We start from the raw sequence: 50,171 nt of genomic DNA, 5'->3' as shown, positions 1-50,171 counted from the left end.
GGAAGCCCAGCCTTCTCTGCGTAAACACGAAGCGTCACGGCAAGTTCGTGCAGGAACGTCTCTGCGTACCCTTCGCCGGCTCCCGGAAGAAAGCCCTTGCCAAAGTCTGCCAGCACCGTCTTCTTGTTCATGTCGATGGTGACTTTTACATCAACCGTGCGCAGTACATCCCTGCTCTGCAGGTAGTTCGAAACGCCCTTGGAGGCTTCCTTCTCCAGCAGGTGGATCAGCTCGGCATCGACGTACCACGTAGTCTGCGCAGCCTCATCTTTCGATTCGATTGGGTGGCCATTGCCGCCAGGCACGGGCGCAGCCTGTGAATCAATGACACCAGCAGCAAGCAGAATCCCGCAACCCACCGCGAACAACTGTAGGCCCTTACTTACCATTTCCGTTTCTCCTTGAAGATAGTTGACGCATCTCCGGATGCGCCAGCGAAATCTCCTCCCTTCAAGGCCGCACGAACGCGCGCCAACGCACGCTTCCCGGCGTTTACTGAACGACTTTCTTATCGGTTACCGCAAGCCGATCAACGCCACCTAAAACACCCCGTTTTCCATCGGCCTGCCCTATCCTTCAGCCATGCCCGATATACGCTTCCTTCATCGCCTCACCGACCTGCCCGCCGCCAACTGGGATGCACTGCACGACGGCCGCAACCCGTTCGTCAGCTACGCGTTCCTGCAGGGGCTGGAGGAACATGGCTGCCTGCGTGCGGAATGGGGCTGGCGGCCACGCCACTTCACCCTGTGGGAGAGCGGCCAGCTGATCGGGGCGGTACCGGGTTACCTGAAGGACAACTCGCATGGCGAGTTCGTGTTCGATCACGCCTGGGCCAACGCCTATGCCCGCCACGGGCTGGCGTATTTCCCGAAGTGGCTGGGCGCAGTTCCGTATTCGCCGGTGAGCGGGCCGCGTCTGCTGGCGAAGGATGCGGAGACCGCACGTACGCTGGTGGAGACCCTGCGCGCGGAAGTCGCCCGCATGGGCTGGTCGTCGGCGCACGTGAACTTCCACCTGGCTGAAGACGACGCCGCGTTCGGGCCGGACTGGCTGCTGCGCGAAGACATCCAGTTCCAGTGGCACAACCCGGGCAACTGGACCGACTTCAGCAGCTTCCTGGCGGCGATGGACCACAAGCACCGCAAGAACATCCGCCAGGAGCGCGCCAAGCTGGCCCGCACCGGAGTGAGCTACCGGATCGTGCACGGCGATGAAGCCACCGACGCCGACCTGCAGGCCATGCACGACTTCTACCTGCAGACCTTCAGTGAGTACGGCAATTCGCCAGCACTGACCCTGCCCTTCCTGCAGCACCTGGCCACGGCGATGCCGCGCCAGCTGGTGATCTTCCTGGCCATGCTGGAGGGCCAGCCGATCGCCGGCGCGCTGTGCCTGCGCGGTAGCGATACCCTGTACGGGCGCTACTGGGGCGGCGCCACCCTGCCCGGCCTGCACTTTGAAACCTGCTACTACCAGGGTATCGAGTACTGCCTGCGCGAAGGGCTCACCCGTTTCGAGCCCGGCGCGCAGGGTGAGCACAAGCTGGCGCGTGGCTTCCTGCCACACCCGGTACGCAGCCGGCACTGGCTGGCCGAGCCCGCGTTCGCCGCCGCCCTCGCAGGCTGGTGCGCGCAGGAGCGCGAGGAAGTGCAGCGCTATGCGCAGCTGCTGGCCGAGCACACCCCCTTCAAAGCCATCGAGTCCCCATGACCCGGCACCTGCCCTGGCGACTGGACGACCGGCCGGACGCCCCCTTCCCGCCGGCCGAAACCGCGCTGCGCGATCCCGATGGCCTGCTGGCACTCGGCGGCGACCTCTCGCCGGCGCGCCTGCTCAATGCCTACGCCGGCGGCATCTTTCCGTGGTTCTCGCAGGGCCAGCCGCTGCTGTGGTGGTCGCCGGACCCGCGCATGGTGTTCCGCACCGAGGGCGTCCACCTGTCCTCGCGCTTCCGCCGCAGCCTGCGCGCCAGCAGCTGGGTGCTGCGTGCCGATACACGCTTCCGCGAGGTGATCGAGGCCTGCGCGGCCAGCCCGCGCCCGGGGCAGGACGGGACCTGGATTACCCGGGACATGATCGAGGCCTATGTGGCGCTGCATGCCCTCGGCTTCGCCCACTCGATCGAGGTGCTGGACGGCGACCGGCTGGTGGGCGGGATCTACGGGGTGGCCATCGGCCGGATGTTCTTCGGCGAAAGCATGTTCAGCGCGGCCAGCGGCGGCTCCAAGGTGGCGCTGGCCGGGTTGGCCCACCGGCTGTCGTCGTGGGGGTGGCCACTGATCGATGCACAGGTGGAAAACGACCACCTGCTGCGGATGGGCGCCGAGCATTGGCCGCGGGAGCGGTTCCTGGGGGTGGTGCGGGAGCAGGTGCAGGCCGCAGCGCCGGCTGGCGGGTGGACGGAGCGGTTTGGCGACGTTTCCGCCGCATCATTGGCCTGAGGCGGACGGTTAACGCAATCTTTGCATCCCGGGGGAGATGCGCGTAAAATGCCCGCTCTTAAGGCCAGCTCGGCCGTTTATAGAACTGCACAGGACTACATGTCGAAAGACGACTCCATCGAGTTCGAAGGCACCGTCAGCGAGACGCTGCCGAACACCACTTTCCGCGTTCGACTGGAAAATGGGCATGAAATCATCGCCCACATCTCCGGCCGCATGCGCAAGAACTACATCCGCATCCTGACGGGCGACCGTGTCAAGGTTGAAATGACGCCCTACGACCTGACCAAGGGTCGCATTACCTACCGCATGAAGTAAGCGGCAGGGCGGCTTCTCCGGAAGACGCGATCAAAGGCCGGCCCTGCGCTGGCCTTTTTGCGTGGGCGCCATTCAGCTGCGCCCACCCTGCCGGCAGTCACCCTGCCCCACGGCACCCTGACATCAGTCAGCCTGCCTTGATGCAGATTCGCCACCGACCGAACGCAGGCACTGTGGTCTACGGTCCACTCCGGATCGTGACCCACTGGCCCCCGCCATGAAGACCCTGATCGCGCTTTGCCTGTTGGTTGTTTCCAGCGCAGCCGCTACGGCATCGGCGCAGACTGCGCCAGCTGCCGCCACCCCGGCGGCCTCCGATTGCATCACCCTGTCCAGCGACCAGCAGCTGGTCCGCAAGGGCGCCGATCGCAGCATCCTGCTGCGCAACGGCACCGATCACTACATCGTCCATTTCCAGAACAGCTGCAGCCAGGCCAGCTTCTCGCGAAAGCTGGAGTTTGCCACCCCCAGCAACGAGGGCCAGCTGTGCGGGGCACGCGCCAGCAAGCTGCGCACCGACACCGGCAGCTGCGATGTTGCCCGGCTTGAGCCGATCAGCGCAGAGGCGTTCGCATCCCGCGCCAAGCGCTGAGCGGGACCCAACAAAAACGCCCCATCCGGGGCGTTTTTGCGTTCAAGGAGCCACGGCCAACGGTCGTGGCCTACCGGTCATTCGACCGTTGCCGGCAGCAGCCGCTCCGGCTCGGCCTGCGCTTCGACGAACAGCTCGTCGTCGCGCACGTCGATGCTGACCCGGCCGCCATTGACCAGCTTGCCGAACAGCAGCTCGTCGGCCAGCGGCCGCTTGACCTTGTCCTGGATCACCCGCGCCATCGGCCGGGCACCCATCAGCGGGTCGAAGCCGTGGCGGGCCAGCCAGTCGCGCGCGGTCGGGGTGGCCGACAGGCTGACGTGCTTTTCCTGCAGCAGCATTTCCAGCTCGATCAGGAACTTGTCCACCACGCGCAGGATGTGCTCGAAGCCCAGCGGCTGGAACTGCACCACCGCATCGAGGCGGTTGCGGAATTCCGGCGTGAAGCTCTTGCGGATGATCTCCATCGCGTCGGTGGCGTGGTCCTGCCGGGTGAAGCCGATCGACCGCCGCGAGGCCTGCGCCGCGCCGGCGTTGGTGGTCATCACCAGCACCACGTTCTTGAAGTTGGCTTCGCGCCCGTTGGTGTCGGTGAGCACGCCACGGTCCATGACCTGCAGCAGGATGTTGAAGATGTCCGGGTGGGCCTTTTCCACCTCGTCCAGCAACAGCACGCAGTGCGGGGTCTTGACGATCTTTTCGGTGAGCAGGCCACCCTGGTCGAAGCCGACATAGCCCGGGGGCGCACCGATCAGGCGGCTGATCGAATGCGGCTCCATGTACTCGCTCATGTCAAAGCGCACCAGCTCGATGCCCAGCTGCAGGGCCAGCTGCTTGGTCACCTCGGTCTTGCCCACGCCGGTGGGGCCGGCGAACAGGAAGTTGCCGATCGGCTTTTCCGGATTGGCCAGGCCCGAACGGGCCAGCTTGATCGCCGAGGACAGGGTCTCGATGGCCGGGTCCTGGCCGAAGATCACCATCTTCAGGTTGCGCTCCAGGTGCTGCAGCACGTCCTTGTCGGTGGCGCTGACCTGCTTGGCCGGAATGCGCGCCATCTTGGCCACGATCGTTTCGATTTCCTCGATGTCGATCAGTTCCTTGCGCTCGCCCTCGGGCAGCAGGCGCTGGCGGGCACCGGCTTCATCGATCACGTCGATGGCCTTGTCCGGCAGCAGGCGGTCGCCGATGTGCTTCACCGACAGGTCCACCGCCGCCTGCAGCGCGTCATCGGCATAGGTCACGCCGTGGTGCGCCTCGTACTTGGGCTTGAGGCCCTGCAGGATCTCGTAGGTTTCGCCGACGGTCGGCTCGACGATGTCGATCTTCTGGAAGCGCCGGGCCAGCGCACGGTCCTTCTCGAAGATGCCGCGGTATTCCTGGAAGGTGGTGGAGCCGATGCAGCGCAGCTCACCGGAGGCCAGGGCCGGCTTGATCAGGTTGGAGGCGTCCATGGTGCCGCCCGACGCCGACCCGGCACCGATGATGGTGTGGATCTCGTCGATGAACAGCACCGCGTTGGGCATCTTCTTCAGCGCGGTCAGCACGCCCTTCAGGCGCTTCTCGAAATCGCCGCGGTACTTGGTGCCGGCCACCAGCGCGCCCAGGTCGAGCGAGTAGATGACCGCATCGGCCAGCACGTCGGGCACCGTACCTTCCACGATGCGCTTGGCCAGGCCTTCGGCAATGGCGGTCTTGCCCACGCCGGCCTCGCCCACGTAGAGCGGGTTGTTCTTGCGGCGGCGGCACAGCACCTGGATGGTGCGCTCGATTTCGTCGCGGCGGCCGACCAGCGGGTCGATCCGGCCGTTGCGCGCCGCTTCGTTGAGGTTGCTGGCGAACTCGGCCAGGGCATCGCCCTTGCCTTCGCCATCGCCACCCTCGGCGCGCCCTTCAGCGTCCGACGACGGCGGCACTTCGCCCTCCTCGCCCAGCTTGGCGATGCCATGGGAGAGGTAATTGACGATATCCAGCCGGGTCACGTCCTGCTGGTTGAGGTAATAGACCGCATGGGAGTCCTTTTCGCCGAAGATCGCCACCAGCACGTTGGCGCCGGTGACCTCCTTCTTGCCCGAGGACTGCACGTGGTACACGGCCCGCTGCAGCACGCGCTGGAAGCCCAGAGTGGGCTGGGTGTCGCGGCCGTCATCTTCGGCCAGGCGCGAGACGGAGGCCTCGATGGCCTGCTCCAGCTCCTGGCGCAGGCGGTCGGCGTCGGCCCCGCATGCCTTGAGCACGGCCTGGGCGGACGGGTTGTCGAGCAGTGCCAGCAGCAGGTGTTCCACCGTCATGAACTCATGGCGGGCCTCACGGGCGCGCTTGTAGCACTGACCGATGGTGTGTTCGAGGTCTTTACTGAACATGTTCTACTCCGGCGGCAGTTGAGAACAATATGCGGCCTACCTGCACAATTTCCATCACCCTACTGGATCGGTGCGTTCAGATGGCGTTATCACTTGCGCGATCATGCCCCAGACACCGCCAGCATTGGCTGCCGACCCGTGATGGCGACGTCATCGACCCATTGCAAGGCGCCCCCGACCCTTGGCGGCCCCCGGCGCTCTTTCCCTCATGGACGGGCATGGGGGCCGGGAACGGCCATGCGTGGGCCGGCCAACGGCCGGCGCTACGAATTGTCATGGGCCCATTGGGATCTGGATCAATCAACCAGGGCGCCGGGAGGGCCGTGTTATCCGGCTTTTTCCATCGTGCACAGCAGCGGATGCTGGTTCATGCGCGAGAACTCATTGACCTGGGCCACCTTCGATTCGGCGACCTCGCGGGTGAACACACCGCACACGCCACGGCCACGGGTGTGCACGTTGAGCATCACCTGGGTGGCTTTTTCCAGATCCATCGAGAAGAAGTGCTGCAGCACGGTCACCACGAAGTCCATCGGGGTGTAGTCGTCGTTCAGCAGCATCACCTGGTAGAACGGCGGCGGCGCGACCTCCGGGCGGGCTGGTTCCAGCGCTACGCCGTGGTCGTGATGGGGTTCTTGGGAGGGCTCGCGGGGCATCCGGACATTATAGACGCCGCACCGGCCGGATTGGACGTTGGCCCCCTGCCCCCGTCACAATCCACTCATGGATACATACTTTCACAGGGATTTCATGAAAAGGATCGCCACCGCGCTGCTGCTGACCGCCACCGTGTTCGGGGCCCAGGCCGCAACGCCCGACAAGGCCGTCGGCCGCGTGCTGGATACGCTGAAGTACCCCTACGAGGTCGACGAGGACGGCGACTACAAGCTGGTGTTCGACGTCGAAGGCGACCGCACCCAGCTGGTGTTCGTGCGCTCGGCCGTGGAAGAGTACGGCAAGCACCGCATCCGCGAGATCTGGTCGCCGGGCTACAACGCGCCGGGCAAGCAGTTCTCCGCCGCGGTGGCCAACCGCCTGCTGGAAGACTCCCAGGACGCCAAGCTGGGCGGCTGGGTGAAGCAGGAGCAGCTGGCCATGTTCGTGGTGAAGGTGGATGCCAACGCCAGCGCGGACGCCCTGAGCGAGGCCATCGAGGCGGCGATGAACACCGCCGATGCGATGGAACTTGAACTGACTGGAACGGACGAATACTGACGTGAACGAAGTGCAGGACCTGCGCTGGGCGCCGCACGTGACCGTGGCCACCGTGGTGGCGCGGGACGGGCGCCTGTTGCTGGTGGAAGAAGCCATCGACGGCCGTGCGGTGCTCAACCAGCCGGCCGGGCACCTGGAGCCGGGCGAAAGCCTGGCCGCCGCCGCCGTGCGCGAGACGCTGGAAGAATCGGGCTACACGGTGCGGCTGACCGCCTTCATCGGCACCTACCAGTGGACCGCGCCCGACGGCACGCCGTTCCTGCGCTTCGCCTACGCGGCCGAGCCGATCTCGCATGACCCGGCCCGACCGCTGGACACCGGCATCCTGCGCGCGCTGTGGCTGGACCCGGCCGAGCTGCTGGCCGAGCCCTCGCGGCTGCGCAGTCCGCTGGTCTGGGAGGTCGTTGCCGACTTCCTGGCCGGCCAGCGCCACCCGCTGTCGATCGTGAAGGAGGTTGCATGAGCACCCCGCGCATCATGGTCGGCGTTTCCGGCGGCGTGGATTCGTCCGTGGCCGCCTGGCGGCTGGTCCAGCAGGGCGAGCCGGTGGCCGGGCTGTTCATGCAGAACTGGGCCGACGACGGCAGCGGCGATTGCCGCGCCGAAGACGACCGCCGCGATGCGGTCGCCGTGTGCGGCCTGCTCGACATTCCGTTCCACTTCCGCGACTTCTCCAGCGAATACTGGCAGGGCGTGTTCGAACACTTCCTGGCCGAATACGCGGCCGGGCGCACCCCCAACCCGGACGTGCTGTGCAACCGCGAAGTGAAGTTCAAGCACTTCCTGGACGCGGCCCGCGAGCTGGGCGCCGAACGCATCGCCACCGGCCACTACGCCCGGGTGGCCCAGGTGGGCGGGCGCTGGGCACTGCTGCGCGGTGCCGACCGCAGCAAGGACCAGAGTTACTTCCTGCACCAGCTGGGCCAGGCCCAGCTGGCCGCCACCCTGTTCCCGATCGGCGACCTGCAGAAGAACGACCTGCGCCGCATTGCCCGCGATGCGCGCCTGCCGACCCACGCCAAGAAGGACTCCACCGGCATCTGCTTCATCGGCGAGCGGGACTTCCGCGAGTTCCTGGGCCGTTACCTGCCGGCGCGTACCGGTGAGATCCAGGACCCGGACGGCAACCGCATCGCCGAGCACCCCGGGGTGTTCTATTTCACCCTCGGCCAGCGCGAAGGCCTGAACATCGGCGGCGTGCGGGGCCGCCCGGCGGCCCCGTGGTACGTGGTGGGCAAGGACGTGGCCAGCAACGTGCTGTACGTGGACCAGGACCGTGAAAGCCCGTGGCTGCAGTCGACCCGCCTGCATTCGGAAACTGCCCACTGGATCGCCGGCGCACCGCCTGCGCGCGAATTCGAGTGCACCGCGCAGACCCGCTACCGCCAGCCGGACGAGCCCTGCACGGTGCGGGTGCGCGACGATGGCAGCGTGGACGTGCGTTTCGCGCGGCCGCAGCGTGCCGTCACCCCCGGGCAATCCCTGGTGTTGTATGACGACGAGGTCTGCCTGGGTGGCGCGGTGATCGCCGCCACCGATGCGCCGCTGGAGCAGCGCCTGCGCACCGCCCCTTCCCCCTTCGAGGTATCTGCTGCATGAGTTTTTCCGTCGACGACCGCGTCCTTGCCCTGGCTGGCATCGCCCAGGCGCTGCAGCAGGTGCGCCGCATCGCCGAAACCGGCCATTCCGAGGCCAGCGTGGTCCGCACCGCCATCGACAGCGTGTTCCGGATCGACGCTGACAGCCCGCAGGCCATCTACGGCAGCGCCGCCAACCTGGCCCCGGGCCTGCGCCTGCTGCACAACTATTTCCGCAACCAGGGCCAGGACGAGATCCTGCCGCGGCTGGCATTGGCCGTGCTGCAGCTGGAGCGCCGCTTCGTGCGCGAGGACGCCGTGGTCGAGCAGGTCAGCCAGGGCATCGCCCGTGCCCAGCGCCAGGCCGCCGAGCTGAACGACAGTGCCCACCCGGACGTGCTGTCCAGCCTGGGCGGAATGTATGCCGACACCATCAGCCACCTCAAACCGCGGGTGATGGTCCAGGGCAACCCGCACTACCTGGGCCAGGCCGGGGTGGTGGCCGAGATCCGCGCGCTGCTGCTGGCGGCGGTGCGTTCGGCGGTGCTGTGGCGCCAGACCGGCGGCCAGTACTGGGATTTCCTGATCTCGCGCAAGGCGATGATTGACGCTGTGGACCGTCAGCTTCGCTGACGGAAAGGAGTGACGACCAACGGTCGTCACCTGCCGGCGCACAAAAAAGTGCGCCATGCCTAAAGCAAACGGGGGTACGGCCGATACATCATCCGTGCACCTCCCCGAGAACGTCCATGTACTCACGCCTCTTCACTAGTCTGGCCGCCCCCCTGGTCCTGACCCTGCTGCTTCCCTTCGCCATCGGCTTTGAATGGCCGGCCGCCCTGCGCTGGGCGATCCTGACCACGATGACGCTCAGCTGGCTGGGGTTCGCGTGGTGGACCGCCCGCGCCCAGACCCAGCGCTCGCCCGAGCATGCCCGCATGATGCGGGAACAGGACCAGCTGCTGACCGAGCTGCGCTCGTTCGTCGGCAACGAAATCGACGGTTCGCGTGGCGAAATCGAACGCGCCCGTGACCTGATCCGCCAGGCCGTGGCCGGCCTGGGTGGCAGCTTCGATGCCATGAACCGCAAGTCCCGCCAGCAGAGCCAGGCACTGGCCCGGATCGTCGACCGCGCCGGTGAAGACGGCGGCGCCGGCGTCGACGTGGCCCGTTTCGCCCAGCACGCCAGCCACCGCATGGAACAGCTGGTGGAAGCGCTGGAACAGGTCAGCGGCCAGAGCAGCAACACCGTGCAGCACATCGACCAGATGGCGCAGCACCTGGATGGCATCTTCGCGCTGCTGGAAGACGTCAAGTCGATCGCCGACCAGACCAACCTGCTGGCGCTGAACGCGGCCATCGAAGCAGCCCGTGCCGGTGAAGCCGGTCGCGGCTTCGCAGTGGTGGCCGACGAGGTACGCAACCTCTCCGAGCGTTCCACCACCTTCAACGAGCAGATCCGCAAGCTGGCGCACAGCTCCAAGGACGCCATCGCCAAGGTCCGCGAGACGGTGTCCAACATGGCCTCTCGGGACATGGACCGCTCCCGCGAAGCGCGTCACGAAGCGGCGGCCATGCTCGACAACGTGGCGCAGATCAATGCGTCGCTGGGCGAAGGCATGCGCGAGATCTCCGAGTGCGGCCGTGCCATCGACAGCAGCGTGGCCGAAGCCGTGCGCGCCCTGCAGTTCGAAGACATCGCCACCCAGGCCCTGGGCGGCGTGCACACCCACCTGGACCGCCTGACCTCGATCAACCGTGAAGCGGTCGGCCTGCAGGAGCTGCTGCACCGTAACGGCGGCGTGTTCGATGCCGAAGTGGCCACCGCGCTGCAGCGTACCGGCAACCGCCTGCGCGAAATGCGCAGCGAATGGGAACGCCCGCCGCACAAGCCGGTGAGCCAGCAGAGCATGGCAGCCGGTGCGGTTGAACTGTTCTGACCCGCCATTCGTGCCGGTAACGGCATTCCACGAGGGCCCCGGCATTGCCGGGGCTTTCGTGCGTGTAGCGCCCTGACCCTTCTGCTGAAGAATGCCGCATGCTGTTGAACGCCGCCCCCTCCCAATTGATTCCTGCCGGTAACGGCGCGTCGCCCGACGCTGCGGGCGACGTCATGCCCCCTGCTCTGGCGCCCGTAGTGCCGAAGAGCGGGCGTGCGCTGTTGGCGGCGCTGGAACAGCAGGCGCAACGGGAACTGGCGGGAATGATGGCGACCGCACCGGCGGCAACGCCGCTGGATCCCGCATTGGCGGGATTGGCGTGGGACCTGGGATTGAGCGGCGACACGGTTGGTTGATACGGGTCCCGATGGGCCCGTAACAATCCGTGGATCGGAATCAACCCACCACAGGCTCGTCAACGGTCATGGACACGACGGTATCGGGATCATCAACGGGCACCGGACACCGGTAGCGCCGGCCGTTGGCCGGCCCTCGCACCGTCAGGGCGCAACCGGAATCCGCAACGCGTCACCAGCCGCGGCGGGAATCGCCGCCACCTGCCCCCCACCGTGCTTCAGCCACTGGGCCAGGTCACGCGGGGTCAGCGGGCGCGAATACAGGTAGCCCTGGATCTCATCGCAGCCCTGGCGGCGCAGCATCGCTTCTTCCTGCTCGGTTTCCACGCCTTCGGCCACCACTTTCATGCCCAGGGCGTGGCCCAGGTGCACGATGGCCTGGGTGACCTCGGCGGTACCGGCATCGTGGAGCATGCCCTGCACGAAGCTGCGGTCGATCTTCAGGCGGCCCACCGGGAAACGGTTGAGGTAGTGCAGGTTGGAGAAGCCGGTACCGAAATCGTCCACCGCCAGCGGCACGCCGTGCCGCTCCAGCACATCAAAACAATGCCGCAGCACGTCGGTGTCACGGATCAGCGCCGATTCGGTCAGCTCCAGCTCCAGCCGCTGCGGTGCCCAGCCATGGGCGTGGCAGATGTCGATCACCCGCTCGGCAAAGCCGCGGTCGCGCAGCTGCACGGCCGACACGTTCACCGCGATCCGGTCGAACACCAGCCCTGCCCGGTCCCAGGCGGCCGCCTGGCGGCAGGCCTCGGCCAGCACCCAGTCGCCGATGCGCACGATCTCGCCGCACTTCTCGGCAATGGGAATGAACTCGGCCGGACTGCAGTAGCCAATCCCCGGGCGGTGCCAGCGCAGCAGCGCCTCGATGGCCGGCGGCTGGTCCTGCGCGGCATGCAGCAGCGGCTGGTAGGCCAGGCTGAACTCTTCGCGCTCGATGGCGCCCAGCAGCGCGTGCTCGATCTCCAGCTTGCGCTGGATGCGCAGCAACGCGTCCTGGCTGTAGTACTGGTAGGTATTGCGGCCCGCTTCCTTGGCGGCATACATGGCCGCATCGGCCGCGCGCAGCAGGGAATCGAAATCGGTGCGTCCTTCGTCGAGCATCGCAATGCCCACGCTGGCGCCCACCTTCAAGGTGGTGTCACCGCGCTGCAGCGGCTCGGCCAGCGATGCGATCAGCTTGCGCGCCACGTGCCCGGCATCTTCCGGGTCGGCCAGGTCGCGCAGCACCACGATGAACTCATCGCCGCTGAAGCGCCCGAACAGGTCGGCGTTGCGCAGGTTCTGGTGCAGCCGCGCCGCCGCTGCCTTGAGCAGCGCATCGCCGGTGGCGTGGCCGAAGGTGTCGTTGATGGTCTTGAAACCATCCAGGTCGATGAACAGCATCGCCAACGGCGCGCCGCGATCGCGCGCTTCCTCGATGGCGTCGGCGGTCTGCTCGCGCAGCAGCATGCGGTTGGGCAGGCCGGTGAGCAGGTCATAATGGGCCAGCAGCTCGATCCGCTCGTTGGCTTCGCGTTCGCGGGTGATGTCACGGAACAGCACCACGAAGCGGGTTGGCAGGCCGTCGCGATGGTCCAGCTCGACCAGCACCTGCACCCAGACGCGCAGCCCGGACTGGCGGTAGAAGCACAGGTCCAGCTGTTCGGGCAGGCCGCCGGCGGCAATGCGCGCCAGTGCGGCCTCGAAGGCATCGCGCGAATCCTGCGTGTACAGCGCCAGCGCCTGGTCCAGGGTGATCGGTTCCTTGCGCAGCCCGTGGATGCGGTAGCACTCCTCGGTCCACTGCATGTGGCGGGTGGCCACGTCGATCTCGCAACCGCCGATCCTGCCCAGCGCCGAGACCCGGTTCAGCAGCTCGGTCCGCCAGCGGATGAGCGCATCGGTCTGGTGCTGTTCGGTGATGTTCTGGACCTGGCCAAGCAGGCGCTGGATGCGCCCGTCCGGGCCCAGCAGCGGCTGCATCCACAATCGCAGGTGCAGCGCGCTGTCGTTCCCGCGCGGCAGCTCCAGCGCCAGCGTGCTGGGCTTGCCATCGCGCAGCATGCGCCGCCAAGCCTGCCGCAGCAGGCCGCGCGAACGCGGTTCCAGCAGGCGCAGCCAGTGCCGGCGACTGCTCAACGGGGCATCGCCCACGCCGAGCAGCGCCCGGAACTCCGGCGACCACCAGAACTGGCGGCTGTCCGGGTCCCACGACCAGCTGCCCATGCTGGCGATGCGCTGCGCCTCGCGCAGGTGTACCTGCTGTTCCAGCAGCAGGGCTTCCATCTGTTTCTGTGCCTGGATGTCGGTGTGGGTGCCGACCATGCGCAGCGGCTGTCCGTCGACGGTTCGGGCGACCACGCGGCCGCGATCGAGCACCCAGCGCCACTCGCCTTCGGGATGGCGCAGGCGGTACTGGGCGGTGTACACCTCGCCTTCGCCGCGCAGGTGCGCGTCCAGCGCCGCGCGCACCGCGGCCTGGTCATCGGGATGCACAGGCGCCAGCAACGCCTGGCCGGCGTCCGCCGCCGCGCGTTCGTCCATGCCGGCCGGCACGTCATGCCAGCGCTGCGAACGGGTCACCGCGTCGCTGGGCAGGTCCCAGTCCCACAAGCCGTGTCCGGCGTGGTCCAGCGCCACTTCCCAGCGGCTGCCCGCGTAGGCGGCCACCGGTTCGGGCACGCTCAGGGTGAAGGCCAGCAGGTTGCCATCGGCGTCGTGCACGGCGCGCATCCAGCCATCGAAGCGTCCACGGGGCCCACCCGGCAGCTGGCACGGCACCAGGCCGCCATCGGCGGCCAGCAGCCGCAGGTCTTCCAGCAGCTCGCCGTAGGCCGCCACGGTAGCCGGCAACCCATGTTCGCGCGCGGCCGGATTGGCGGCGAGCGGGCGCCCGGTCCGGTCCAGGATGACCAGGGCCGAGGCCAGGGGGTGCTGCAGCAGACTCGCGATGATGCCTTGGTCCACGCGGTATGACTCCGATAACGCACCCGACAGCCGGGAACGCAATCGTTAGCGGCTGTTCTGGTCGATAGTTGAGCCTCGCGTGCGCCCGGGGTGTCCCAGCCACTACTATGGACCGCCCACCCAAACCCTTCCCGTCGCGCCCCATGCCTGTCGTCCCGCCCGGCCCGCCCGCACCGCACCGTCGTGACCACCCGCTCGCCCAGGCCCTGCGCCGCGATCGCTGGCGGGTGGTGCTCGGCTACCTGGTGCTGGCGCTGGTGTGGATCCTGTGCAGCGACGCCGCCGTGCAGGTGCTCACCGCCGACCTGGCCACGGCCGCGCGCTGGCAGACCGCCAAAGGGGCGTTCTTCGTCATTCTCAGCGGCGCGCTGATCTACCTGCTGCTGCGCCCGCTCGCCCACCACGTGCTGCAGACCCACGCGAAGCTGGAGCACTCCGAGCAGCGCCACCGGCAGCTGTTCGAGGGCAATCCCGGGCCGATCCTGGTGTACGACCTGGACACGCTGGAGATCCTGGACGTCAACCCGGCCGCGTGCAGCCTGTTCGGCTGGACGCGCGAGGAGTTCACTGCCCTGCCGATGACCGCACTGTGGCCACCGGGCGACGAAGCAGTGCTGGCCGCCAAGCTTGAGCAGATCCGGGCCCAGCCGGACCAGCTGTGCGTGCTTACCGCCGACCTGCTGTTGAAGGACGGCAGCCCGCGGCGGATCGAAATGCGCAGCAACTACCTCGATTACGCCGGCCGCCCGGCGCGGCTGCTGATCGCCATCGACCGGACCCGCGAAGACCAGGCGCTGCGCCGCCGCGACCAGGCCCTGGCCCGTGTCGAGGAAGCCCATGAAATGGCCCGGATCGGCGCGTGGGAAGTCGACCCCGCCACGGGTATGGGCCAGTACTCCAACCAGGTCTACCACCTGCTGGGCCGTCGCCCGCCGGAAGCGCGGCGCTGGCACCGCTTCGACGAGCTGCTGGTGCCGGCCGATCCGTCCACCGCCGCACTGAGCGAACAGCTGCTGCAGGACATGCGGGGTGAGCAGGTGCAGATCGACGTACTGCTGCCGCTGCTGGCCATGGACGGTCGCGCCTTGATGGTCCACCTGCGCGCCGAGAGCGGCACCGACGACGCCGGGCGCCCGCGCGTGCTGGGCACCCTGCAGGATGTCACCGAGCGTGAACACTCGCGGCGCCTGCTGCGCGAGCGTGAGGAGCAGTTCCGCGAACTGGTCCGGGTGCTGCCCGACGGCGTGGTGATCCTCTCCGACGAACACGTGCTGTATGCCAATGCCTGCGCCGCAGCCCAGTTCGGCTACGGGCAACACACGCTGCTGGGCGAGCCGCTGTCGGCGCTGGTGGCTGCCACCGACCTGTCCCGGGTCCGCGCGCAGCTGTTCGCCACCATTCCCCTGCCCAGCAGCGGCAGTGAAGTCATCGGCATGCGCCGGCTGGACGGCGAAGGTTTCCAAGCCGGCCTGGCGGTGGGCGAGGTGCGTTACGGCGGTCGCAACTGCAAGCTGCTGATCGTGCGCGACCTGAGCGAGCCGGAGCGTATCCGCGAGGCGCTGGAAACCAGCAACCGCGAGCTGCAGGCCATGGCCGGGCGCCTGTTCTCGCTGCAGGAAGACGAGCGCCGCGCGATCTCGCGCGACCTCCACGACGATATCGGCCAGGCCATCACCGCCATGAAGCTGTCGGCGTATGCGGCACAGGATGAAGCCGATCCGCAACGGCGCGGCGAGGACCTGGAGCAGATCATCCAGCTGGCCGACGCCACGGTGGGCAAGCTGCGCGACATCTCCACCCTGCTGCGCCCGCCGCAGCTGGATGCACTGGGCCTGGAGGCGGCGTTGCGCTGGCAGGCCGGGGTGCTGTTCCGGTCCTCGCCGATCGAACTGCTGGCCGACATCGCGGCGCTGCCGCGACGGCCGCAGGGTGAGATCGAGCAGGCCTGTTTCCGCATCGCCCAGGAAAGCCTGACCAATGTGCTGCGCCATGCGCGCGCCAGCCAGGTGCACCTGACGCTGCAGGACGTGCAGGACCATGGCCTGCACCTGCAGGTACGCGATGACGGCGAAGGTTTCGACCCCGACGGCCCGCGCGGGCTGGGCCTGATCGTCATGCGCGAACGCGCGCAGAGCGCCGGCGGCACCCTCAAGATCGAGTCGGCGCATGGCGCCGGCACCCTGGTCGACCTGTTCCTGCCTTACCGCAGCGATGGCGTGGCCACCCCCGATACCGTGGAATATTGAGTGATGTGGAACCCTTCCCTGCCCCTGGTCAGCATCGAGGACGCGCCGCCCCGGCTGGGCGCCGGCAACCCCGCGCTGCAGGCGATGGTGGCCGAGGCCGCCTCCGGTGGCACGCCGTTGATGCTGATGCACGTGGATATCGACCACTTCGCGTCGGTCAACGAGAACATGAGCGCCGAGGTCGGCGATCAGGCGCTGGTGCTGGTGGCCCAGCGCCTGCAACACCACCTGCGCGGGCGCGGCAAGCTGTGGCGGCATGGCAGCGATGAGTTCCTGATCGCGGTACCGCGCACCGCCGACCTGCCGTTGCCGGACGACCTGGCCGAAGAGATCCGGCAGCAGCTTGAGCTGCCCCTGTCTGTGCTGCCGTATACGCTGTTCATGACCGGCAAGCTTGGCGTCAGCCTGTGTCCGGAGCATGCGACGGAGACCTCGCGCCTGCTCGACCATGCCGAGGACGCGCTGTACCAGGCCGCCCGCGAAGGCGGCAATGCCGTGCGCATCCACGCGGTCAACACGCCGTCCAGCGCGCACAGCGAGAGCATCATCGCGCGCCAGATCGTGGACGCCATTCCCAATGGCGAGCTGAAGCTTCGCTACCAGCCGCTGGTGAGCGCCCGCGATGGCCACGTGGTCGGGATGGAGGCGCTGCTGCGCTGGCAGTCACCGACGCTGGGCATGCTGGTGCCGGAGCGTTTCATGCGCACCGCCGAACGGCTGGGCATCATCGTGCAGATCGGCACGTGGGTGCTGGAGGGCGCACTGAAGCAGGCCAGGCTCTGGCGGGACCTGGGCTTCGATGACTTCACCATCGCGGTGAACGTGTCGACGCTGCAGCTGCTGCGTCCGAACTTCTTCGGTGAGGTGATGGCGCTGATGCAGACCGCCGGCGTTCCGGCGCACATGCTCACGCTGGAAATCAACGAAAGTGCGCTGACCAACAACGTCAACTTCGTGCACGAAACGCTGGTGAACCTGCGCAATGAAGGTATCAGCCTGAGCCTGGACAACTTCGGCACCGGCGATTCCAGCCTGAGCGCGCTGGTGCGCTACCCGGTAGACAAGCTGAAGATCGACCGCAGCTTCATCAAGAGCGCGCCGGCCGGAAACCGCGAGGCGGCCATTGCGCGCGCGATCATCGCCATGGGCCACCAGCTGGGCATGACGGTGATCGCCAACGGGGTGGAGTCGCAGGCGCAGCTGGGCTTCCTGCGCCGCAATGACTGCGACGTGTTCCAGGGGTACCTGTTCGGCGAGCCGATGTCGGCCGACGCGGCGGGCATGACCCTGCGCCGGCGCTACCTGCGCCCGGAAGCGTTCGCCGAAACCCGCCCGGACCGCACGCTGCTGCTGCTGGATGATGAGGAGAACGTGCTGCGTTCGCTGGTGCGCCTGTTCCGCCGCGATGGCTATCGGATCCTGGCGGCGGGCAACGTGCGCGATGCGTTCGACCTGCTGGCGATCAACGATGTGCAGGTGATCCTGTCGGACCAGCGCATGAGCGACATGAGCGGCACGGAGTTCCTGGGCCGGGTGAAGATGCTGTACCCGGACACGATCCGGCTGGTGCTGTCGGGCTACACGGACCTCAACACGGTCACCGACGCGATCAACCGCGGCGCGATCTACCGCTTCCTGACCAAGCCCTGGAACGACGACGAACTGCGCAAGCACATCCACCAGGCGTTCCGCACGCACGAAGAGCAACGGCGCGCCAATACCGCGCAACCTGTTGCGATACCGGCGCCGGAAGGCGAATGAAACTGGTTGATTGATCCCAATCCCAATGGGCCCGTAAAAACTCGTAGCCCCGGCCGTTGGCCGGACACCGCGCGCAGCGCGGCCCAGGCATCCGAAGGCGGCAAGAACACCGCAATCAGTGAAATGTCCGACGTGTAGAGCATCCGAAGCCGCCCATCAGGCGTTCATGAACCCGGAGCGAAAGGCATCCGGCCAACGGCCGGGGCCACCGGTTCCGTCAACGCGGCTGCTTGATCGGCAACACCAACCGGAATCGCGAACCCACGCCCGGGGTGCTGTCCAGGTCGATCCGCCCGTGGTGCTTGTTGATGATGCTGTAGGAGATCGACAGCCCCAGCCCGGTGCCGCTACCCACCGGCTTGGTGGTGAAGAACGGATCGAAGATGCGCTGGCGAAGGTCCGGCGAAATGCCGCCACCGGTGTCTTCGAACTCCACCCAGACGTAGTCGCCGTCCACGCCGGTGCGCACGGTGATGGTGCCGCGCTCGGCGATGGCGTGGCCGGCATTGAGCAGCAGGTTCATGTAGACCTGGTTGAGCTCGGACGGCAGGCATTCCACCAGCGGCAGCTGGCCGAACTCGCGGTGCAGCGTCACCTTGTACTTGAGCTCGTTCCAGATGATGTTGATCGTGGACTCAAGACCCGAGTGCAGGTCGACCAGCTTCCACGATTCGTCGCGGCCCGAGTACGAGAAGTCCTTCAGGTCACGCACGATCCGGGTGACCCGCTCGATGCCTTCGCGTGATTCGGCCATCAGCTGCGGCAGGTCGCGGCTGATGAAATCGATGTCGAAGCGGTTGCGGATATCGTCGATTTCGGGAATCAGCGCCTTCGGGTCCGGCGCGCGCAGTGCCCGCTCATAGGCTTCGATCACGGTGAACAGGCTGCGCAGGTATTCCTGCAGGCTGCCCAGGTTGGAGTGCACGTAGCCGATGGGATTGTTGATCTCGTGCGCGACGCCGGCGGCGAGCTGGCCGATGGAGGCCATCTTTTCCGACTGCAGCAGTTTTTCCTGGGTGCCGTTGAGGCGCAGGTAGGCCTGGCGCAGCTCGGCGTGGCGCTGCTGCAGCTCGCGTTCGTAGTCTTCCTGGCCTTCGATGCGACGGAACAGCGCCAGGTAATGAAGCCGGCCGGCGTCTTCCTGCTGGTAGACATGCGCGATGACCATGCGTTCGCCCACGGGCAGGCTGCCGTTCCAGTGGCCGTGCAGGCGCGCATGCTCCAGCGCATCGGGCGGCAGCAGCTGGCGCAGCCATTGCGCGGGATCCACGCCGGCATCGATCTCGGCCTGGCCGAGCATGCCGCGCACGGCGGCGTTGGCCACGGCCACGCTGCCGTCATCACGGAACAGGAGCACGCCTTCGTTGATGCGCTCGAACAGCGCAAGCAGAACCGGCTGCGGCGGCAGCGGTGCGGTGACAAAAGTGGTGGGCGCGGTCACGGTCACATCGGGGCAGTCGAAACAGGTGCCCACTATATCCGTGTTGGCGCCTAGGCGACCGCCAGCGGCCTGCGCGTATGCAGGGTGTTGGCCTGGCCCTTGGCGTCGTACGCCGAGGAGGCTTCGCTGCGGCCCAGCTGGCGCAGTGCCCAGTTGACCTCGCGGCGGCGGCGCGCCAGCAGCACGCCGTTGGCGCGGTTGCGCTCGGCCAGCTCCTGCAGGCGTTCGTTCTGCCCCACCGGCAACACCTGCTCCAGCGCACGCAGCGCATCGAGCTTGGCGCTGGTGGCGCGGATCAGGGACTGGACGTCATGCTCCACCAAGGCCTGGCGTTCAACGTCCAAGGCGTCGCTGAGGCGCTGCAATGGCTCGCTCATGGCCAGCTTCATTTCTGCAGCTGCTGGTCCAGCTCAAGCATGCGCGAGGCGATCGCGTCCGGATTGATCTTGTAGGTGCCGTTCTGCAGCGACTCGCGCACGGCCTGCACGCGGCCGGCATCGATCGCCGGGGCGCTGCTCAGTTCGCGCTGCAGCGCCTGCAGGCTGGTGGCCTCGCCGGTCAGCTTCAGGCTGTCGGCCGCTTCCACCGGCCGCGCCGGGGCATCGGTGCTCACGCTGGGCTTGTTACCCGGCGCAATGCTGCGCAGATGGGCGGTCGCCTGCAGGTTGCCGTCGATTTTCTGGCTCATGGGTTGTCCTGGGAGTTACGGTTCACAAGGGATAACGGCACGGGGGCCGGCATCTTTAGGAGATTTTGCGTGCTGGAGTGGTCAGCGCGTCACAAAAACGTCGCCGCTGGCCGCCACCGTGCCCTGGACCACCTTGCGTGACGACAGATTTTCCACGGATACGCGTTCATTTTCACCTGCATCGGCCAGGGCCTTCCCCGCCACCCGGACCTCGACCCCGCCAAAACGGGAGACCAGGGCGACGCTGTCGCCGCGGCGGATGAGACGCTGGGCGACCAGGTCGTTGGCCGACAGCAGGCTGCCGGCACTCAGCGTACGCCGCGCCACCCGCCCCACCGCCACGGCCGGGTCGGCCAGGGCGGCACCGGCAATGCGGGCTACGTCTCGCTGTGCCGTGGTGATATCGGCCACCCCCAGCGTTTCTCCAGCGGCAATGCCCCGATTGAGGATCAGCACGGTCTGGTTGCGGCGCACCTTCACCGGTACGAACAGGCGCCAGCCGCCCGCGTCGGGGCAGCTGACCTCCACGGTGCTGGTGCCGGTGGGCTGGGCGCGCAGGTCCTGGCCGCAGGCCGGCAGGCGCAGCGCCGAATCCAGGGTGGTGTCGCCTTCGCTGCCCGCCGGCAACGTGGACAGCGCGGCGGCGCGGATGCTGTCCACCGGCTGCCATCCGCCAGCGGCCTGGGCGTGCGGGGACGCACCGGCCAACGCGATCAGCGCGACAACTATAGGAAGGATACGCATGGCGGCTCCGGGGCAAGGCACATGCGCAGCACCCTGCAAGGTCCGTGCCGTTCATGCACGGCGCGCGGCGCTCAAGTGATTGCCAATGCCGCCGATACATCCCCCATGTCACATGACCTGCTCAACCGCATCGACCAGCGCACGCGCCTGGCGGGCCACAACCGCCTGGCCCTGCTGCTGTTCCGCCTTGGCGGACGTCAGCTTTTTGGCGTCAACGTGTTCAAGGTGCAGGAAGTCCTGCGCCGGCCGGACCTGTTCCAGGTACCCGGGCTGCCCAGCCAGTTCGCCGGCGTGGCCGACGTGCGCGGCCGCTCGGTACCGGTGCTGGACCTGGGCCTGGCGATCGGCCACCCCGAGCGCGAGCCGGACGCCGACAAGTCGCCGGGCTACCTGGTGGTGACCGAATTCAACCGTTCGATCCAGGGCTTCCTGGTCAGCGGCGTGGAGCGCATCGTCAACATCGCGGTCGAAGACATCCACCCGCCGCCGGAGCTGGGCGCCGAATCGAGCTACCTGACCGCCGTCACCCGCTTCCAGGGTGAGCTGATCCAGGTGATTGACGTGGAAAGCGTGCTGGCCGACATCGCCCAGGTGCGTGGCGAAGCCGTGCTGGACCCCTCGATGGCGCTGCCGGCCGACGCCCCGCAGCTGCAGGTGCTGGTGGTGGACGACTCGCGGGTTGCCCGCCAGCAGATCCGCAGCGTGCTGGACCAGCTGGGCGTGGGCGCCACCCTGCTCTCGGACGGCAAGCAGGCCCTGGACCACCTGCTGCAGATCCACGCGGCCGGCGAAAACCCGGCCGAGCGTTATGCCATGGTCATTTCGGACATCGAAATGCCGGCCATGGACGGCTACACCCTGACGACGGAAATCCGTCGCCATCCGGGCCTGGCCGGCCTGTACGTGCTGCTGCACACCTCCCTCTCGGGCGTATTCAACAACGCCATGGTCGAGCGGGTCGGCGCCAACGCCTTCGTGGCCAAGTATTCCCCACACGAACTGGCCGATTTCGTGCTGGATCGCCTCCGGAAGGTAGCCCTGGCGGCCTGACCGGCCGTTGACCTCGGTTGATTGATCCGCACCCCAATGGGCCCGTATGAATTCGTAGCCCCGGCCGTTGGCCGGGCACCGCGCGCAGCGCGGCCCAAGGGTCCGGAGCCTCACAGGCTGTCGGTCGGGACCGTACGTCCGGGTGTGCAACCAGAACGAAACCGTGTATCAGGCGACATGAACGCCTGACGGGCGGCTTCGGAACCTCTAAACGCCGGGATGTTGGCCGCGATCGATAACCCGCCGGCTTCGGACGCTTGGGCCGCGCTGCGCGCGGTTTCCGGCCAACGGCCGGGGCTACGAATTCATACGGGCCCATTGGGATCCCGATCAATCAACCAAGACCTTCGGTTCGGCGCGGTTGCCCGTCCCGTTCTGGCACGGCCCTTGCAGCCTCCCCCACATCGTCCCGTGGGAGAGCGCCATGCCCAACCTGATTTCCGACTATCTGGGTGTCCATGCCCAGGCCATGCCGTTGCGCGAGCAGCGGATGAAGCTGATTGCCAGCAACCTGAGCAATGCCGATACCCCCGGGTACAAGGCCCAGGACCTGGACTTCGATGCCGCCCTGCGCAATGCCCAGGGTGCCGACAGCAACGGGCTCATGCGGACCACCAATGAGCAGCACTTCAGCATCGGCGGTGGGCTCAACCCGTTCCAGATCACCAAGGAAGGCGTGCAGCCGAGCATCGACGGCAACACCGTCGATCCCGATGCCGAGCGCGCCGCCTATGGCCGCGCCGCGCTGGAATATCGCGCCTCGCTGAGCTTCGTCGAATCCAAGGTGCGCTCCATGCTCACCGCGATCACGGGGCAATAAGCCATGAGCAACCTGCCCATCTTCGATATCGCCGGCTCCGCGCTGCAGGCCCAGTCCGTGCGCATGAGCACGCTGGCCTCCAACCTGTCCAACGCCGACACCGTCGCCGGCTCGGCCGATGCCGTGTACAAGCCGCTCGAGCCGATCTTCCAGTCGGTCACCAGCCGCACCGACCCGAACATCACCACCGTCCAGGTCAAGGAAATCAGCCAGAGCAACGCCGCGCCGATCAAGCGCTACGAGCCCGGCCACCCGCTGGCCGATGGCGATGGCTACATCTACCAGCCCGATGTCGACCCCGTCGCCCAGATGGTCAACCTGATCTCGACCTCGCGCAATTACCAGGCCGGCGTGGAGATGCTCACCACCGCCAAGGAACTGGCGCTGGCCACCCTGACCATGGGTCGCTGACCCTTCTTATTGCAGGACATACCGTCATGAGCAGCACCAGCGGCGTCGGCAACACCGACATCTACAGCGCCTTGGGCCTGAACGCACCCAACAGCAGCACCACCAAGAAGAAGGACGCCCTGGACCAGGCCGACTTCCTGCGCCTGATGACCGAGCAGCTGCAGCACCAGGATCCGCTCAAGCCCATGGACAACACCCAGATGGTGGCGCAGATGGCGCAGCTGTCGCAGGTGCAGGGCATCAATGACCTCAACAGCACCGTCCAGGGCTTCCAGGAATCGATGGCCGGCGACCAGGTGCTGCGCGGCGCGGCGCTGGTCGGCCATGACGTGCTGGTGCCCTCCACCAAGTGGCAGCTGGAAACCGAAGGCGATACCAGCGGCATGGTCGCTGCGCCCGGCGCCGGCTACGTCACCGTGGACATCACCGACGCCAACGGCGTGAAGGTGACCCAGCTCAGCGTGGAAGCCAAGGAAGCCGGCGAAGTGACCTTCAACTGGGATGGCAAGGATGCCAACGGCAACCGCATGGCCGCCGGCAGCTACACCATCGCCGCCACCCACACCGACAGCGCCGGCACCCAGACCAAGATCAACACCTACGTCGAAGCACCGGTGGAAAGCGTCACCGTCGGCTCGGACGGCCTCTACCTCAACCTCAAGGGCCTGGGCACGGCCCCGATCGACTACGTGCTGCGCGTCAGCTGAGTCCCTTCGTCACGCATCCAAGGAGAATCCCATGGGCTTCAACATCTCGCTGTCCGGCATCAATGCCGCCAATGCCGACCTGAACGTCACCGCGAACAACATCGCCAACGTCAACACCACCGGCTTCAAGGAATCGCGCGCCGAGTTCGCCGATCTGTTCTCGGCCACCAGCTATGGCCTGTCCAAGAATGCAGTGGGTTCGGGCGTGCGCCTGACCAACGTGGCCCAGCAGTTCTCGCAGGGCAACAACGAACAAACGGGGCGCAGCCTGGACATGGCGATCTCCGGCGAAGGCTTCTTCACCATGAGCATGAACGGCGCCCGCGTGTACTCGCGCGCCGGCAACTTCCAGACCGACCAGGCCGGCTACGTGACCAACCCGCAGGGTGCGCGCCTGCAGGTGTTCGCGCCCAACGCCGACGGCACCAGCTTCGACAGCGGCCGCCTGACCGACCTGCAGCTGCTCACCACCGACAGCCCGCCCAAGCAGACCGGCAAGGTCAACGTGGCGTTCACCCTGCCGGCCAACGCCAAGCAGCCGACCCTGGCCACGTTCGACCCGACCGATTCCAACAGCTACAACCAGTCCACCGGCGGCATCACCGTGTACGACTCGCTGGGCGTGAGCCACACCCAGACCTCGTACTTCGTCAAGACGGCCACCGCCAACGAATGGCAGGTCTACAACTACGTCGATGGCCAGGCCGTGGGCACCCCGACCACGCTGACCTTCAACGATGCCGGCGCGCTGACCACCCCGGCCAACGGCCAGATCGTGATGGACCCGTTCACCCCGACCACCGGCGCCGGCACCCTGGCGATGACCCTGGACGTCACCGGGTCGACCCAGTACGGCGAGAAGTTCGCGCTGCGCAACACCCAGCAGGACGGCTACGCCGCCGGCAAGCTCAACGAAATCACCGTGTCCGAAGAGGGCGTGGTGTATGCCCGCTACACCAACGGCGACGACAAGCCGCTGGGCCAGGTCGCGCTCACCACCTTCAACAACTCGCAGGGCCTGGAAGCCAAGGGCAACAACCTGTGGGTGGAAACTTTCAGCTCCGGCACCCCGCGTACCGGCGCGCCCGACAGCTCCAACCTGGGCAAGGTGCAGGCCGGTTCGCTGGAAGCCTCCACGGTCGACCTGACCGAGCAGCTGGTGAACATGATCACCGCCCAGCGCAACTTCCAGGCCAACTCGCAGATGGTCTCCACGATGGACCAGATCACCCAGACCATCATCAACATCCGTTGATGAGCCACTGATCGCAGCAGCACGGGAATACAACGATGGACAAGGCGCTCTACGTCGCGATGACCGGTGCACGTGCGTCCCTGCAGGCGCAGGGGACGCTGTCGCACAACCTGGCCAACACCGATACGCCTGGATTCAAGGAAGCCCTCGCCAATACCGAGGCCTTCCCGATCAAGGGTGCCGGCTACGCCTCGCGCGTGGATGCCCTGCACGTGGACGCCGGCTTCAACCGGCGCCAGGGCGCACAGCACATCACCGGCAACGCGCTGGACCTGTCGCTGGACGCAGGCAACTGGCTGGCCGTGCAGGCGCCGACCGGGGGCGGTGAGGCCTATACCCGCGGTGCATCGCTGTCGATCACGCCCAATGGCCAGCTGGTGACCGCCGGCGGCCATCCGGTGCTGGACGAGAACGGCGCGCCGATCGCGATTCCGCCGCACCAGGCGATGGACATCGGCAACGACGGCACCATCTCGATCATCCCGCAGGGCGAAGGCCCGCAGACCATGGCGGTGATCGGCCGCCTGCGCGTGGTCGCGGCCGAGGATGCGCGGCTGGAGCGCGGGCTGGACGGGTTGATGCGCAACACCGACCCGCAGCAGCCGTTCGTGCAGGCCCAGGGCAAGTCGCTGGACAGTGGCCAGCTCGAAGGCAGCAACGTGGATGCCGCCGGCGCGCTGGTGCAGATGATCCAGCTGCAGCGGCAATACGAAATGCAGGTGAAGGTGATCAAGCACGGCGATGAAAACGCCCGCAGCGCCAACTCCCTGCTGCGCCTGGGCAGCTGACCGGCCGCCCCGACGTAATTCCGGCGCGGTTGTGGCACGCGCCATGCATCAGTCAGGACAACGGCCACCCCGCGTGGCCACCCGCATCAACACAGGAACAAGGCCATGAACCAGGCATTGTGGATCGCCAAGACCGGACTGGATGCGCAGCAGACGCGCATGTCGGTGGTTTCCAACAACCTCGCCAACACCAACACCACCGGCTTCAAGCAGGACCGTGCCAGCTTCGAAGACCTGCTGTACCAGCAGGTGCGCCAGCCCGGCGGTTCCTCTTCGGCCCAGACGCAGCTGCCCACCGGCCTGCAGCTGGGTACCGGCGTGCGCGTGGTGGCCACCTCCAAGAACTTCGAACAGGGCAGCCAGCAGCAGACCGGCCGCGCCCTGGACGTGATGGTGAACGGCCGCGGCTTCTTCGAAGTGCAGATGCCCGATGGTTCGTCGGCGTATACCCGCGACGGCTCGTTCCAGCGCAACCAGCAGGGCGAACTGGTCACCAACAGCGGCTATCCGGTGCAGCCGGGCATCCAGATTCCCGAGGGCGCGCAGTCGCTCACCATCGGCACCGACGGCACCATCAGCGTGAAGATGGCCGACGACGCCGCCTCGGTCGAAATCGGCGCGCTGACCCTCACCGACTTCGTCAATCCGGCCGGCCTGCAGGCACGCGGTGAAAACCTGTTCCTGGAAACCACCGCCTCGGGCCCCGCACAGAACGGCAACCCCGGCCTGAACGGCCTGGGCAGCGTGGTGCAGGGTGCGCTGGAAGGCAGCAACGTCAACGTGGTCGAAGAGCTGGTGTCGATGATCGAAACCCAGCGCGCCTACGAAATGAACGCCAAGGCGATCTCCACTACCGACTCCATGCTCGGCTACCTCAACAACAACGTCTGATCGGTTGAACCGGGAACCTGCCATGTCGCCTCTGCGCCCTACCCTTCGCCTGCTGCTCGCCAGCGCCGTGACCGCCCTGCTCGGCGGCTGCGTCATCGCGGGCGATGTGCGCCCGTATCCGGCGATGGCGCCCGTCGTGCCCGTGGTCGCGCCCAGCGCGCCGGCCACCGCCGGGGCGATCTACGCCTCGGGCCCCGGCCTGCAGCTGTATTCGGACCGCCGCGCACGTGATGTCGGCGACCTGCTGACCATCACCCTGACCGAAAGCACCACCGCGCAGACCACCGCCAACACCAGTACCGACAAGGAATCCAACCTCGCGCTGGGCACGCCCACGCTGTTCGGTGCGCCGGTGACGCTGGGCGGCAAGGACATCCTGGGCGCCAGCGCGACCGGCTCGCGCGACTTCACCGGCAAGGGCACCAGCGCGCAGAGCAACCGCCTGCAGGGCAGCGTGACCGTGACCGTGATGCAGCGCCTGCCCAACGGCAACCTGGTCGTGCAGGGTGCCAAGAACCTGCGGCTGAACCAGGGCGACGAGCTGGTGCAGGTGCAGGGCATCGTGCGCGCGGCGGACATCTTCCCGGACAACACCATTCCCTCCAGCCGCGTGGCCGATGCACGCATCGTGTACGGCGGCCGTGGCCCGGTCGCGCAGTCCAATGCGATGGGCTGGCTGAGTCGTTTCTTCAACTCGGCGCTGGTGCCGTTCTGAGGCTGATGATGAAATTCTTTCTTCGGTTGGTTGTTCAGCCACGCACGGCGTGGCTCTACGCGGTTGTCATCGCCGCTTCCGTTCTGGGTGTTGCGGCGCCTGCTTCCGCTGAGCGGATCAAGGACCTGGCGCAGGTGGGCGGCGTGCGCGGCAATGCGCTGGTCGGCTACGGCCTGGTGGTCGGCCTGGATGGCAGCGGTGACCGCACCAGCCAGGCCCCCTTCACCGTGCAGAGCCTGAAGAACCTGCTGGGCGAGCTGGGCGTGAACGTGCCCGCCAACGTCAATCCGCAGCTGAAGAACGTGGCTGCCGTGGCGATCCACGCCGAGCTGCCGCCGTTCGCCAAACCGGGCCAGCCGATCGACATCACCGTGTCCTCGATCGGCAACGCGGTGTCGCTGCGTGGCGGTTCCCTGCTGATGGCGCCGCTGCGCGGTGCCGATGGCCAGGTCTACGCCATCGCCCAGGGCAACCTGGTGGTGGGCGGCTTCGGCGCACAGGGCAAGGATGGCTCGCGGGTATCGGTCAACGTGCCCAGCGTGGGCCGCATTCCCAACGGTGCCACGGTCGAACGCGCCCTGCCCGACGTGTTCAGCGCTGGCGGCGAAATCACGCTCAACCTGCACAAGAACGACTTCACCACGGTGTCGCGCATGGTCGCCGCGCTGAACAACGCCTTCGGCGATGGCGCCGCGCGCGCCGTGGACGGCGTCACCGTGGCGGTGCAGTCGCCCCAGGACCCGGGCGCGCGCATCGGCCTGCTGGCCCGCATTGAAAACCTGGAACTCACCCCCGGCACCGCGCCGGCCAAGGTGGTGGTCAACTCGCGTACCGGTACCGTGGTCATCGGCGCGCAGGTGCGGGTTGGCGCGGCGGCCATCTCGCACGGTTCGCTGACCGTGACGATCAACGAAAACACCAACGTCAGCCAGCCCAATGCCTTCGCCGGTGGCCAGACCGTGGCCACGCCGCAGTCCACCATCACCGCCACCAACGATGGCAGCCGCATGTTCAAGTTCAACGGCGGCAGCACCCTGGATGAGATCGTGCACGCGGTCAATGCGGTGGGCGCCGCCCCGGGTGACCTGATCGCGATCCTGGAGGCGCTCAAGCAGGCCGGCGCGCTGAGTGCCGAACTCGAGGTGATCTGATGCGCATCCAACCGTCACTGGAGCTCAATCCGGCCCAGGCCAACAGCCCGGCCAAGGTCGACAAGGTCGCGCGCCAGCTGGAAGGCCAGTTCGCGCAGATGCTGGTCAAGAGCATGCGCGATGCCAGTTTCGGCGATTCGCTGCTGCCCGGCGAAAACCAGATGTTCCGCGACATGTACGACCAGAAGATCGCCGAAGCGATGACCAAGGGCCGCGGCCTGGGGCTGTCGGCGATGATCTCGCGCCAGCTCGGCGGTGGCGGGACCGACGCTGCCAAGCCCACCGACACCAGCCTGAATCCCGCCGCGGCGCTGCGTGCCTACCGGCTCAACGCGCCGGCCACCGCGCCGATGGCCCTGCCCGCATCCGGTGCAGCGCCTTCCGCACCAAGCGAAGTCGACCTGCTGCAGCAGCTTGGCGGGCAGGCACCGTCGGCGGTGCTGCAGCCGATGGAGCGTGCGCTGGACCTGATCGCCGGACGTGAAAGCAGCCAGATGCATGAAGCAATCGGCCGCAGCGATCCGTACGGCGCCGCGCCCGCCACCGATACGTCCGGCGAAAACTGGGCAATGGCCGACGACCGTTGGCGCGACGTCGGCACCACCGCCGCCGCCACCGGCCCCAGCGCCGTGGATACGCTGGCCGGCAGCACTGCCGCCGCCCAGCTTGGCGCACATACCCCCGAAGGCTTCGTGGCCAGCATCTGGGGCCACGCGCAGCAGGCCGCGCGCGAACTGGGCGTGGACGCCAAGGCGCTGGTCGCCCAGGCCGCGCTGGAAACCGGCTGGGGCCGCAAGCTGGTGCAGCGCAATGGCGGCGGCAGCTCGCACAACCTGTTCGGCATCAAGGCCAGCGGCTGGAGTGGCGAGCGCGCCACCAGCGGCACCCACGAATATGTCGATGGCGTGCGCCGCAGTGAAACCGCCAGTTTCCGGGCCTACGGCTCGGTCGGCGACAGCTTTGCCGACTACGTGAAACTGCTCAAGAACAGCCCGCGCTACCAGAACGCGCTGCAGGCCGGCGGCGATGTCCGTGGCTTCGCCCAGGGCCTGCAGAAGGCCGGCTACGCCACCGACCCCAGCTACGCGGCCAAGATCGCCGCGATCGCCGGCGGCCCGACCATCGAGCGCGCCATCGCCGCCGTGGGCGATGCCAGCCAGCGCCTGGGCCGCACCTTTGCCAGCACCGCCAGCCCCGCCGGGCTGGGGGCAATCCGTCGTTGAGGTAACCCATGTCCGTACTTTCCACCGGCACCAGCGCCCTGCTCGCCTTCCAGCGCGCACTGGCCACCACCAGCCATAACGTCGCCAACATCAACACGCCCGGCTACAGCCGGCAGAAGGTGGACTTTGCCACCGCCAGCCCGCAGAACCTGGGCTATGGCGATATCGGCAACGGCACCCGCATCACCGACGTGCGCCGCGTGGCCGACCAGCTGGCGATCTCGCGGCTGCTCGACAGCAGCGGCGAACTGGCGCGGCTGAAGCAGCTGTCCACCCTGGCCGACCGCGTGGATTCACTGTTCTCCGATACCGCCACCAATGTGTCCGGCGTGTGGTCGAACTTCTTCGACACGGTCAGCGGCCTGTCCTCCAATGCCTCGGGCACCGCCGACCGCCAGAACGTGCTGGACAACGCCGGCACCCTGGCCAGCCGCTTCAAGCAGCTCAACGAAAGCCTCAATTCGCTCAATGGCGAGGTCAACAACGGCCTGATTGCCGGTGCCTCCGAAGTGAACCGGCTAGCAGCGGAAATCGCCCAGCTCAACGGCGCCATCGGCAGCAATGCCAATACCGCCGCACCGGACCTGCTCGACCGCCGCGACCAGCTGGTGGCCAACCTGATCGGCTACACCGGCGGCACCGCGGTGATCCAGGACGGCGGCTTCATGAACGTCTATACCGCTGGCGGCCAGGCCGTGGTGGTGGGCACCACCGCCAGCAAGGTGACCACCGTCACCGACCCCTACCAGCCCGAGCGCCTGCAGCTGGCGATGGAAACCCAGGGCCAGAAGATCACCCTGGATCCGAAGAGCCTGGGCGGCCAGATCGGTGGCCTGCTCGAATTCCGCGATTCAGTGCTCACCCCCACCCAGGCCGAGCTGGGCAAGCTCGCCGTGGGCCTGGCCAGCACCTTCAACGACACCCACCACCAGGGCGTTGACCTGTACGGCAACATGGGCGGCGACTTCTTCAACTACGGCAGCCCGCGCGTCACCGGCAACACCGGCAATACCGGCACCGCCAGCTTCAGCGCCAGCTTCGGCGACCTGTCCAAGCTGGACGGCCAGAACATCGTGCTGAAGTTCGACGGCGGTGCCTGGCAGGCCACGCGCGCCGACACCGGTGCGGCCGTGCCGATGACCGGCACCGGCACCGCCGCCGACCCGCTGGTGCTCAACGGCGTGGAAATGGTGATGTCCGGCACCCCGGCACAGAACGACCGCTTCCTGCTGCAGCCCACCGCCGGCGTGGCCGGCACCCTGTCGGTGGCGATCACCGATACCTCGCGCATTGCCGCGGCTGCGCCGATCAAGGCCGCCGCAGGCCTGGGCAACACCGGCACCGGCAAGGTCAGCGGCGTGGCGGTGAGCGACTACACCAACGCCAACCTGCGCAATCCGGCCGCGATCGTGTTCACCAGTGCCACCGAATACACCATCGATGGCACCGGGCCGTTTACCTATACCGCTGGGCAGACCATCAGCGCCAATGGCTGGAGCTTCGTGCTCGATGGCGCGCCGAAGGTCGGCGACAGCTTCAACATCAGCCCCACCCCGGCCGGCTCCAGCGACAACAGCAACGCGCTGCTGCTGGCCAAGGTGGAGGACGCCAAGACCTTCAACGCCGGCACGGTCACCCTCAACGGTGCCCTGGGTGGCCTGACCACGCTGGTGGGCTCGGCCGCACGCGCGGCCGACTACTCGCTGCAGGCCCAGCAGGTCATCACCGACCAGGCACAGGCCTCGCGCGACTCGGTGTCCGGGGTCAACCTGGACGAAGAAGCCGCCGACATGCTCCGGCTGCAGCAGGCCTACCAGGCCGCCTCGCAGCTGATTTCCACTGCCGACACCATGTTCCAGACCATCCTGGGAGCCGTTTCGCGATGAACAACCGAATCTCCACCGGGATGATGTTCAACCAGTCCATCTCGATGATGATGGCCAAGCAGAGCAAGATGAACCACCTGGAGCAGCAGCTGGCCACCGGCAAGAAGCTGGTCAGCGCCAAGGACGACCCGGTCGCCGCCGGCACCGCGGTCGGCCTGGACCGCGCCGTGGCCGAGCTGGACCGCTTCGCCCGCAACGGCGACGTGGTGGAAAACCGCCTGGGCCTGCAGGAAAACGCACTGGCACAGGCCGGCGAAATGATGGCCCATATCACCGAGCTGACCATCCAGGCCAACAACCCGGCACTGTCGGCGGCCGACCTGAAGTCGATCGCCTCGGAACTGAAGAGCGTGCGCGACGGCCTGCTGTCGCTGGCCAATTCCACCGACGGCACCGGCCGCTACCTGTTCGGTGGCACCGACGACGCCGATGCGCCGTTCAAGCTCAGCAATGGCGTGGTCACCTACAACGGCGACCAGACCCAGCGCCAGGTGGAAGTGGCCCCGGACACCTTCGTCAAGGACGCCCTGCCCGGCAGCGAGATCTTCCTGCGCATCCGCACCGGCGATGGCACCCTGGACGGCAGCGCGGCCGGCACCAACACCGGCACCGGCGTGCTCACCACCTTTGGCCGCGACCCGGCTTCCGGCAACTGGGATGGCGCCAGCTACACCCTGCGCTTCACCGGCCCGGACGCCTATGAAGTGGTGGATGCGACCAATACCGTGGTCAAGACCGGCACCTTCAAGGCCGGCGAAGACATCACGTTCGAAGGCGTTTCCATGCGGATCGAAGGCGAACCCAAGGCCGGCGACAGCTTCGGCATCGGCGCCGCCGACGCCCGCGACATCTTTTCCACCCTGGACGGCATGATCAACGCGCTGGACAACGCCGCCGACGATCCGACCGCCGTGGCCCGCCAGCAGAACATCCTGCAGGCCGGCATCCGTGACGTGGCCCGTGCCTCGGAGAAGTTCATCGACGCCCGCGCCGCCGGCGGTGCGCAGCTCAAGGCCATCGACGATGCCGGCGCCCTGCGCGACGCCAACGGCGTGACCCTGAAGACCACCCTGTCGGCCATGCGCGACCTCGACTACGCCGAAGCCATCGGCCAGTACCAGCTGGAACAGATTTCCCTGCAGGCCGCGCAGACCATTTTCACCCAGATGCAGCAGATGTCGCTGTTCAACGCGATCCGCTGACATAGCGCGCACGCCGGGCGCAAAACGCCCCGCGCTGCAGGCTGTTGCGAGTGTTCCGGCCCCTGCCGGACGCGCGCAACCACCGACCATCACCCTACCCGGGTGATGTTTTCTGCGTATTTTTTCTCAAGGCTTCGCGCCAACCGCCGTTATCTCTCCTGCAACAGCTGCATCCGGCACGGGTGCGGACTCTGCGTCAACTCCGGGTGCACGCCGCGGCCGGAACTTGCCCACAGGAAAGAGAAAAATGGCACAAGTAATCAATACCAACGTGATGTCGCTGAACGCTCAGCGCAACCTGTCGACCAGCGGTTCCAGCCTGGCCACCACGATCCAGCGCCTGTCCTCGGGCCTGCGCATCAACAGCGCCAAGGACGACGCCGCCGGCCTGGCGATTTCCGAGCGCTTCAGCACCCAGATCCGCGGCCTGGACGTTGCGGTTCGCAACGCCAACGACGGCATCTCGCTGGCCCAGACCGCCGAAGGCGCGATGGTGGAAATCGGCAACAACCTGCAGCGTATCCGCGAACTGTCGGTGCAGTCGGCCAACGCCACCAACTCCGACAGCGACCGTGAAGCGCTGAACGCCGAAGTCAACCAGCTGGTCTCGGAAATCGACCGCGTCTCCCGCCAGACCAACTTCAACGGCACCAAGCTGCTGGACGGTTCCTTCTCCGGCGCGCTGTTCCAAATCGGCGCCGATTCGGGCCAGACCATCGGCATCAACAGCATCGTCAACTCCAGCACCTCGGAGCTGGGCAACGGCCTGTACGCTGCCAAGCAGACCTCGACCGCAGCTGCCCTGACCGGCACCGCGACGGCCGCGGGCACTGTCAGCGACATGGAAATCAATGGCGTTGCCATTGCTGCCGTGGACGTTGCCGTGGGCGACAAGGCCGCCGACGTCAGCAAGAAGGTGGTCAATGCCATCAACGACAAGATGGACCAGACCGGCGTGTACGCCTCGCTGGACAAGGACGGCAAGCTGGAACTGACCTCGTTGAAGTCGGGCAAGGATTTCGAGTTCACCACCGCCACCACCGATGCCACCGGCCTGACCGTGGCCATGGCCGGCATTGGCGCCACCGCCGATGCGGACGCCCGTGACACCGTCAGCGGCGTGGACATCTCCTCGGTCGCCGGTGCCCAGAAGGCCCTGTCGATCGTGGACGATGCCCTGAAGGCGGTGAACTCCTCGCGTGCCGACATGGGTGCGATCCAGAACCGCTTCACCTCCACCATCGCCAACCTGAACACCACCTCGGAAAACCTGTCGGCCTCGCGCAGCCGTATCCGCGACACCGACTACGCCAAGGAAACCGCCGAACTGACCCGCACGCAGATCCTGCAGCAGGCCGGCACCGCGATGCTGGCCCAGGCCAACCAGTCGCCGTCGAGCGTGATGAGCCTGCTGAACGGCTGATCCCGCACAAGCACGCGTCACAGAAAACCCCGCTCCGGCGGGGTTTTTTGTTGACAAACGCAAATTTCGCCCGCTGGGCCCTAAAGGTTCCGGCCGGGGTGTCGTTAATGATTTCAACCAGGGCACATCGCCCATTGCCTCCCCCGGGGCACCCCAAAAACCAGCAGTACCTTCGTATCCAGGAGCACGGAAATGGCACAAGTCATCAACACCAATGTGATGTCGCTGAACGCACAGCGCAATCTGTCGACCAGCGGTTCCAGCCTGGCTACCACCATCCAGCGCCTGTCCTCGGGCCTGCGCATCAACAGCGCCAAGGACGATGCCGCCGGCCTGGCGATCTCCGAGCGCTTCAGCACCCAGATCCGCGGCCTGGACGTTGCGGTTCGCAACGCCAACGACGGCATCTCGCTGGCCCAGACCGCCGAAGGCGCGATGGTCGAAATCGGCAACAACCTGCAGCGTATCCGCGAACTGTCGGTGCAGTCGGCCAACGCCACCAACTCCGACAGCGACCGTGAAGCGCTGAACGCCGAAGTGAAGCAGCTGACCTCGGAAATCGACCGCGTTTCCCGCCAGACCAACTTCAACGGCACCAAGCTGCTGGACGGTTCGTTCTCCGGCGCCCTGTTCCAGGTCGGTGCGGATTCGGGCCAGACCATCGGCATCAACAGCATCGTCAACGCCAGCGCCAGCGCACTGGGCGGCGCCAAGTTCGACAAGAACACCTTCACCGTCGCCGCCCCGGGCACCAATGCCGCCGCGACCATCAAGGGCATGGAAATCAAGGGTGCCGACGGCCAGTCGTACAAGCTGGACGACATCGAAGTGAAGGCCGGCGTCGACGCCGCCGCCACCCAGAAGGCCACCGCCTCGGCCATCGCCGCCGCGATCAACGCCAAGATGGACCAGACCGGCGTCTATGCCTCGGTCGATGCCGCCACCGCCGGCAAGCTGGACCTGACCTCGGTGCAGAACAACGTCGCCGACGACGGCACCTTCAATGCCATCGCCGTGACCATGGGCACCTGGACCGGCGCCACCGCACCGACCGCGCCTACCCCGACTGCCGACGCCACCGGCCTGACCGCGCAGTTCGCCAGCAACCTGAACATCTCCACCTTCACCGGTGCGCAGCAGGCCCTGTCGATCGTCGACAAGGCGCTGACCGCAGTCAACTCCTCGCGTGCCGACATGGGTGCGATCCAGAACCGGTTCACCTCCACCATCGCCAACCTCGGCACCACCTCGGAAAACCTGTCCGCCTCGCGCAGCCGTATCCGCGACACCGACTACGCCAAGGAAACCGCCGAGCTGACCCGCACCCAGATCCTGCAGCAGGCCGGCACCGCGATGCTGGCCCAGGCCAACCAGTCGCCCTCGAGCGTGATGAGCCTGCTGCAGGGCTGATGCCTGCGGAGGGTGCGTAACGGAAAACCCCGCGAAAGCGGGGTTTTTTTGTTGACAAATGCGAAATCAGGCCGTCGCAGCCCTAAAGGTTCGCTGCGGGTTGTCGTTAATGAATTCAACCCGGGCACATCGCCCACCGCCTCCCCCGCGAGGCGCCCACTGAATCCGCATCACCGCACCCAGGAGCACGGAAATGGCACAAGTCATCAACACCAATGTGATGTCGCTGAACGCACAGCGCAATCTGTCGACCAGCGGTTCCAGCCTGGCCACCACCATCCAGCGCCTGTCCTCGGGCCTGCGCATCAACAGCGCCAAGGACGACGCCGCCGGCCTGGCGATTTCCGAGCGCTTCAGCACCCAGATCCGCGGCCTGGACGTTGCCGTGCGCAACGCCAACGACGGCATCTCGCTGGCCCAGACCGCCGAAGGCGCGATGGTCGAAATCGGCAACAACCTGCAGCGCATCCGCGAACTGTCGGTGCAGTCGTCCAATGCGACCAACTCCGACAGTGACCGTGAAGCGCTGAACGCCGAAGTGAAGCAGCTGACCTCGGAAATCGACCGCGTCTCCCGCCAGACCAACTTCAACGGCACCAAGCTGCTGGACGGTTCGTTCTCCGGCGCGCTGTTCCAGGTCGGCGCCGATTCGGGCCAGACCATCGGCATCAACAGCATCGTCAACGCCAGCGCCAGCGCGCTGGGCGGCGCCAAGTTCGACACCAGCACCCTGGACATCGGCGTGCCCGCCACCAACGGTGACGTGACCATCAAGGGCATGACCATCAAGGGCGCCGACGGCACCGCCTACACGCTGTCGGACATCTCGGTGAAGGCCGGCGTCGACGCCGCCGCCACCCAGAAGGCCGCCACCGCCGCCGTCGCCGCCGCCATCAACGAGAAGATGGACCAGGCCGGCGTGTACGCATCGGTCAATGCCACTGCCGGCAAGATCGACCTGACCTCGGTCAAGAACAGCGTCTCCGACACCGGCACGTTCAACGCCATCACCGTCACCGCGGGCACCTGGACCGGCATCACCGCGCCGACCCCGGCCACCCCGACCACTGCCGCCGCCGGCGCTGCCCTGGCCACCAAGTTCGCCAGCGACCTGGACATCTCCTCGGTGGCCGGTGCGCAGCAGGCCCTGTCGATCGTGGACAAGGCGCTGACCTCGGTCAACTCCTCGCGCGCTGACATGGGTGCGATCCAGAACCGCTTCACCTCCACCATCGCCAACCTCAACACCACCTCGGAAAACCTGTCGGCCTCGCGCAGCCGTATCCGCGACACCGACTACGCCAAGGAAACCGCCGAGCTGACCCGCACGCAGATCCTGCAGCAGGCCGGCACCGCGATGCTGGCCCAGGCCAACCAGTCGCCGTCGAGCGTGATGAGCCTGCTGCAGGGTTGATGCCTGCGAAGGATGTGTAACGAAAAGCCCCGCGAAAGCGGGGCTTCTTGTTTGCGTCGGCGTTCATGAAACGTGACGGATTCAGCGTTTTTTTCACCCCATTGATTAAAGCTTCTTGACATTGGGTCGTTATTGATTTCAGCCACGGCAGATCGACATCGCTTGGCGCTCCCACACGGGAGAAACACCTCTATCACCCGGCGACATCATCGCCACCAGGAGCAAGAAAATGGCACAAGTCATCAACACCAACGTGATGTCGCTCAACGCCCAGCGCAACCTGTCGACCAGCGGCTCCAGCCTGGCCACGACGATCCAGCGCCTGTCCTCGGGCCTGCGCATCAACAGCGCCAAGGACGACGCCGCCGGCCTCGCGATTTCCGAGCGCTTCAGCACCCAGATCCGCGGCCTGGACGTTGCGGTGCGCAACGCCAACGACGGCATTTCGCTGGCCCAGACCGCCGAAGGCGCGATGGTCGAAATCGGCAACAACCTGCAGCGCATCCGCGAACTGTCGGTGCAGTCGGCCAACGCCACCAACTCCGACAGCGACCGTGAAGCCCTGAACGCCGAAGTGAAGCAGCTGACCTCGGAAATCGACCGCGTTTCCCGCCAGACCAACTTCAACGGCACCAAGCTGCTGGACGGTTCCTTCTCCGGCGCGCTGTTCCAGGTCGGTGCGGATTCCGGCCAGACCATCGGCATCAACAGCATCGTCAACGCCAGCGCCAACGCGCTGGGCGGCGCCAAGTTCGACAGCAACAGCTTCACTGTCGGCGCGGTCGCTGCGGCTGCCAACGCCGACGTCAAGATCACCGGCATGGCCATCACCGGCGCCGACGGCAAGTCGTACACCCTGTCCGACATCAACGTGAAGGCAGGCGTCGACTCGGCCGCCACCCAGAAGGCCACCGTGGCCGCGGTGACCGCCGCGATCAACGAAAAGATGGACCAGACCGGCGTGTACGCCTCGGTCGACGGCGCCGCCGGCAAGGTCAACCTGACCTCCGTGCAGAACAGCGTGGGCTCGGACGGCACCTTCAACGCGATCGGCCTGACCGCCGGCACCTACACCGGTGGCGCCACCGCCCCGGCCGCGTACACCGCCACCACCGCCGCTGCCGGCGCCGCCCTGGCCAACAAGTTCGCCAGCGACCTGGACATCTCCTCGGTCGCCGGTGCGCAGCAGGCCCTGTCGATCGTCGACAAGGCGCTGACCGCAGTGAACTCCTCGCGCGCCGACATGGGTGCGATCCAGAACCGCTTCACCTCCACCATCGCCAACCTCAACACCACCTCGGAAAACCTGTCGGCCTCGCGCAGCCGTATCCGCGACACCGACTACGCCAAGGAAACCGCCGAACTGACCCGCACGCAGATCCTGCAGCAGGCCGGCACCGCGATGCTGGCCCAGGCCAACCAGTCGCCCTCGAGCGTCATGAGCCTGCTCAACGGCTAACCGCTATTGCAGTTGCGTGACGAAAAACCCCGCTTCGGCGGGGTTTTTTCATGGTTTTGGCATGGCGCTTGCACCTGCTTTGGCATCAGCGCGCCCACCGCCAGGTGGACGGGCCTCAAGCCTCCCCGTTCCGGGCCGATACCACCTGCAGGAAGCGCAGGCGGTTGCGTGCCCACATTTCAAGACAGGACTGCAGACATGGCGATTGGCACCATTGGTACCGGCCTCGATATTCCCACCCTGGTGGCCCAGCTGGTCGCCAAGGAGCGCGAACCGCAGGAAAACCAGATCAATTCCGCCGGTACCGCCGCCAGTGCCAAATTGTCGGCGCTGGCCACCCTGACCAGTGGCATGACCAACCTGCAGACCACCCTGGCCAGCCTGATCAAGAACGCCGACAAGCCGTCCTTCAAAGCCAGCACCATCACCGACTCCAACTTCACCGCCAGCATCGACACCAGCGAAGGCGCCGCCTCCGCCTCTGCCGGCACCCACCAGGTGGAAGTCAAATCCCTGGCCCAGGGCCAGAAGCTCAGCTCCGGCGCCTTCGCCAAGGACACCGTCATCGGCGACGGCACCCTGACCATCGCCTATGGCGACAAGACCCTCGACGTCACCATCAACGCCGACAGCAAGCTCAGCGACATCGCCGCGGCCATCAACAAAGCCGCTGGCGGCAAAGTGGTCAGCGCCAGTGTCATCACCGCCGACGATGGCCAGCATCTGATGCTCAGTGCCGTCGATACCGGCCTGTCGGGTGCCGTCAAGATCACCGCCAGCGGCGGCAACGGCGGCCTGGCGGCCCTGACCTACGACGGCACCGCCGGCTCCCCGATGACCCAGACCGTCGAGCCCAAGGATGCCGTGGTCGTCGTCGACGGGTTCACCCGTACCTCCAGCTCCAACACGATCAGCGACATCGTCCCCGGGGTGAACCTGACCCTGACCAAGGCCGGCACTGAAGCGGGCAAGACCCAGACCCTGACGATTACCCGCGACAACACCGCGGTCAAGACCGACATGGCCGCCTTCGTGGCCGCCTACAACGCCATGAACAGCGCGCTGAAGTCCACCAGCGCCTACAACGCCACCAGCAAGACCGCCGCCGCACTCACTGGCGACGCCATGGTGCGCGGCCTGCAGCAGCAGCTGCGCAGCCAGTTCAGCAGCAACATCAACGGCCTCAAGGACATGGGCGTCACCATGGCGGCCGACGGCAGCCTGACCCTGGACAGCGGCAAGATGGAGACCGCCATCGGCAAGGACCCCGATGCCGTGTCCCGCCTGTTCGGCAAGGACGGCGCCATCGGCAAGCCCATGGACACGCTCATCAAGAGCAACCTGGACAAGGAAACCGGCACGCTCACCCAGCGCACCAATTCGCTGAACAAGCAGATCAAGGACCTGGAAAGCCGCCTGGATGCGCTCGACGCGCGCATGGAAAAGGTTTCCGACCGCTACACCAAGCAGTTCACCGCCATGGAAACCCTGGTGACCCAGATGCAGACCACCAGCGACAGCCTGACCCAGGCACTGGCCAAGAAGACCAGCAGCTGACCCGCCGCGCGGCAACGCTCAAGTTTCCGCACCGCACCGCCGATATTCATGGCAGCACCCACCACCTGATGTCTGGCGTGGGTCCCAGAGGAGAAGTTCCAATGTACGGTTCCAGCCGTCAGTACGCAGAGCAGTACCGCAAGGTCGGCGTTTCCAGCGCCGTCAACGATGCCGACCCGCATAAACTGGTCGCCATGCTGCTGACCGGCGCCTGCGAGCGCATCCGCCTGGCCGAGGCCTGCCTGGAGCGCAACGACCAGGCCCGCAAGGGCAAGGCCATCGGCGAGGCCTGCGCCATCGTCGGCCACCTCAATGGCTCGCTCGACCACGAAGCCGGCGGCGACATCGCCGGCAACCTGTCGGCCCTGTACGACTACGTCATGCAGCGCCTGACCGATGCCAACCTGCACAACGACGGCGCTGCCCTGCAGGAAGCCCTGCAGCTGCTGACCGAGATCGATTCTGCGTGGAATGCCATCCCGCACGACCAGCGCCAGCCCGCTGCGGCAGGCGCCTGATGCACGCCTCACTCGCCCCCGACGTCCTTCACCTCCTGCATGATGCGCTGGACAGGCTGTCGGGCGCGGTCGAAGGTGATGACCACGACCTGACCCAGCGCCTGATGGACGCCTACGACCAGCAGGTACGTGCGTACCTGGACGAACACGAGGCCCGCATCGACGCCGGCTCGCTGCGCGGGCTGATCGCCCGCCAGCAGCAGGTCAGCATCCGCATGGCGGCCCGCCGCGACGAAGCGGGCAGCCACCTCACCGCCGACCGACGCGCCGTTCGCGCGTCCCTCGCCTACCTCCGGGCAGAATCCCTGACATGAGCGAACTTCGCCCCAGCGACATCCATCATCCGGCCGAAAGCGAGCTGTTCGATGAAACGCTGAGCTGCGATGTCGCCCTGCCCGCCGAATTCCGCCTGGGCAGCAGCGTGATCCGCCCCGGCAGCGCCGAAACCCTGCTGCGCAGCGTTGCCCTCGTGGAGGATTCCCGGGGTGATGACGGTCATGACGACCGTGGCGAATCCAGTGCCCAACTGCAGCGCCTGGAAGCCAAGCTGGACCTGACCATGGTGCTGCTCGGCCGGCTGGTGCGGCAGAGCGCCCAGGACCTGGACCTGCGCCCGCTGCGCTGGTCGCGCCGGGGCATCCGCCTGGAACTGGGCGCCCGCACCGGTGCCCCGACCGGCAGCCTAGGGGTGATCCGCCTGCAGCCCTGCGACTGGCTGCCCGACCACATCGACCTGCCCGTCACCGTGCTGGCCGAAGCGGCCACCGGTGCCGGCTCCTGTTTCCTCTGGCTGCGCTTTGCACCCATGAGCGACGGGCTGGAAATGGCGCTGGAGCGGCACCTGTTCCGGCTGCACCGGCGGCAGGTGGCGGATTCCCGGCGGCGCGGTCTTTAATAAAGGCCCGCGCTAGGATAATGTGAAGAACTTCTTTTCTTCACATCTCCTCTGCCCGTGCGCGTTCTCATCGTCGACGATCACACCCTGGTCCGCGCCGGCCTAAGCCGCCTGCTCCAGGGCTTTGCCGACGTCGAGGTCGCCGCAGAGGCCAGCAATGCAAAGGAGGCGCTTGAAATGGCCCTGCTGCATTCCCCCGATGTGATCCTGATGGACCTGTCCCTGCCCGGTCGTACCGGGCTGGAAGCCCTGAGCGACATCCTGGTCCGCGCGCCGGGCACCCGCGTGGTGATGATGACCATGCACGACGACGCCGTACACGTGCGCGACGCACTGGACCGCGGTGCGGTGGGCTTCGTGGTCAAGGACGCCGCCCCCCAGGAGCTCGACCTGGCCCTGCGCGCCGCCCATGCCGGCCAGGTGTTCCTGAGCCCGCAAATCTCGGCCAAGATGCTGGCGCCCATGCTGGGCAGGGAAAAGCCGGTCGGCATTGCCGCGCTCTCGCCGCGCCAGCGCGAGATCCTGCGCCAGATCGGCAAGGGTGAAAGCAACAAGGAAATCGCCGCCGACCTGGGCATCAGCGTCAAGACGGTGGAAACCCACCGCGCGCGCATGATGGAATCGCTGGGCTGCCGCCGCGCCAACGATCTGCTGCTGCTGGCCGCGCGTCACCAACACGAACTGGAATAACCGGCGTCGATTCCCCGACACCCACCCGCCACGGCGGCCACGAGCGCCGGGTTTTTGAACGGGACGCACCCGCGTACACCAAGGAAACAGCGATCCCCGACGCGCGCAGCGTCAAATAACCAGACATACCGTCAGGAATCTCCCCACACGCTGTCGGGAACCTGACGACCCCGCTAGGGAACCCCCTGATTTCGCCCCCACGGGATCACAAGCAAGATGTGTTCCATAACGCACCGGGGGCTCGGGGCGACGGGGATACACCACATGAAGCCGATGATGTCGACCCAGATGGGTCAGCAGCTGCACCTCACGCCGCAATTGCTGCAGTCGATCCGACTGCTGCAGCTGGACGGCATGCAGCTGGAGCTGGAAATCCGCCGCGCACTGGACACCAACCCGCTGCTGGAGCTGGAAGAAGCGCCCGCGCCCGACACCGCCGAGACCAGCGAAGCCGGCACCACCGTGGAAGTGGCCGCCTTTGACGAACTGCCCGAGCCTGCGATGTGGGACGTGGCCGGGGCCAGCTGGCACGACGGCGACGACGACCGCCTGCAGCGCATTGCCGCCGACCAATCCAGCGACCCCCAGCTGCGCGCCCTGCAGCGCCTGTCACTGGAGCTGGATGCGCGCGAACTGACCGTGGCCCGCTTCTGGCTGGAGCACTGCGACGATGCCGGCTACCTGGACGCGCCGCTGGAGCAGCTGACCCTTCTGGCCAGCGCCCACTGCGATGTGGACGCCGCCGGTGTGGAAGCGGTGCGCCAGCAGATCCTGCACGGCGACCCGGCCGGCCTGGCCGCCCGCGACCTGCACGAATGCCTCTCGGTCCAGCTGCGCGCCCTGCACGGCCGCGTGCCGGCCCGCCACCTGGCCCTGCGGGTGCTGGACCACGGCCTGGACGCCCTGGCCGCGCACGACTACCCCGCCCTGGCCCGCCAGCTGGATGCGGAAGTCGCCGACATCCACGAAGCGGTGCGCCTGATCCTCTCGCTGCAGCCGCGCCCGGGCGACAGCCTGCTGCCGGATACCTCCGGCGCGGTCATCCCGGACGTGGTGGCCTGGCACGCCGATGGCCAGTGGCGCGTGGCGCTCAACCCGGCCACCAGCCGCCGCCTGAGCATCAACCCCACCTACGAAAGTGCCCTGGCCGATGCTGGCGACAGTGCCCAGCCGTTGCGCGACATGCTGCAGGAAGCCCGCTGGCTGACCCGTGGCCTGTCCATGCGCTACGACACCCTGCTGCGCACCACCCGCGTCATCATCGAACGCCAGGCCGGCTTCCTCACCCGCGGCGAAGAGGCCATGGCCCCGCTGACCCTGAAGGAAGTGGCCGAAGCCATCGGCATGCACGAGTCCACCGTCTCGCGCATCACCACCGGCAAGTACCTGCAGACCCCGCGCGGCACCCTGGAGCTGAAGCACTTCTTCGCCGTGCGCCTGGAAGGCGCCAGCGTCTCCGGCCAGGCCGTGAAGGCCATGGTCCGGCGCCTGATCGATGCCGAACCGGCCGGTCGTCCGCTGGCTGATGAGGCCATTGCGGGACTTCTGTCACGCCAGGGCGTGAACATTGCCCGCCGAACCGTTGCAAAATACCGCGAACAACTGGACATCGCCCCGGCCCGGGAACGCCGCCGGCACAATGCCCGCACCCCGCTACTGGCCCGGGTGGGCTGAAGGAAGTACACGACATGAACAAGCTCACCGTCCTGCTGGTCGATGACCACGAGGGCTTCATCAACGCCGCCATGCGCCACTTCCGCAAGGTCGACTGGCTCGATGTGGTCGGCAGCGCCGGCAATGGCCTGGAAGCCATCGAGCGCTCCGAGTCACTGCGCCCGCAGGTGGTGCTGATGGACCTGGCCATGCCGGAAATGGGCGGGCTGCAGGCCACCCGCCTGATCAAGACCCAGGACGATGCACCCTACATCGTCATCGCCAGCCACTTCGACGACGTCGAACACCGCGAGCACGCCCTGCGTGCCGGTGCCGACAACTTCGTCAGCAAGCTGTCCTACATCCAGGAGGTCATGCCGATCCTGGAGGGCTTGAAGGAGCCGACGCCATGAGCGAGTCGCGCATCCTGGTGCTGGACAACGACGCCGTGCGCGCCGAGCGCACCGTTGGCCTGCTGGAATTCATGGACTTCAACCCGCGCTGGATTGCCGACGCGGCCGATTTCGATACCACCCGCCACCGTGCCACCGACTGGATGGCCGTGATCATCGGCGGCCTGGAGCCGGGCGCGCGCAGTGAAGCGCTGTTCGCGTGGGCCGGCCAGGGCGCCCTGCCGCCGCCGGTGATGCTGATTGACGGCGATGCTGCCGCGTTTGCCCAGCGCCACGGCCTGCATGAGGCCAATGTGTGGCCGTTGGAAGCCCCGCTGCGCCACGCGCAGATGGAAGCCCTGCTGCGCCGTGCCAGCCTGAAGCGGCTCGATGCCGAACACCAGGCCGGCGCCAGCCAGGACCAGGGTCCCACCGGTGACGGTGCGGCGGTGAGCGCGCTGCGCCAGATGATCGAGCAGGTGGCCGCCTTCGACACCACCGTACTGGTGCTGGGCGAATCGGGTACCGGCAAGGAAGTGGTGTCGCGTTCGATCCACCAGCGCTCGCCGCGCCGAGATGGCCCGTTCGTGGCGATCAACTGCGGCGCGATTCCGGCCGACCTGCTGGAAAGCGAACTGTTCGGTCACGAAAAGGGTGCCTTCACCGGCGCACTCAGCGCACGCAAGGGCCGTTTCGAGATGGCCGAGGGCGGCACCCTGCTGCTGGACGAAATCGGCGACATGAGCCTGCCGATGCAGGTCAAGCTGCTGCGCGTGCTGCAGGAACGCAGCTTCGAGCGCGTGGGCGGCAACCAGACCATCCGCTGCAACGTACGGGTGATCGCCGCAACCCACCGTGACCTGGAATCGCGCATTGCCGATGGCAAGTTCCGCGAGGATCTGTTCTACCGCCTCAACGTGTTCCCGATCGAAGTGCCGGCGCTGCGCGACCGCAGCGAAGACCTGCCCGCACTGGTCACCACCATTGCCGGCCAGCTGGCCCGCACCGGCCGCGGCGAAGTGCGTTTCAGCCCGGAAGCGCTGCAGGCGCTGGCCGCCTACGAATGGCCGGGCAACGTGCGCGAGCTGACCAACCTGGTGGAGCGCCTGGCCGTGCTGCACCCGGGCGGCAACGTGCGCGTGCAGGACCTGCCGGCACGGTATCGCGGGGATTTCGCGGTGGCAGCGCCGGTTGCAGTAGCGCCGCCGGCACCGGCCGGTGACGACCGCCTGGACCTGCGGAGCTTCTCCTTCCACGCCCCGGCGACGGGTGCGGCGGCAGCGAACGGCGCCGCCCCGGCCGACAAGTCCCCGGCCCTGCCCGACGCCGGCCTGGACCTGCGCAACCACATGGCCAACATCGAGCTGACCCTGATCAACGAGGCGCTGGAGCGCACGCAGGGCGTGGTGGCGCATGCCGCGCAACTGCTTGGCCTGCGGCGTACCACGCTGGTGGAGAAGTTGCGCAAGTACGGGATCGAGCGGGACCAGGCTGAGTTGGCGGGTTGATGTTTACAGGATGCGCATAGTCGGAAAGGCCCGGTTTACACCGGGCCTTTTTGCGTTTCAGCCGATGGGATCGATTGGTCCGGATGGCGTCTCTTACTTCGCTCCGGCGTCGGGATGTCTGACGGGCGGCTTCGGATTGTCTAAACGTCGGTGGCATCGTCGCAACCGATTGCACACCGGCTCCGGATGCTTGCGCCGCGCTGCGCGCGGTCGCCGACTAACAGTCGGCGCTACGAATTGTTACGGGCGCCGGTGGGATCCGGATACGCAGTTCCTGCGATGGCCCTTCACCTCACCATGACGGCACCGGGCATAGCGTCGCCAGCAGCCGTATGCGGGGGAGACGCGTACGGGGAATCGGGGGATTCATGCAGATCGCCTGACCGGCATTGGCCCGGCGGGCGCGCTGCCACCCGAGGATCTCCGCCATGGACCGTTCCTGGTATCGCATTGCATTGCGTGGTGTTTCGCGCGCGACCTCCACCCGCTCCCTCCTCATCACCGCCGCTGCGTTGGGGGTATTCCTGTCAGCAGCTGCTCCAGCATTTGCGCAGTCGGTCTGCAACCAGACCGGCGGTACCGCCCCCACGGCCACCGGCGGAAGCGCCTTCGCCTGCGGCGATGGCGCCACCGCACCCGGCGGCACGTCCAGCGCCTTCGGTACTGACGCCAATGCTGCGGGCAACAATTCCACCGCAGTCGGGACACTGGCCAGCTCAGCGGGCGAGTTCTCGACCGCCATTGGCCGCAGCGCAACGTCCAGCGGTGCGGCATCGACCGCATTGGGGTTCAACAGTGCCGCCAGTGCGGCCAACGCGATGGCCTTCGGGGCCAATGCAGCGGCCAGCGCGGAGAACTCGGTTGCGCTGGGTACCGGTTCGGTCGCTGATGAAGCCAACAGCGTATCGCTGGGCGCTGCAGGCGCCGAGCGCAAGGTGACGAACATGGCCGCCGGCACCAACGCCACCGACGGCGTCAATGTCAGCCAGCTCAACGACACCGCCGCGACCACGCTCGCTTCGGCCAACCAGTACACCGACGAACAGGCCGATGCCACCTTGACCGAGGCCAACACGTATACCGACCAGGTGGCCGGCGATACGTTGACGGCGGCTAACGATTACACCAACCAGCAGGTCAACCAGATCGGCGGAATGGCCAGCGGTGCGGCAGCGGCGCTGGAACAGTTCCGGGCAGAGGCCAATGACCGCTTCGCGGGCATCGACTCCCGCTTGAACGCCATGGATGACAGCCTGCGCACGATGGACAAGCGCATCAGTCGACAGGCGGCCATGACCGCCGCCTTCGTACAGAGCTCCGGCATGCCCGATGTCGGTAAGAACTACCTCGGTGCCGGGGTGGGCTGGTCCGAGGGCGAGAACGCCTTTGCCGCTACGTTCCGCCGCCGGTTCACCGAGCACTTCACGGCGTCCTTCGGTGCCGCCAGCAGCGGCAGTGAAACCTCGGTCGGCCTCGGCGGCGGCGTAACCTGGTAGCCGCCCAGCCTGACGCGCCCAGACGCCGGGCCAGCCCGGGCGTCTTTGTCTCCGGTAGCGCCGGCCGTTGGCCGGCCCACGCCATGTCCGGCGATGCGCAGCGCAACAACGTCCAGCCACCGTCACGGGTCAGGCGTCGGTTTCCCGACGCCGGGGTTCCGACGTCCCCTTGGCGACCTGCTGACGCACCGGCTTTCCGCCACGCCCGGCGTGTAACCGGTTGCGCCACGGGTCCCTGCGGCCCGCCATCACGACATCGCTGAACCACTCAGCCGTTTCGGCACGGGGCTTGCAACGTCATCACTCGAAACCCCCAAACAGCCGGAACGTTCCAGATGTCACACTCCGTCACCTCGATTCTTTCCCAGATCCGCACCTACCAGACCCAGGTCGGTCAGTCCGTTGAGACCCCCCAGACCAACGCCCTGCAAGGGCTGCAGGGGCTGGGGGCGCCGCAGGACGTGCAGGGCCCGAGCTTCACCGAAACCCTGCGTGGCGCGATCGCCGGCGTCAACGAGGCGCAGCAGAAATCCGGCGCCCTCGCCCGCGCCTTCGAACTGGGTGAACCCGGCGCCGACCTGGCCAAGGTGATGGTCGCCTCGCAGCAGTCCCAGATCGCCTTCCGCGCCACCGTGGAAGTCCGCAACCGTCTCGTCCAGGCTTACCAGGACGTGATGAACATGCCGCTGTAAGGATAGAAACGCATGGCCCTGTCGCTCACCAAGGAATCCCTGAACGCCGAAAAGGCGGGCCAGTGGTTCGACCGGCTGCAAAGCCTGCAGATCACCCGTCGGCTTGGCCTGATGGCGATGATCGCCGTGGCCGTTGCGGCAGGCCTGTTCGTGTTCTTCTGGTCGCAGAAGCCGGGGATGGTGCCGCTGTACACCGGCCTGGACCAGAAGGCCACCGCCGAAGCCACCGACCTGCTGCGTGCGGCGCAGATTCCGTTCGAACTGGATGCGGCCACCGGCGGCATCACCGTGCCGGAAAAGAACCTGCACGATGCGCGCCTGAAGCTGGCCGGCTCCGGCCTGACCGACAGCGGCCGGCTCGGCTTCGAGCTGATGGAGCGCGACCCCGGCTTCGGCGTCAGCCAGTTCATGGAAAATGCCCGCTACCAGCACTCGCTGGAAACCGAGCTGTCGCGCACCATCAACACCCTGCGCCCGGTGCGCGATTCGCGCGTGCACCTGGCCATTCCCAAGCCCAGCGCCTTCACCCGCCAGCGCGACGTTGCCAGCGCCTCGGTGGTGCTGGAACTGCGCGGTGGCCAGCAGCTGGAACGCGGCCAGATCGATGCCATCGTGCACATGGTGGCCGCCAGCATTCCCGACCTGGCCGCCGAGCGCGTCACCGTGGTCGACCAGAGCGGGCGCATGCTCAGCGTGTCCGACCCCAACAGCGAAGCGGCAGTCAACGCCGCCCAGTTCGACCAGGTGCGCCGCCAGGAAACCTCGTTCAACCAGCGCATCCGCGAGCTGCTCGAGCCGATGACCGGCCCGGGCCGGGTCAACCCGGAGGTCAGCGTGGACATGGACTTCTCGGTCACCGAAGAAGCCCGCGAGATCTACAACGGCGAGCCGCAGAAGCTGCGCAGCGAACAGACCAGCGAAAACAGCACGACCACCCCGGGCCCGCAGGGCGTACCGGGTGCGGCCAGCAACACGCCGCCGGGTCCGGCTGCGGCACCGGCCACCGCTGCCACGCCTACCGAAACCGCGCGCAACGCCACACGCAACTACGAACTGGACCGCACCCTGCAGCACAGCCGCCAGCCGGCCGGCCGCATCAAGCGCGTTTCCGTAGCCGTACTGCTGGACAACGTGCCGCGCCCGGGCGCCAACGGCAAGACCACCGAGCAGCCGCTGTCGGCCGCTGAACTCACCCGCGTCGAAGCGCTGGTCAAGCAGGCAGTGGGCTTCAACGCCGAGCGTGGCGACACCGTGTCGGTGATGAACGCTCCGTTCGTGCGTGAAGTCACCCCGGTCGAAGGGCCGAAGTGGTGGGAACTGCCGCAGGTGCAGGACGGCCTGCGCCTGCTGCTCGGTGCCATCGTGGTGCTGGCGCTGGTGTTCGGCGTACTGCGCCCGGCGCTGCGCTCGATCACCGGCACCCCGAAGAAGCCCGGCCGGGACGACAGCCTCGAACCGCACAGCGCCGACGTGCAGCTGGTGGACGACGGCGAAGGCCTGCCCCAGCTCGGTTCGGACCGGGTACACCTTTCTGGCCAAGAGCCGCTGGCATTGCCCGTGGACTCCTACGAGGAACGACTGCGCATGGCGCGTGAAGCTGTAAAGACCGATTCCAAGCGCGTGGCCCAGGTGGTCAAGGGCTGGGTGGCCAATGATTGATCCCGCCGCCCCCCCTGCCCCGCTGAGCGGCGTGCAGCGCGCCGCCGTGCTGCTGCTGTCCCTGGGTGAAGTGGAAGCGGCCGACGTGCTGCGCCACATGGAACCGAAGGAAGTGCAGAAGATCGGCATCGCCATGGCGACCATGAGCGACATCACCCGCGAGCAGGTCGAGCGGGTCATGGACCAGTTCAGCACCGAACTGGGCTCCAAGACCTCGCTTGGCGTCGGCTCGGACGACTACATCCGCAACATGCTGGTGCAGGCCCTGGGCAGCGAGAAGGCCGGCAACCTCATCGACCGCATCCTGCTCGGCCGCAACACCACCGGCCTGGACGCGCTGAAGTGGATGGACCCGCGTGCAGTGGCTGACCTGGTGCGCAACGAGCACCCGCAGATCATCGCCATCGTGATGGCCCACCTGGAAACCGACCAGGCCGCCGATGCGCTCAAGCTGCTGCCCGAGCGCACCCGCGTGGACGTGCTGCTGCGCATCGCCACCCTGGACGGCATTCCGCCGAACGCGTTGAACGAACTGAACGAAATCATGGAGCGCCAGTTCGCCGGCAACCAGAACCTGAAGTCGTCCAACATCGGCGGCGTGCAGTGCGCGGCCAACATCCTCAACTTCATGGACAGTGGCCAGGACCAGGCCATCCTCGGCGAGATCTCGCGCAT

47 protein-coding genes and 1 pseudogene (1 of these 48 only partly in view) are annotated in these 50,171 nt (G+C 67.0%); 40 read left to right on the top strand and 8 right to left on the bottom strand.

The genetic code is table 11. The annotated features are described in order from the left end of the window. Positions 1–389: pseudogene (locus tag KVS69_RS05990) on the bottom strand (hypothetical protein); the annotation flags it as partial. A 193-nt stretch (positions 390–582) separates the two neighbouring features. On the opposite strand from KVS69_RS05990, the gene KVS69_RS05985 reads away from it, so the two are divergent. The 4 genes from KVS69_RS05985 to KVS69_RS05970 all read left to right on the top strand — a co-directional run bounded on the left by KVS69_RS05985 (position 583) and on the right by KVS69_RS05970 (position 3,354). Further along, the gene (locus tag KVS69_RS05985; RefSeq protein ID WP_217537470.1) at positions 583–1,713 is read left to right on the top strand and encodes a GNAT family N-acetyltransferase; all 1,131 of its coding nucleotides are present in this window, start codon (positions 583–585) and stop codon (positions 1,711–1,713) included. Beyond that, positions 1,710–2,444 carry a leucyl/phenylalanyl-tRNA--protein transferase gene (gene aat / locus KVS69_RS05980; RefSeq protein WP_217537469.1) on the top strand — a complete coding sequence of 245 codons (735 nt, stop codon included), beginning with the start codon at positions 1,710–1,712 and terminating at the stop codon, positions 2,442–2,444. The genes KVS69_RS05985 and aat overlap by 4 nt, the downstream gene beginning before the upstream one ends. Before the next feature lie 99 nt (positions 2,445–2,543). Further along, positions 2,544–2,762 (top strand): translation initiation factor IF-1, encoded by a 219-nt coding sequence (infA, locus tag KVS69_RS05975; RefSeq protein WP_005409596.1) that lies wholly within the window; start codon positions 2,544–2,546, stop codon positions 2,760–2,762. Positions 2,763–2,979: 217 nt separating this feature from the next. After that, positions 2,980–3,354 (top strand): hypothetical protein, encoded by a 375-nt coding sequence (locus KVS69_RS05970; protein ID WP_068851791.1) that lies wholly within the window; start codon positions 2,980–2,982, stop codon positions 3,352–3,354. Positions 3,355–3,431: 77 nt separating this feature from the next. Here KVS69_RS05970 and clpA read toward each other — a convergent pair whose 3' ends face one another. Together clpA and clpS are read right to left on the bottom strand one after the other, a co-directional pair. Beyond that, the gene (gene clpA / locus KVS69_RS05965; RefSeq protein ID WP_093536703.1) at positions 3,432–5,714 is read right to left on the bottom strand and encodes an ATP-dependent Clp protease ATP-binding subunit ClpA; all 2,283 of its coding nucleotides are present in this window, start codon (positions 5,712–5,714) and stop codon (positions 3,432–3,434) included. 326 nt (positions 5,715–6,040) lie between these two features. Next, positions 6,041–6,370: an ATP-dependent Clp protease adapter ClpS gene (gene clpS, locus KVS69_RS05960; RefSeq protein ID WP_068851786.1), complete on the bottom strand. Its 330-nt coding sequence runs from the start codon at positions 6,368–6,370 to the stop codon at positions 6,041–6,043. Between the two features lie 94 nt (positions 6,371–6,464). Here clpS and KVS69_RS05955 point away from each other — a divergent pair, with 94 nt between their 5' ends. From KVS69_RS05955 to KVS69_RS05930, 6 genes are all read left to right on the top strand, one after another. Further along, positions 6,465–6,929: a hypothetical protein gene (locus KVS69_RS05955; protein WP_068851783.1), complete on the top strand. Its 465-nt coding sequence runs from the start codon at positions 6,465–6,467 to the stop codon at positions 6,927–6,929. A 1-nt stretch (position 6,930) separates the two neighbouring features. Further along, positions 6,931–7,392, top strand: a complete 462-nt coding sequence (locus KVS69_RS05950; RefSeq protein WP_217537468.1) for an NUDIX hydrolase — start codon at positions 6,931–6,933, stop codon at positions 7,390–7,392. Continuing rightward, entirely contained in the window at positions 7,389–8,528 is a 1,140-nt protein-coding gene (mnmA, locus tag KVS69_RS05945) for a tRNA 2-thiouridine(34) synthase MnmA (RefSeq protein WP_210132479.1), read from the top strand. The genes KVS69_RS05950 and mnmA overlap by 4 nt, the downstream gene beginning before the upstream one ends. Continuing rightward, positions 8,525–9,139: a high frequency lysogenization protein HflD gene (gene hflD / locus KVS69_RS05940; protein WP_217537467.1), complete on the top strand. Its 615-nt coding sequence runs from the start codon at positions 8,525–8,527 to the stop codon at positions 9,137–9,139. Before mnmA ends, hflD begins: the two co-directional genes overlap by 4 nt. 116 nt (positions 9,140–9,255) lie before the next feature. Further along, positions 9,256–10,446, top strand: a complete 1,191-nt coding sequence (locus KVS69_RS05935; protein WP_068851775.1) for a methyl-accepting chemotaxis protein — start codon at positions 9,256–9,258, stop codon at positions 10,444–10,446. Positions 10,447–10,544: 98 nt separating this feature from the next. Next, positions 10,545–10,802: a hypothetical protein gene (locus tag KVS69_RS05930; protein ID WP_217537466.1), complete on the top strand. Its 258-nt coding sequence runs from the start codon at positions 10,545–10,547 to the stop codon at positions 10,800–10,802. Between the two features lie 144 nt (positions 10,803–10,946). Here the strand turns inward: KVS69_RS05930 and KVS69_RS05925 are convergent, their stop codons facing one another. Continuing rightward, a complete protein-coding gene (locus KVS69_RS05925) occupies positions 10,947–13,751 on the bottom strand; it encodes a bifunctional diguanylate cyclase/phosphodiesterase (RefSeq protein WP_217537465.1) in 2,805 nt (934 codons plus the stop codon). A 143-nt stretch (positions 13,752–13,894) separates the two neighbouring features. Here KVS69_RS05925 and KVS69_RS05920 point away from each other — a divergent pair, with 143 nt between their 5' ends. Beyond that, positions 13,895–15,997: a PAS domain S-box protein gene (locus tag KVS69_RS05920; protein WP_217537464.1), complete on the top strand. Its 2,103-nt coding sequence runs from the start codon at positions 13,895–13,897 to the stop codon at positions 15,995–15,997. Between the two features lie 3 nt (positions 15,998–16,000). Next, positions 16,001–17,758: an EAL domain-containing protein gene (locus KVS69_RS05915; protein ID WP_068851764.1), complete on the top strand. Its 1,758-nt coding sequence runs from the start codon at positions 16,001–16,003 to the stop codon at positions 17,756–17,758. A 217-nt stretch (positions 17,759–17,975) separates the two neighbouring features. Here KVS69_RS05915 and KVS69_RS05910 read toward each other — a convergent pair whose 3' ends face one another. The 4 genes from KVS69_RS05910 to flgA all read right to left on the bottom strand — a co-directional run bounded on the left by KVS69_RS05910 (position 17,976) and on the right by flgA (position 20,631). Further along, positions 17,976–19,205: an ATP-binding protein gene (locus KVS69_RS05910; protein WP_179197305.1), complete on the bottom strand. Its 1,230-nt coding sequence runs from the start codon at positions 19,203–19,205 to the stop codon at positions 17,976–17,978. 44 nt (positions 19,206–19,249) lie between these two features. Continuing rightward, the gene (locus KVS69_RS05905) at positions 19,250–19,588 is read right to left on the bottom strand and encodes a flagellar protein FlgN (RefSeq protein ID WP_093532818.1); all 339 of its coding nucleotides are present in this window, start codon (positions 19,586–19,588) and stop codon (positions 19,250–19,252) included. After that, positions 19,585–19,887, bottom strand: coding sequence for a flagellar biosynthesis anti-sigma factor FlgM (gene flgM / locus KVS69_RS05900; RefSeq protein ID WP_217537463.1), 303 nt, complete (start codon positions 19,885–19,887; stop codon positions 19,585–19,587). Before flgM ends, KVS69_RS05905 begins: the two co-directional genes overlap by 4 nt. 81 nt (positions 19,888–19,968) lie before the next feature. After that, positions 19,969–20,631 carry a flagellar basal body P-ring formation chaperone FlgA gene (gene flgA / locus KVS69_RS05895; RefSeq protein WP_068851755.1) on the bottom strand — a complete coding sequence of 221 codons (663 nt, stop codon included), beginning with the start codon at positions 20,629–20,631 and terminating at the stop codon, positions 19,969–19,971. A gap of 105 nt (positions 20,632–20,736) precedes the next feature. On the opposite strand from flgA, the gene KVS69_RS05890 reads away from it, so the two are divergent. The 28 genes from KVS69_RS05890 to fliG form a co-directional block, all read left to right on the top strand. After that, entirely contained in the window at positions 20,737–21,681 is a 945-nt protein-coding gene (locus KVS69_RS05890; RefSeq protein WP_068851752.1) for a chemotaxis protein, read from the top strand. Positions 21,682–22,105: 424 nt separating this feature from the next. Next, positions 22,106–22,501: a flagellar basal body rod protein FlgB gene (gene flgB, locus KVS69_RS05885; protein ID WP_068851748.1), complete on the top strand. Its 396-nt coding sequence runs from the start codon at positions 22,106–22,108 to the stop codon at positions 22,499–22,501. 3 nt (positions 22,502–22,504) lie between these two features. Further along, the gene (gene flgC, locus KVS69_RS05880; RefSeq protein ID WP_068851745.1) at positions 22,505–22,912 is read left to right on the top strand and encodes a flagellar basal body rod protein FlgC; all 408 of its coding nucleotides are present in this window, start codon (positions 22,505–22,507) and stop codon (positions 22,910–22,912) included. Positions 22,913–22,938: 26 nt separating this feature from the next. Further along, positions 22,939–23,619, top strand: a complete 681-nt coding sequence (locus KVS69_RS05875; protein WP_217537462.1) for a flagellar hook capping FlgD N-terminal domain-containing protein — start codon at positions 22,939–22,941, stop codon at positions 23,617–23,619. Positions 23,620–23,650: 31 nt separating this feature from the next. Then, on the top strand, positions 23,651–24,874 hold the full coding sequence (gene flgE, locus KVS69_RS05870; RefSeq protein ID WP_068851739.1) for a flagellar hook protein FlgE: 1,224 nt from the start codon (positions 23,651–23,653) through the stop codon (positions 24,872–24,874). Between the two features lie 35 nt (positions 24,875–24,909). After that, positions 24,910–25,662 (top strand): flagellar basal body rod protein FlgF, encoded by a 753-nt coding sequence (locus tag KVS69_RS05865; RefSeq protein ID WP_068851737.1) that lies wholly within the window; start codon positions 24,910–24,912, stop codon positions 25,660–25,662. A 105-nt stretch (positions 25,663–25,767) separates the two neighbouring features. Next, a complete protein-coding gene (flgG, locus tag KVS69_RS05860) occupies positions 25,768–26,553 on the top strand; it encodes a flagellar basal-body rod protein FlgG (RefSeq protein ID WP_068851734.1) in 786 nt (261 codons plus the stop codon). 22 nt (positions 26,554–26,575) lie between these two features. Next, entirely contained in the window at positions 26,576–27,268 is a 693-nt protein-coding gene (flgH, locus tag KVS69_RS05855; RefSeq protein WP_068851731.1) for a flagellar basal body L-ring protein FlgH, read from the top strand. Between the two features lie 8 nt (positions 27,269–27,276). Then, positions 27,277–28,419: a flagellar basal body P-ring protein FlgI gene (locus KVS69_RS05850; protein WP_254622045.1), complete on the top strand. Its 1,143-nt coding sequence runs from the start codon at positions 27,277–27,279 to the stop codon at positions 28,417–28,419. After that, on the top strand, positions 28,419–29,642 hold the full coding sequence (gene flgJ, locus KVS69_RS05845) for a flagellar assembly peptidoglycan hydrolase FlgJ (RefSeq protein ID WP_217537461.1): 1,224 nt from the start codon (positions 28,419–28,421) through the stop codon (positions 29,640–29,642). Before KVS69_RS05850 ends, flgJ begins: the two co-directional genes overlap by 1 nt. 8 nt (positions 29,643–29,650) lie before the next feature. Next, positions 29,651–31,528 carry a flagellar hook-associated protein FlgK gene (gene flgK, locus KVS69_RS05840; RefSeq protein ID WP_217537460.1) on the top strand — a complete coding sequence of 626 codons (1,878 nt, stop codon included), beginning with the start codon at positions 29,651–29,653 and terminating at the stop codon, positions 31,526–31,528. Continuing rightward, positions 31,525–32,730 (top strand): flagellar hook-associated protein FlgL, encoded by a 1,206-nt coding sequence (gene flgL / locus KVS69_RS05835; protein ID WP_217537459.1) that lies wholly within the window; start codon positions 31,525–31,527, stop codon positions 32,728–32,730. Before flgK ends, flgL begins: the two co-directional genes overlap by 4 nt. Positions 32,731–32,977: 247 nt before the next feature. After that, positions 32,978–34,153, top strand: coding sequence for a flagellin (locus KVS69_RS05830; RefSeq protein ID WP_068851721.1), 1,176 nt, complete (start codon positions 32,978–32,980; stop codon positions 34,151–34,153). Positions 34,154–34,345: 192 nt separating this feature from the next. Then, positions 34,346–35,563 carry a flagellin gene (locus tag KVS69_RS05825; RefSeq protein WP_217537458.1) on the top strand — a complete coding sequence of 406 codons (1,218 nt, stop codon included), beginning with the start codon at positions 34,346–34,348 and terminating at the stop codon, positions 35,561–35,563. Positions 35,564–35,756: 193 nt separating this feature from the next. Beyond that, the gene (locus KVS69_RS05820; RefSeq protein WP_184123701.1) at positions 35,757–36,977 is read left to right on the top strand and encodes a flagellin; all 1,221 of its coding nucleotides are present in this window, start codon (positions 35,757–35,759) and stop codon (positions 36,975–36,977) included. Positions 36,978–37,206: 229 nt separating this feature from the next. Next, on the top strand, positions 37,207–38,436 hold the full coding sequence (locus KVS69_RS05815; protein WP_068851713.1) for a flagellin: 1,230 nt from the start codon (positions 37,207–37,209) through the stop codon (positions 38,434–38,436). A 198-nt stretch (positions 38,437–38,634) separates the two neighbouring features. Beyond that, on the top strand, positions 38,635–39,993 hold the full coding sequence (fliD, locus tag KVS69_RS05810) for a flagellar filament capping protein FliD (protein ID WP_095363798.1): 1,359 nt from the start codon (positions 38,635–38,637) through the stop codon (positions 39,991–39,993). Between the two features lie 101 nt (positions 39,994–40,094). Further along, positions 40,095–40,511, top strand: a complete 417-nt coding sequence (fliS, locus tag KVS69_RS05805) for a flagellar export chaperone FliS (protein ID WP_068851708.1) — start codon at positions 40,095–40,097, stop codon at positions 40,509–40,511. Next, entirely contained in the window at positions 40,511–40,825 is a 315-nt protein-coding gene (locus KVS69_RS05800; RefSeq protein WP_093532807.1) for a hypothetical protein, read from the top strand. Before fliS ends, KVS69_RS05800 begins: the two co-directional genes overlap by 1 nt. After that, positions 40,822–41,406 (top strand): PilZ domain-containing protein, encoded by a 585-nt coding sequence (locus tag KVS69_RS05795; RefSeq protein WP_217537457.1) that lies wholly within the window; start codon positions 40,822–40,824, stop codon positions 41,404–41,406. The genes KVS69_RS05800 and KVS69_RS05795 overlap by 4 nt, the downstream gene beginning before the upstream one ends. Before the next feature lie 57 nt (positions 41,407–41,463). Further along, positions 41,464–42,096, top strand: coding sequence for a response regulator transcription factor (locus KVS69_RS05790; RefSeq protein ID WP_068851698.1), 633 nt, complete (start codon positions 41,464–41,466; stop codon positions 42,094–42,096). A gap of 264 nt (positions 42,097–42,360) precedes the next feature. Next, complete coding sequence (gene rpoN, locus KVS69_RS05785; protein WP_217537456.1) at positions 42,361–43,770, top strand: RNA polymerase factor sigma-54; 1,410 nt, start codon at positions 42,361–42,363, stop codon at positions 43,768–43,770. A gap of 14 nt (positions 43,771–43,784) precedes the next feature. After that, positions 43,785–44,162, top strand: coding sequence for a response regulator transcription factor (locus KVS69_RS05780; protein ID WP_068851692.1), 378 nt, complete (start codon positions 43,785–43,787; stop codon positions 44,160–44,162). Beyond that, complete coding sequence (locus tag KVS69_RS05775; RefSeq protein ID WP_210132469.1) at positions 44,159–45,649, top strand: sigma-54 dependent transcriptional regulator; 1,491 nt, start codon at positions 44,159–44,161, stop codon at positions 45,647–45,649. Before KVS69_RS05780 ends, KVS69_RS05775 begins: the two co-directional genes overlap by 4 nt. Positions 45,650–46,077: 428 nt before the next feature. Beyond that, positions 46,078–47,145, top strand: a complete 1,068-nt coding sequence (locus KVS69_RS05770) for a YadA-like family protein (RefSeq protein ID WP_217537455.1) — start codon at positions 46,078–46,080, stop codon at positions 47,143–47,145. 335 nt (positions 47,146–47,480) lie between these two features. Next, a complete protein-coding gene (fliE, locus tag KVS69_RS05765; RefSeq protein ID WP_068851684.1) occupies positions 47,481–47,837 on the top strand; it encodes a flagellar hook-basal body complex protein FliE in 357 nt (118 codons plus the stop codon). 12 nt (positions 47,838–47,849) lie between these two features. Next, complete coding sequence (fliF, locus tag KVS69_RS05760) at positions 47,850–49,496, top strand: flagellar basal-body MS-ring/collar protein FliF (RefSeq protein ID WP_210132467.1); 1,647 nt, start codon at positions 47,850–47,852, stop codon at positions 49,494–49,496. A 22-nt stretch (positions 49,497–49,518) separates the two neighbouring features. After that, a protein-coding gene (fliG, locus tag KVS69_RS05755) for a flagellar motor switch protein FliG (protein ID WP_068854644.1) crosses the window boundary here: on the top strand, positions 49,519–50,171 show its 5' portion. The gene runs 334 nt beyond the window's last position; the window shows 653 of its 987 coding nt (coding positions 1–653); its start codon is at positions 49,519–49,521; the stop codon falls past the right edge of the window.

It is taken from the genome of Stenotrophomonas sp. GbtcB23 (assembly GCF_019091045.1).
Classification (GTDB): domain Bacteria; phylum Pseudomonadota; class Gammaproteobacteria; order Xanthomonadales; family Xanthomonadaceae; genus Stenotrophomonas; species Stenotrophomonas rhizophila_A.
Note: the sequence above shows the minus strand (reverse complement) of the source record. Positions and strands in the feature narration are given on the sequence as shown.

Coding starts and splice junctions, on each gene's coding strand:
- fliS (WP_068851708.1), top strand. CDS start 40,095: ATGTACGGTTCCAGCCGTCAGTACGCAGAGCAGTACCGCAAGGTCGGC.
- KVS69_RS05915 (WP_068851764.1), top strand. CDS start 16,001: ATGTGGAACCCTTCCCTGCCCCTGGTCAGCATCGAGGACGCGCCGCCC.
- flgM (WP_217537463.1), bottom strand. CDS start 19,887: ATGAGCCAGAAAATCGACGGCAACCTGCAGGCGACCGCCCATCTGCGC.
- KVS69_RS05985 (WP_217537470.1), top strand. CDS start 583: ATGCCCGATATACGCTTCCTTCATCGCCTCACCGACCTGCCCGCCGCC.
- KVS69_RS05890 (WP_068851752.1), top strand. CDS start 20,737: ATGTCACATGACCTGCTCAACCGCATCGACCAGCGCACGCGCCTGGCG.
- KVS69_RS05800 (WP_093532807.1), top strand. CDS start 40,511: ATGCACGCCTCACTCGCCCCCGACGTCCTTCACCTCCTGCATGATGCG.
- flgL (WP_217537459.1), top strand. CDS start 31,525: ATGAACAACCGAATCTCCACCGGGATGATGTTCAACCAGTCCATCTCG.
- clpS (WP_068851786.1), bottom strand. CDS start 6,370: ATGCCCCGCGAGCCCTCCCAAGAACCCCATCACGACCACGGCGTAGCG.
- flgE (WP_068851739.1), top strand. CDS start 23,651: ATGGGCTTCAACATCTCGCTGTCCGGCATCAATGCCGCCAATGCCGAC.
- KVS69_RS05955 (WP_068851783.1), top strand. CDS start 6,465: ATGAAAAGGATCGCCACCGCGCTGCTGCTGACCGCCACCGTGTTCGGG.
- flgG (WP_068851734.1), top strand. CDS start 25,768: ATGAACCAGGCATTGTGGATCGCCAAGACCGGACTGGATGCGCAGCAG.
- aat (WP_217537469.1), top strand. CDS start 1,710: ATGACCCGGCACCTGCCCTGGCGACTGGACGACCGGCCGGACGCCCCC.
- KVS69_RS05970 (WP_068851791.1), top strand. CDS start 2,980: ATGAAGACCCTGATCGCGCTTTGCCTGTTGGTTGTTTCCAGCGCAGCC.
- KVS69_RS05820 (WP_184123701.1), top strand. CDS start 35,757: ATGGCACAAGTCATCAACACCAATGTGATGTCGCTGAACGCACAGCGC.
- KVS69_RS05825 (WP_217537458.1), top strand. CDS start 34,346: ATGGCACAAGTCATCAACACCAATGTGATGTCGCTGAACGCACAGCGC.
- KVS69_RS05935 (WP_068851775.1), top strand. CDS start 9,256: ATGTACTCACGCCTCTTCACTAGTCTGGCCGCCCCCCTGGTCCTGACC.
- fliD (WP_095363798.1), top strand. CDS start 38,635: ATGGCGATTGGCACCATTGGTACCGGCCTCGATATTCCCACCCTGGTG.
- KVS69_RS05920 (WP_217537464.1), top strand. CDS start 13,895: ATGCCTGTCGTCCCGCCCGGCCCGCCCGCACCGCACCGTCGTGACCAC.
- KVS69_RS05875 (WP_217537462.1), top strand. CDS start 22,939: ATGAGCAGCACCAGCGGCGTCGGCAACACCGACATCTACAGCGCCTTG.
- hflD (WP_217537467.1), top strand. CDS start 8,525: ATGAGTTTTTCCGTCGACGACCGCGTCCTTGCCCTGGCTGGCATCGCC.
- KVS69_RS05830 (WP_068851721.1), top strand. CDS start 32,978: ATGGCACAAGTAATCAATACCAACGTGATGTCGCTGAACGCTCAGCGC.
- mnmA (WP_210132479.1), top strand. CDS start 7,389: ATGAGCACCCCGCGCATCATGGTCGGCGTTTCCGGCGGCGTGGATTCG.
- KVS69_RS05770 (WP_217537455.1), top strand. CDS start 46,078: ATGGACCGTTCCTGGTATCGCATTGCATTGCGTGGTGTTTCGCGCGCG.
- KVS69_RS05775 (WP_210132469.1), top strand. CDS start 44,159: ATGAGCGAGTCGCGCATCCTGGTGCTGGACAACGACGCCGTGCGCGCC.
- KVS69_RS05850 (WP_254622045.1), top strand. CDS start 27,277: ATGAAATTCTTTCTTCGGTTGGTTGTTCAGCCACGCACGGCGTGGCTC.
- KVS69_RS05795 (WP_217537457.1), top strand. CDS start 40,822: ATGAGCGAACTTCGCCCCAGCGACATCCATCATCCGGCCGAAAGCGAG.
- flgB (WP_068851748.1), top strand. CDS start 22,106: ATGCCCAACCTGATTTCCGACTATCTGGGTGTCCATGCCCAGGCCATG.
- flgC (WP_068851745.1), top strand. CDS start 22,505: ATGAGCAACCTGCCCATCTTCGATATCGCCGGCTCCGCGCTGCAGGCC.
- KVS69_RS05815 (WP_068851713.1), top strand. CDS start 37,207: ATGGCACAAGTCATCAACACCAACGTGATGTCGCTCAACGCCCAGCGC.
- fliE (WP_068851684.1), top strand. CDS start 47,481: ATGTCACACTCCGTCACCTCGATTCTTTCCCAGATCCGCACCTACCAG.
- KVS69_RS05865 (WP_068851737.1), top strand. CDS start 24,910: ATGGACAAGGCGCTCTACGTCGCGATGACCGGTGCACGTGCGTCCCTG.
- flgJ (WP_217537461.1), top strand. CDS start 28,419: ATGCGCATCCAACCGTCACTGGAGCTCAATCCGGCCCAGGCCAACAGC.
- fliF (WP_210132467.1), top strand. CDS start 47,850: ATGGCCCTGTCGCTCACCAAGGAATCCCTGAACGCCGAAAAGGCGGGC.
- infA (WP_005409596.1), top strand. CDS start 2,544: ATGTCGAAAGACGACTCCATCGAGTTCGAAGGCACCGTCAGCGAGACG.
- flgA (WP_068851755.1), bottom strand. CDS start 20,631: ATGCGTATCCTTCCTATAGTTGTCGCGCTGATCGCGTTGGCCGGTGCG.
- flgH (WP_068851731.1), top strand. CDS start 26,576: ATGTCGCCTCTGCGCCCTACCCTTCGCCTGCTGCTCGCCAGCGCCGTG.
- KVS69_RS05905 (WP_093532818.1), bottom strand. CDS start 19,588: ATGAAGCTGGCCATGAGCGAGCCATTGCAGCGCCTCAGCGACGCCTTG.
- rpoN (WP_217537456.1), top strand. CDS start 42,361: ATGAAGCCGATGATGTCGACCCAGATGGGTCAGCAGCTGCACCTCACG.
- clpA (WP_093536703.1), bottom strand. CDS start 5,714: ATGTTCAGTAAAGACCTCGAACACACCATCGGTCAGTGCTACAAGCGC.
- flgK (WP_217537460.1), top strand. CDS start 29,651: ATGTCCGTACTTTCCACCGGCACCAGCGCCCTGCTCGCCTTCCAGCGC.
- KVS69_RS05930 (WP_217537466.1), top strand. CDS start 10,545: ATGCTGTTGAACGCCGCCCCCTCCCAATTGATTCCTGCCGGTAACGGC.
- KVS69_RS05780 (WP_068851692.1), top strand. CDS start 43,785: ATGAACAAGCTCACCGTCCTGCTGGTCGATGACCACGAGGGCTTCATC.